Annotated in this window: 54 protein-coding genes and 1 tRNA gene (1 of these 55 running past the window's edge); 32 read left to right on the forward strand and 23 right to left on the reverse strand. The window is 72.7% G+C overall.

What is annotated here, in order from left to right; genetic code table 11:
• Nucleotides 1-279: 279 nt before the first annotated feature.
• The gene (locus ASE25_RS06580) at nt 280-1,737 is read right to left on the reverse strand and encodes a phosphotransferase (protein WP_056824135.1); all 1,458 of its coding nucleotides are present in this window, start codon (nt 1,735-1,737) and stop codon (nt 280-282) included.
• Nucleotides 1,738-1,855: 118 nt separating this feature from the next.
• On the opposite strand from ASE25_RS06580, the gene nudC reads away from it, so the two are divergent.
• Nucleotides 1,856-2,833 (forward strand): NAD(+) diphosphatase, encoded by a 978-nt coding sequence (nudC, locus tag ASE25_RS06585; RefSeq protein WP_369793467.1) that lies wholly within the window; start codon nt 1,856-1,858, stop codon nt 2,831-2,833.
• Between the two features lie 19 nt (nt 2,834-2,852).
• On the opposite strand, the gene ASE25_RS06590 is transcribed toward nudC, so the two are convergent.
• Nucleotides 2,853-3,122, reverse strand: coding sequence for a mycoredoxin (locus tag ASE25_RS06590; protein ID WP_020143062.1), 270 nt, complete (start codon nt 3,120-3,122; stop codon nt 2,853-2,855).
• 83 nt (nt 3,123-3,205) lie between these two features.
• On the opposite strand from ASE25_RS06590, the gene ppk2 reads away from it, so the two are divergent.
• The 6 genes from ppk2 to ASE25_RS06615 all read left to right on the forward strand — a co-directional run bounded on the left by ppk2 (nt 3,206) and on the right by ASE25_RS06615 (nt 7,822).
• On the forward strand, nt 3,206-4,045 hold the full coding sequence (gene ppk2 / locus ASE25_RS06595) for a polyphosphate kinase 2 (RefSeq protein ID WP_235508577.1): 840 nt from the start codon (nt 3,206-3,208) through the stop codon (nt 4,043-4,045).
• A complete protein-coding gene (locus ASE25_RS06600; RefSeq protein WP_056824145.1) occupies nt 4,042-6,171 on the forward strand; it encodes an ATP-dependent DNA helicase UvrD2 in 2,130 nt (709 codons plus the stop codon). The genes ppk2 and ASE25_RS06600 overlap by 4 nt, the downstream gene beginning before the upstream one ends.
• Before the next feature lie 155 nt (nt 6,172-6,326).
• Nucleotides 6,327-6,590, forward strand: coding sequence for a hypothetical protein (locus ASE25_RS06605; RefSeq protein WP_056824147.1), 264 nt, complete (start codon nt 6,327-6,329; stop codon nt 6,588-6,590).
• A gap of 289 nt (nt 6,591-6,879) precedes the next feature.
• Nucleotides 6,880-7,167 (forward strand): WhiB family transcriptional regulator, encoded by a 288-nt coding sequence (locus tag ASE25_RS06610; protein ID WP_020143058.1) that lies wholly within the window; start codon nt 6,880-6,882, stop codon nt 7,165-7,167.
• A gap of 74 nt (nt 7,168-7,241) precedes the next feature.
• A complete protein-coding gene (locus ASE25_RS23625; protein WP_255358381.1) occupies nt 7,242-7,376 on the forward strand; it encodes a hypothetical protein in 135 nt (44 codons plus the stop codon).
• A gap of 215 nt (nt 7,377-7,591) precedes the next feature.
• On the forward strand, nt 7,592-7,822 hold the full coding sequence (locus tag ASE25_RS06615) for a hypothetical protein (RefSeq protein ID WP_056824150.1): 231 nt from the start codon (nt 7,592-7,594) through the stop codon (nt 7,820-7,822).
• Nucleotides 7,823-7,872: 50 nt separating this feature from the next.
• Here ASE25_RS06615 and ASE25_RS06620 read toward each other — a convergent pair whose 3' ends face one another.
• The 3 genes from ASE25_RS06620 to ASE25_RS23160 form a co-directional block, all read right to left on the reverse strand.
• A complete protein-coding gene (locus ASE25_RS06620; protein WP_056770709.1) occupies nt 7,873-9,204 on the reverse strand; it encodes an AarF/ABC1/UbiB kinase family protein in 1,332 nt (443 codons plus the stop codon).
• Nucleotides 9,205-9,376: 172 nt separating this feature from the next.
• Nucleotides 9,377-10,351, reverse strand: a complete 975-nt coding sequence (locus ASE25_RS06625; RefSeq protein ID WP_056824152.1) for a hypothetical protein — start codon at nt 10,349-10,351, stop codon at nt 9,377-9,379.
• Between the two features lie 250 nt (nt 10,352-10,601).
• Nucleotides 10,602-10,763, reverse strand: a complete 162-nt coding sequence (locus ASE25_RS23160) for a DUF5679 domain-containing protein (RefSeq protein ID WP_020143053.1) — start codon at nt 10,761-10,763, stop codon at nt 10,602-10,604.
• A gap of 189 nt (nt 10,764-10,952) precedes the next feature.
• Between ASE25_RS23160 and ASE25_RS06630 the strand changes: the two genes are divergently transcribed.
• Complete coding sequence (locus ASE25_RS06630; protein ID WP_056772564.1) at nt 10,953-11,504, forward strand: M48 family metallopeptidase; 552 nt, start codon at nt 10,953-10,955, stop codon at nt 11,502-11,504.
• A 73-nt stretch (nt 11,505-11,577) separates the two neighbouring features.
• Here ASE25_RS06630 and ASE25_RS06635 read toward each other — a convergent pair whose 3' ends face one another.
• Nucleotides 11,578-12,192, reverse strand: coding sequence for an NUDIX hydrolase (locus ASE25_RS06635; protein ID WP_056772563.1), 615 nt, complete (start codon nt 12,190-12,192; stop codon nt 11,578-11,580).
• Nucleotides 12,193-12,212: 20 nt separating this feature from the next.
• The gene (locus ASE25_RS06640; RefSeq protein WP_056824155.1) at nt 12,213-14,063 is read right to left on the reverse strand and encodes a zinc-dependent metalloprotease; all 1,851 of its coding nucleotides are present in this window, start codon (nt 14,061-14,063) and stop codon (nt 12,213-12,215) included.
• A 184-nt stretch (nt 14,064-14,247) separates the two neighbouring features.
• Between ASE25_RS06640 and ASE25_RS06645 the strand changes: the two genes are divergently transcribed.
• Both ASE25_RS06645 and ASE25_RS06650 read left to right on the forward strand, forming a co-directional pair.
• Entirely contained in the window at nt 14,248-14,697 is a 450-nt protein-coding gene (locus ASE25_RS06645) for a molybdenum cofactor biosynthesis protein MoaE (protein WP_056824158.1), read from the forward strand.
• A gap of 14 nt (nt 14,698-14,711) precedes the next feature.
• Nucleotides 14,712-15,830, forward strand: a complete 1,119-nt coding sequence (locus ASE25_RS06650; RefSeq protein WP_235508579.1) for a PDZ domain-containing protein — start codon at nt 14,712-14,714, stop codon at nt 15,828-15,830.
• Nucleotides 15,831-15,856: 26 nt separating this feature from the next.
• Here ASE25_RS06650 and ASE25_RS06655 read toward each other — a convergent pair whose 3' ends face one another.
• Nucleotides 15,857-16,387: a PPA1309 family protein gene (locus tag ASE25_RS06655; protein WP_082622743.1), complete on the reverse strand. Its 531-nt coding sequence runs from the start codon at nt 16,385-16,387 to the stop codon at nt 15,857-15,859.
• Nucleotides 16,388-16,670: 283 nt separating this feature from the next.
• Between ASE25_RS06655 and ASE25_RS06660 the strand changes: the two genes are divergently transcribed.
• The 3 genes from ASE25_RS06660 (at nt 16,671) to ASE25_RS06670 (ending at nt 20,563) form a co-directional block, all read left to right on the forward strand.
• Nucleotides 16,671-19,694 carry a UPF0182 family protein gene (locus ASE25_RS06660; protein ID WP_056770700.1) on the forward strand — a complete coding sequence of 1,008 codons (3,024 nt, stop codon included), beginning with the start codon at nt 16,671-16,673 and terminating at the stop codon, nt 19,692-19,694.
• Between the two features lie 144 nt (nt 19,695-19,838).
• Nucleotides 19,839-19,912: transfer RNA gene (locus ASE25_RS06665), tRNA-Met, on the forward strand.
• A gap of 144 nt (nt 19,913-20,056) precedes the next feature.
• Complete coding sequence (locus tag ASE25_RS06670; RefSeq protein WP_156415377.1) at nt 20,057-20,563, forward strand: hypothetical protein; 507 nt, start codon at nt 20,057-20,059, stop codon at nt 20,561-20,563.
• Between the two features lie 63 nt (nt 20,564-20,626).
• Here ASE25_RS06670 and ASE25_RS06675 read toward each other — a convergent pair whose 3' ends face one another.
• A complete protein-coding gene (locus ASE25_RS06675) occupies nt 20,627-21,187 on the reverse strand; it encodes a DUF1990 family protein (protein ID WP_056824162.1) in 561 nt (186 codons plus the stop codon).
• A gap of 104 nt (nt 21,188-21,291) precedes the next feature.
• Between ASE25_RS06675 and ASE25_RS06680 the strand changes: the two genes are divergently transcribed.
• The 4 genes from ASE25_RS06680 to ASE25_RS06695 all read left to right on the forward strand — a co-directional run bounded on the left by ASE25_RS06680 (nt 21,292) and on the right by ASE25_RS06695 (nt 27,135).
• A complete protein-coding gene (locus ASE25_RS06680) occupies nt 21,292-22,758 on the forward strand; it encodes a 3' terminal RNA ribose 2'-O-methyltransferase Hen1 (RefSeq protein WP_056825607.1) in 1,467 nt (488 codons plus the stop codon).
• Nucleotides 22,755-25,331, forward strand: coding sequence for a polynucleotide kinase-phosphatase (locus ASE25_RS06685; RefSeq protein ID WP_056824165.1), 2,577 nt, complete (start codon nt 22,755-22,757; stop codon nt 25,329-25,331). Before ASE25_RS06680 ends, ASE25_RS06685 begins: the two co-directional genes overlap by 4 nt.
• A 307-nt stretch (nt 25,332-25,638) precedes the next feature.
• The gene (locus ASE25_RS06690; RefSeq protein ID WP_056824169.1) at nt 25,639-26,115 is read left to right on the forward strand and encodes a hypothetical protein; all 477 of its coding nucleotides are present in this window, start codon (nt 25,639-25,641) and stop codon (nt 26,113-26,115) included.
• 120 nt (nt 26,116-26,235) lie between these two features.
• Nucleotides 26,236-27,135, forward strand: coding sequence for an NADP-dependent oxidoreductase (locus ASE25_RS06695; RefSeq protein ID WP_056824172.1), 900 nt, complete (start codon nt 26,236-26,238; stop codon nt 27,133-27,135).
• 18 nt (nt 27,136-27,153) lie between these two features.
• On the opposite strand, the gene ASE25_RS06700 is transcribed toward ASE25_RS06695, so the two are convergent.
• Complete coding sequence (locus tag ASE25_RS06700; RefSeq protein WP_056825609.1) at nt 27,154-28,854, reverse strand: aminotransferase class V-fold PLP-dependent enzyme; 1,701 nt, start codon at nt 28,852-28,854, stop codon at nt 27,154-27,156.
• An 84-nt stretch (nt 28,855-28,938) separates the two neighbouring features.
• Entirely contained in the window at nt 28,939-29,277 is a 339-nt protein-coding gene (locus tag ASE25_RS06705) for a hypothetical protein (protein ID WP_056824175.1), read from the reverse strand.
• A 151-nt stretch (nt 29,278-29,428) separates the two neighbouring features.
• On the opposite strand from ASE25_RS06705, the gene ASE25_RS06710 reads away from it, so the two are divergent.
• Together ASE25_RS06710 and ASE25_RS06715 are read left to right on the forward strand one after the other, a co-directional pair.
• On the forward strand, nt 29,429-30,763 hold the full coding sequence (locus ASE25_RS06710; protein ID WP_056824178.1) for a pitrilysin family protein: 1,335 nt from the start codon (nt 29,429-29,431) through the stop codon (nt 30,761-30,763).
• The gene (locus tag ASE25_RS06715) at nt 30,760-32,148 is read left to right on the forward strand and encodes a pitrilysin family protein (protein ID WP_056824179.1); all 1,389 of its coding nucleotides are present in this window, start codon (nt 30,760-30,762) and stop codon (nt 32,146-32,148) included. The genes ASE25_RS06710 and ASE25_RS06715 overlap by 4 nt, the downstream gene beginning before the upstream one ends.
• A gap of 54 nt (nt 32,149-32,202) precedes the next feature.
• On the opposite strand, the gene ASE25_RS06720 is transcribed toward ASE25_RS06715, so the two are convergent.
• The 5 genes from ASE25_RS06720 to ASE25_RS06740 form a co-directional block, all read right to left on the reverse strand.
• Nucleotides 32,203-32,829, reverse strand: a complete 627-nt coding sequence (locus tag ASE25_RS06720) for a GNAT family N-acetyltransferase (RefSeq protein ID WP_082622744.1) — start codon at nt 32,827-32,829, stop codon at nt 32,203-32,205.
• A 71-nt stretch (nt 32,830-32,900) separates the two neighbouring features.
• Entirely contained in the window at nt 32,901-33,692 is a 792-nt protein-coding gene (gene hisN / locus ASE25_RS06725; RefSeq protein WP_056824182.1) for a histidinol-phosphatase, read from the reverse strand.
• Between the two features lie 65 nt (nt 33,693-33,757).
• A complete protein-coding gene (rsgA, locus tag ASE25_RS06730; RefSeq protein WP_056824185.1) occupies nt 33,758-34,804 on the reverse strand; it encodes a ribosome small subunit-dependent GTPase A in 1,047 nt (348 codons plus the stop codon).
• Nucleotides 34,801-36,183: a 3-phosphoshikimate 1-carboxyvinyltransferase gene (gene aroA / locus ASE25_RS06735; protein WP_056770675.1), complete on the reverse strand. Its 1,383-nt coding sequence runs from the start codon at nt 36,181-36,183 to the stop codon at nt 34,801-34,803. The genes rsgA and aroA overlap by 4 nt, the downstream gene beginning before the upstream one ends.
• A 31-nt stretch (nt 36,184-36,214) precedes the next feature.
• Nucleotides 36,215-36,745: a DoxX family protein gene (locus ASE25_RS06740; RefSeq protein ID WP_056824189.1), complete on the reverse strand. Its 531-nt coding sequence runs from the start codon at nt 36,743-36,745 to the stop codon at nt 36,215-36,217.
• Nucleotides 36,746-36,937: 192 nt separating this feature from the next.
• Here ASE25_RS06740 and ASE25_RS06745 point away from each other — a divergent pair, with 192 nt between their 5' ends.
• From ASE25_RS06745 to rsrA, 4 genes are read left to right on the forward strand one after another with little or no spacing between them, the layout of a single operon-like run.
• Nucleotides 36,938-37,792: an SOS response-associated peptidase gene (locus tag ASE25_RS06745; RefSeq protein ID WP_056770669.1), complete on the forward strand. Its 855-nt coding sequence runs from the start codon at nt 36,938-36,940 to the stop codon at nt 37,790-37,792.
• A complete protein-coding gene (locus ASE25_RS06750) occupies nt 37,789-38,430 on the forward strand; it encodes an alpha/beta family hydrolase (protein ID WP_056770668.1) in 642 nt (213 codons plus the stop codon). The genes ASE25_RS06745 and ASE25_RS06750 overlap by 4 nt, the downstream gene beginning before the upstream one ends.
• A gap of 17 nt (nt 38,431-38,447) precedes the next feature.
• Nucleotides 38,448-39,323 carry a sigma-70 family RNA polymerase sigma factor gene (locus ASE25_RS06755; RefSeq protein ID WP_056824193.1) on the forward strand — a complete coding sequence of 292 codons (876 nt, stop codon included), beginning with the start codon at nt 38,448-38,450 and terminating at the stop codon, nt 39,321-39,323.
• Nucleotides 39,320-39,619 carry a mycothiol system anti-sigma-R factor gene (rsrA, locus tag ASE25_RS06760; RefSeq protein WP_056770661.1) on the forward strand — a complete coding sequence of 100 codons (300 nt, stop codon included), beginning with the start codon at nt 39,320-39,322 and terminating at the stop codon, nt 39,617-39,619. Before ASE25_RS06755 ends, rsrA begins: the two co-directional genes overlap by 4 nt.
• Before the next feature lie 90 nt (nt 39,620-39,709).
• Here rsrA and ASE25_RS23775 read toward each other — a convergent pair whose 3' ends face one another.
• Nucleotides 39,710-39,784 carry a 50S ribosomal protein bL37 gene (locus ASE25_RS23775; protein ID WP_369791897.1) on the reverse strand — a complete coding sequence of 25 codons (75 nt, stop codon included), beginning with the start codon at nt 39,782-39,784 and terminating at the stop codon, nt 39,710-39,712.
• Nucleotides 39,785-40,235: 451 nt separating this feature from the next.
• On the opposite strand from ASE25_RS23775, the gene ASE25_RS06765 reads away from it, so the two are divergent.
• From ASE25_RS06765 to ASE25_RS06775, 3 genes are all read left to right on the forward strand, one after another.
• On the forward strand, nt 40,236-41,546 hold the full coding sequence (locus ASE25_RS06765; RefSeq protein ID WP_056824195.1) for an HD-GYP domain-containing protein: 1,311 nt from the start codon (nt 40,236-40,238) through the stop codon (nt 41,544-41,546).
• Nucleotides 41,543-42,835, forward strand: a complete 1,293-nt coding sequence (locus ASE25_RS06770; RefSeq protein ID WP_056824198.1) for an HD-GYP domain-containing protein — start codon at nt 41,543-41,545, stop codon at nt 42,833-42,835. Before ASE25_RS06765 ends, ASE25_RS06770 begins: the two co-directional genes overlap by 4 nt.
• Nucleotides 42,836-43,008: 173 nt before the next feature.
• Complete coding sequence (locus tag ASE25_RS06775) at nt 43,009-44,181, forward strand: NADP-dependent malic enzyme (protein ID WP_056824200.1); 1,173 nt, start codon at nt 43,009-43,011, stop codon at nt 44,179-44,181.
• Here the strand turns inward: ASE25_RS06775 and ASE25_RS06780 are convergent.
• From ASE25_RS06780 to ASE25_RS06790, 3 genes are read right to left on the reverse strand one after another with little or no spacing between them, the layout of a single operon-like run.
• The gene (locus tag ASE25_RS06780; RefSeq protein WP_255358382.1) at nt 44,178-44,846 is read right to left on the reverse strand and encodes an energy-coupling factor transporter transmembrane protein EcfT; all 669 of its coding nucleotides are present in this window, start codon (nt 44,844-44,846) and stop codon (nt 44,178-44,180) included. The two genes, ASE25_RS06775 and ASE25_RS06780, sit on opposite strands and share 4 nt — an antisense overlap.
• On the reverse strand, nt 44,843-45,553 hold the full coding sequence (locus ASE25_RS06785) for an energy-coupling factor ABC transporter ATP-binding protein (RefSeq protein ID WP_056824202.1): 711 nt from the start codon (nt 45,551-45,553) through the stop codon (nt 44,843-44,845). The genes ASE25_RS06780 and ASE25_RS06785 overlap by 4 nt, the downstream gene beginning before the upstream one ends.
• Before the next feature lie 7 nt (nt 45,554-45,560).
• Entirely contained in the window at nt 45,561-46,274 is a 714-nt protein-coding gene (locus tag ASE25_RS06790; RefSeq protein WP_056824205.1) for a biotin transporter BioY, read from the reverse strand.
• Between the two features lie 52 nt (nt 46,275-46,326).
• On the opposite strand from ASE25_RS06790, the gene ASE25_RS06795 reads away from it, so the two are divergent.
• The gene (locus ASE25_RS06795) at nt 46,327-47,298 is read left to right on the forward strand and encodes a zinc-binding dehydrogenase (RefSeq protein WP_056770642.1); all 972 of its coding nucleotides are present in this window, start codon (nt 46,327-46,329) and stop codon (nt 47,296-47,298) included.
• Nucleotides 47,299-47,332: 34 nt separating this feature from the next.
• On the opposite strand, the gene ASE25_RS06800 is transcribed toward ASE25_RS06795, so the two are convergent.
• Together ASE25_RS06800 and cofD are read right to left on the reverse strand one after the other, a co-directional pair.
• The gene (locus ASE25_RS06800; protein ID WP_056770640.1) at nt 47,333-48,391 is read right to left on the reverse strand and encodes a coenzyme F420-0:L-glutamate ligase; all 1,059 of its coding nucleotides are present in this window, start codon (nt 48,389-48,391) and stop codon (nt 47,333-47,335) included.
• Nucleotides 48,388-49,392 carry a 2-phospho-L-lactate transferase gene (cofD, locus tag ASE25_RS06805; RefSeq protein ID WP_056824207.1) on the reverse strand — a complete coding sequence of 335 codons (1,005 nt, stop codon included), beginning with the start codon at nt 49,390-49,392 and terminating at the stop codon, nt 48,388-48,390. Before cofD ends, ASE25_RS06800 begins: the two co-directional genes overlap by 4 nt.
• Before the next feature lie 244 nt (nt 49,393-49,636).
• Here cofD and ASE25_RS06810 point away from each other — a divergent pair, with 244 nt between their 5' ends.
• The 3 genes from ASE25_RS06810 (at nt 49,637) to ASE25_RS06820 (ending at nt 54,676) form a co-directional block, all read left to right on the forward strand.
• Entirely contained in the window at nt 49,637-49,903 is a 267-nt protein-coding gene (locus tag ASE25_RS06810; protein ID WP_020143018.1) for a WhiB family transcriptional regulator, read from the forward strand.
• A 112-nt stretch (nt 49,904-50,015) separates the two neighbouring features.
• Nucleotides 50,016-53,210, forward strand: a complete 3,195-nt coding sequence (locus tag ASE25_RS06815) for a glycosyltransferase family 2 protein (protein WP_235508581.1) — start codon at nt 50,016-50,018, stop codon at nt 53,208-53,210.
• Nucleotides 53,207-54,676, forward strand: a complete 1,470-nt coding sequence (locus ASE25_RS06820; RefSeq protein WP_056824214.1) for a DUF5719 family protein — start codon at nt 53,207-53,209, stop codon at nt 54,674-54,676. Before ASE25_RS06815 ends, ASE25_RS06820 begins: the two co-directional genes overlap by 4 nt.
• 31 nt (nt 54,677-54,707) lie before the next feature.
• Here the strand turns inward: ASE25_RS06820 and ASE25_RS06825 are convergent, their stop codons facing one another.
• Nucleotides 54,708-55,043, reverse strand: a complete 336-nt coding sequence (locus ASE25_RS06825) for a metallopeptidase family protein (RefSeq protein WP_020143015.1) — start codon at nt 55,041-55,043, stop codon at nt 54,708-54,710.
• A gap of 227 nt (nt 55,044-55,270) precedes the next feature.
• On the opposite strand from ASE25_RS06825, the gene ASE25_RS06830 reads away from it, so the two are divergent.
• Together ASE25_RS06830 and ASE25_RS06835 are read left to right on the forward strand one after the other, a co-directional pair.
• The gene (locus tag ASE25_RS06830) at nt 55,271-55,663 is read left to right on the forward strand and encodes a DUF3499 domain-containing protein (protein WP_056824217.1); all 393 of its coding nucleotides are present in this window, start codon (nt 55,271-55,273) and stop codon (nt 55,661-55,663) included.
• A gap of 8 nt (nt 55,664-55,671) precedes the next feature.
• Nucleotides 55,672-56,447, forward strand: the 5' portion of a protein-coding gene (locus tag ASE25_RS06835) for a phosphomannomutase/phosphoglucomutase (RefSeq protein WP_056824220.1). It continues 715 nt past the right edge of the window; only the first 776 of its 1,491 coding nucleotides appear in the window; the start codon lies at nt 55,672-55,674; the stop codon falls past the right edge of the window.

Genomic DNA, 56,447 nt, shown 5'->3' on the forward strand with positions numbered 1-56,447 from the left:
GCATCAACGGTTCGATCAGCTCCCACTGAGCATCGGTCAGCACGGCAGAACGCGACATGCATCAACCATCACAGCCGACCGTGCCCACATTCAGGAGACACGCCCTAGCCCCCTCGAGTGAGCGCCCCGTCCCACTCGAGTGAGCGCCCCGTCCCACTCGAGTGGCCCCGTCGTCACACCGATCCGGTCCGTCGGTGTGGGACCGGTGGGGTTCCGGGGCCACTCGACGGGAGTGACTGGTGGGGTCTCGGGGCCACTCGACGACGCGGCTTGGGCCCGTTAGCTGCGCGCGTCGTGGGCGGGGTGCTCGGGACGGTGCTCGACCGGCACGAAGTCGGAGGCGCCCTCGTGGAGGTCGAGCACGCCGTCGGCGTCCTCGGGCAGGGCCTCGACCTCGTCGATCTCGAAGGTGGAGGCGTCGGCGTCCGCGGCCGTGAGCGGCACGGGCTGGGACTCCTCCACGGCCTCGGCGTGCCACGGTGACCGGTCCGGCCCGGCCGTGCCTCCGGGGACCGCTGGCACGTCGTCGGCGGCGACGGCGTCACCCGGTGCGGCATCGGCCGTCTCCGGCGACGTCGTGGGCGGCTCGGCGTCCCCGGCGGTCCAGTCATCGGGGACCTGCGGCTCGTCGAGCAGCGAGGTCATCGAGATCGCCTGGGTCTCGCCGAGCATCGGGAAGGGCACGTGCGGCTGGGTCGCGTCCCACTCGGGCTCGGGCCGCGCGGGGTCGTCGGGGTCGAGGACCGCTGCGGCACGCTCTCGCGACTGTCGGGTGCGCTCGCTGCGCTCGGCGTCATCCTGCGCGTGACGACGGTCGTCGTCCTCGACCCGGCCGTCGAGGGCGCGCAGCTCGTCGGCGGTGCGCTCGACGACGTCGAGCTGGCCCGACGCGAGGGCGTGGAGCAGGGTCCGCAGCGGCGCCATCTCGGCCGCGAGCCGGGCGCGGCGCACGAGGTGCACGTCAGGTCGCTCGATGCGCGACTCGGCGTAGGCCTCGAGCACGGCATCGAGCGTCTCGGCCGGCGCCAGGCTGGCGAGCTCGGCGAAGTCGTCCGCCGGGTCGCCGACGCGGCTTGCCTCCCAGGCCAGGACGCCACGCACGTGACCGCTCGACGAGTCGTCATCGTCGTCGAACGACGCGAGGACGTTCTCGCCGGTGAAGGTGCCGTGGACCGTGGTCGGGGCGAAGCGCCACAGCGAGACGTCCTCGAGTGCGTGCTCCCAGCGCGTGAGGAGCCCGGTGGGCACGTGCCCCGTCGCGGCGGCCCGGTCGAGCTCGGAGAGCTGGCGGCGGCGGTACGCCTCGGCGTCGTACGAGGGTCGCCCGGCCTCCTCGTAGAGCAGGTGCTCGACATTGTGGATGTGCGCGAGGGTGCGACCCACCTCGGCCGTCAACGGGCCCGGACGGAGCCCCGCGAAGTCGAGGGGTCGACCGGGGACGCGCAGGTAGACGGCCGCTCGGCCCTCCGGCACCTGGGCGAGGCCGCGGACCATGGGCATGGCCACGTCGAGCCGGCGCCCGAGCAGGCCGGACAGGGCGGAGATGTCGTCGAGCATCGCGCCGGCCGCCGACGTGCACGGCGCCTTGACGACCCAGCGGCGGTCCTGGCTGTCCTGGACGTAGGCGATCTCGAAGAGGTCGCCGGGACGGCCCGGGACACCCTCCACCGTCACCGGGTCGAGGCCCGGCACGGCCGAGCTCGCCAGGGCGGCGAGGAAGAGCGGGCTGCGCGTCACGTGTCCACCGTAGGTCGAGCAGCGCGCCGAGCGTGGGAGGCGACGCCCGCGCCGGTCGGTTCGGTGCAGGCTCGACACCGGTGCGCCGGTGCCGGCTCGCCGCCCTAGGGTGGGTCGCGTGGCAGTGACCGACGAGACCCTGGCCGACCTCGCGCTCTCGCGCAGCTCACTGGACCGGGTGGCGCTCGAGCGTCGGCGGCCCGAGGTCCTCACCGAGCTGCTCGACGACCCGCGGACCCGCGTCGCCGAGGTCCGGGGTGACCGCATGCAGGTGTCGGCCCCAGACGGCGCACAGGTGGCCGGTGACGACGGGCTGGCGCTCGTCCTGCGCGCCCCCGAGCCCGAGGACCACGCCCGGCTCGGACTGCACCTCGGCCGCGACGGCGACGGTACGGCATACGTGGGCGTCGTCTCGACGGACGACGGAAGCGCGGCCGACGAGGACCGGCCGCCGGAAGGCTGGCTCACGCTGCGGCAGGCGGGCGAGGCGCTCGCACCCCGCGACGCAGGCGTCTTCACGACCGCGCTGGCACTGGCCCACTGGCACGCGACGCACCGCTTCTGCCCTCGCTGTGGCGCCCCGACCCATCCCCGACAGGGTGGCTGGGTGCGGCGCTGCGAGCGCGAGGGCAGCGAGCACTACCCGCGCACCGACCCGGCGGTCATCATGTCGGTCGTCGACCCCGACGACCGGCTGCTGCTGGGCCGGGGGGCGCACTGGCCCGAGGGTCGTTTTTCCGTGCTCGCCGGCTTCGTCGAGCCGGGGGAGTCGTTCGAGTCCGCGGTCGCCCGCGAGGTCGCCGAGGAGGTCGGCATCTCCGTCGAGGCGGCGCGCTACCTCGGCAACCAGCCGTGGCCGTTCCCCTCGTCGGTGATGATCGGTTTCCAGGCGACGACGCGCGAGACCGAGCTGACGATCGACCCCGTCGAGATGGCCGAGGCGCGCTGGGTGAGCCGTGAGGAGTACCGCGACCTGCTCCGCGACGGCTCGATCCGCACGCCGAGCGGCATCTCGATCGCCAAGCGGATCATCGAGCACTGGCTCGGCCAGACGGTCGAGTCCGTCGTCGAGCCGGGCACGGGGACGAGCTTCTGAGCCTAGTCGGCGCGGCCCGTCAGCCCGCGAGGCGCGAACGGACCTCGGCGAGCGAGGGGTTCGTCGCGGCCGAGCCGTCGGGGAAGACGACGGTCGGGACCGTGCGGTTGCCGCCGTTGACGTGCTCGACGAAGTCGACGTGCTCGGGATTGGCCTCGAGGTCGATCTCGGTGAACGGCACGCCCTCGCGGGTCAGCTGGCCCTTGAGGCGTGTGCAGTAGCCGCACCACGTGGTCGTGAACATCGTGATCGAGCCCTCGTCGGGCGTGACCTGCGTGGACTGGGGCATCGGTTCCTACTCGTGTCGCGACGTCGTGCGTGGTGGTGGGGACGGCCCCCACGGGCGTCGTCCCTCGGTGCAAGGATGACCCCATGGCCAAGCGCGGCGCAAAACGATCCCCCAGGATGGACCTCGACGTCTACGAGACCGAGGTCCGTCGGCTGCAGGCCGAGCTCGTCGCGTTCCAGGAGTGGGTGCGTTCGACGGGTCAGCGGGTCGTCGTCGTCTTCGAGGGGCGCGATGCCGCCGGCAAGGGATCGGCGATCAAGCGGATCACCGAGTACCTCAGCCCTCGCGTCGCCCGGATCGCGGCCCTCCCGGCGCCGACCGACCGCGAGAAGACGCAGTGGTACTTCCAGCGCTACATCGCCCACCTGCCCGCGGCCGGAGAGATCGTGCTCTTCGACCGGTCCTGGTACAACCGCGCCGGCGTCGAGCGGGTCATGGGGTTCTGCACCGACGAGCAGTACGCCCGGTTCCTCGAGCAGGCCCCGCTCTTCGAGCAGATGCTCGTCGATGACGGTGTCATCGTGCGCAAGTACTGGTTCAGCGTCTCCGACGTCGAGCAGGAGCGCCGGTTCCGCAGCCGCGCCAAGGACCCCATGCGCCAGTGGAAGCTCTCGCCGATGGACCTCGAGTCCATCACCCGCTGGGAGGACTACTCCGAGGCCAAGGACATCATGATGGCCGCGACGAGCACCGACTGGGCGCCGTGGCACGTCGTCGAGTCCGAGGACAAGCGGCGCTCGCGGGTCAACGTCATGCACCACCTGCTCAGCTCCATCCCGCACGCCGCGGTGGCGCCCGTCGTGCCGCCCGTCCCCAAGCGCCCGGCTCCGCGCGGCTACGAGCGCCCGCCCCAGCACGAGCAGAACTACGTGCCGGACCACGCCGCGAGCGTGCTGGCCGCCTCGAAGGGTGATCGCTCCTGAGCGCAGTACCGTCCGCCGACGAGATCCTCGCCGGGCTCGACCCGGAGCAGCGCGAGGTCGCGATGGCCCCGCCGGGCCCCCTGTGCATCCTCGCGGGGGCCGGCACGGGCAAGACGCGCGCCATCACCCACCGCATCGCGTATGCCGTCCACTCGGGTGCGCAGCAGCCGCAGCGGGTGCTCGCGCTGACCTTCACGGCCCGCGCCGCCGGTGAGATGCGCACGCGCCTGCGTGGGCTCGGGGTGCAGGGCGTCCAGGCCCGCACCTTCCACGCCGCCGCGCTCCGGCAGCTGCACTTCTTCTGGCCGCAGGCCATCGGCGGCGCCGCCCCCGAGGTGATGAGCCACAAGGCGGCGGCCGTCGCCGAGGCGGCGAGCCGGCTGCGCATGCAGTTCGACCGCACGACCGTCCGCGACCTCGCAGCCGAGATCGAGTGGGCCAAGGTCAACCTCCTTACGCCGCAGTCGTATGCCGCCCGCGCCCGAGAGCAGCGACGCGAGCCCCCGGGCCTCGACCTCACCGCCATGGCACGGCTCTTCGAGGCGTACGAGGACGTCAAGCAGCGTCGCGGCGTCATCGACTTCGAGGACGTCCTGCTCCTCACCGTCGGCATCCTCGACGAACGCGAGGACATCGCCCGCACCGTCCGCGGCCAGTACCGCCAGTTCGTCGTCGACGAGTACCAGGACGTCAACGACCTCCAGCAGCGGCTCCTCGACCAGTGGCTGGGGGAGCGCAAGGACCTCTGCGTCGTCGGCGACCCGGCCCAGACGATCTACTCCTTCACCGGGGCCAGCCCGCGACACCTCGTCGGCTTCTCCCAGCGCTTCCCGGGGGCGCAGGTCGTGCGTCTCGTGCGCAACTACCGCTCCACACCCCAGATCGTCGGGCTCGCCAACACCATCGTCGCGTCCGGCACCCAGGCGGCGCGCGACGGGTCGGTGCGCCTCCTCGCGCAGTCCGAGCCGGGTCCCACGCCCGAGCTGACGAGCTATCCCGACGACCCGGCCGAGGCTGCCGCGGTCGCCGACCGCATCCGCACGCTCGTCGCCGGCGGGCACCAGGCGGCCGAGATCGCCATCCTCTTCCGCACCAACGCCCAGTCCGAGGCCTTCGAGTCGGCTCTCACCGACGCCGGGGTGGCCTACCTCGTGCGGGGTGGCGACCGCTTCTTCGCCCGCAAGGAGGTGCGCGATGCGGTCCTGCTGCTGCGCGGCGCCGCCCGCAGCGACGACGGCGAGAAGCCGCTCGGCGAGATCACCCGCGACGTCATCACCGGCGCGGGCTGGTCGCATCAGCCCCCGTCGGGCAGCGGGGCCACCCGAGAGCGGTGGGAGTCGCTGACCGCGCTCGCGACGCTCGCCGACGACATCGCGGCAGCGGCCCCCGACGCCCGGCTGCCCGAGCTCGTCGCCGAGCTCGAGCGGCGGGCGGCCGAGCAGCACGCGCCGGCCGTGCAGGGCGTGACGCTCGCCAGCCTGCACGCCGCCAAGGGCTTGGAGTGGGACACCGTCTTCCTCGTCGGCGCCTCCGACGGCCTCATGCCCATCTCGATGGCCGAGGGTCCCGACGCCGTCGAGGAGGAGCGACGCCTGCTCTACGTCGGGCTCACGCGCGCCCGCAAACAGCTCTTCCTGTCGTGGTCCGGCGCCCGCACGCCGGGAGCCCGGGCCACCCGCCGCGTCTCGAGGTTCCTCGCGCCGGCGGCCGACATCCTCGGCCAGGGCGCCCGCAGCGAGGCGAGGTCGGGCGGCTCCAAGCGGTCCGCGCCGAAGGTGGCACCCCTCGCGCACTGCCGCGGCTGTGGCGCCGAGCTCGTCTCCGCGGCGCAGCGCAAGACCGGCCGCTGCGACGACTGTCCGCCCACCTACGACGAGGCGACGTTCGAGCGGCTGCGCACGTGGCGCCTTGCCGTCGCGCGCGAGGCGAGCGTGCCGGCATTCGTCGTCTTCACCGACGCGACGCTCACCGCGATCGCCGAGGACGCGCCCTCCGACGAGGGTCGTCTGTCGGTCATCAGCGGCGTCGGTGCGCGCAAGCTCGAGCAGTACGGCAGCGACGTCCTTGCCATCCTGGCCGGTGCCGACCCGCAAGAAATCTTCGAAAGCCGTTCTGCGGCAAAGTAATCCGCGGGTTAGACGCATTGGCCCAAAATAAGTTCGGAAAACTTCGTTAAATCAGTTGTTCGCCCGCGAGGCGCACGCGTACCCTTGACGAAGTCAAGCCCAGTGGTCTCGGTGGCCAGCTGGGGCCCGTGAGCAGAAGTGAGGAGGTCGGCCTGATGGACAACACCACGATGACGATGAGCGCAGTCTCCTGCGTCCTTTCCGTGCGTCTGCGGCCGACCACCGGCGATGTCCGCCTGGCGGCCACGCGCGCTCCGGAGCAGGGGACCACTGTGTCCATCGCCGCCGTCATGGGCGGCCGTGTCGCCGACTTCCGCGCCCCGATCCAGGGAGACGTCTCGGTCACCGGCCTCACGTCCGCCCCCGCCTACAAGACCCTCGATGTCGTTCGCTCCCGTTCTGGGAGGCCACCGGTCTGACAAGACCCGAAGCCTCACCTCCAGGCCGCGAACCCGACATCACCGGGTCCGCGGCCTTCGTGTTACCCGGGGGAGTTCCCCGGCCGAATGCCGCTCCCACACCGCACCAACCGACACCGACAGATGAGCACCCGACCGGGTGCCTGACAGATCAGGGACACAGATGACTCCCCGGATGCCGAGCAGCAGGACCGAGACCCGCACCACCGGTGCAGGCCTGCGGACCAAGCCAGACACGAGTGAGCAGGGGCACCCCACCACGGGCGCCCAGGAGACGGAGGTGAGAACGATGCAGCTGAGCGAACTGATCGACATGAGAACCGAGGCGGAGCAGGTCGGCGAGACCATTCCGTGCCGCGACTACGACGCGGAGCTCTGGTTCGCCGAGCGACCCGAGGACGTCGAGTTCGCCAAGACGCTCTGCGGGCTCTGCCCGGCGCGGGTCCAGTGCCTCGCCGGCGCCCTCGAGCGCCAGGAGCCGTGGGGAGTCTGGGGCGGGCAGCTGCTCGTCCAGGGCGCCATCGTGGCTCGCAAGCGGCCCCGCGGCCGTCCGCGCAAGCACCCCGTGGCTGCCTGAGCCTGCGTGACCACGCATGACCCAGACGCCCACGGCCACCACCAGCACTTTTCTTCACAGACCAGGAGATCGTCATGAACCAGCTCGAGATGCTGGCTCGCGACCGGATCAACCAGCGCAGTCAGCGCCAGGAACGCAGCGGCATCCGTCGCAGCGCCCGGCTGATCGCCCAGGAGATCCGGGACAGTCGACGCCACAGCCAGAAGTGAACGACCGCGCCACGAGGCGCGTTGCAGGACAACTGAATCGAGTGAGCGAGCCGCGGGTGACGCGCACGTCACCCGCGGTTCCGCACGTCCGGGGCCGTTCGCCCAGCTCCTGAACCCCCTGCCCAGCTCCCTCCTTGCCCGGGCCGAGATCCCGCGTGGCGCCACGAACCACCCCCACGTCGGCGGATACTCGAAGAAGGAGAAGGGAGAACCCCGTGAACACCTCTACCGAAGCGGCGAGCGAACCAGCTACCGACGCCGCAGCCAGTGACGAGTCCCTCGTCTGCTCCGGGTGCGGCACGACCCCGCGGACCGAGGACCGGTCCGCAGCCCGGCTCACGTGGAGCCGAGGCGCCGACGCCGGGCGCACGACCTGGACGTGCGAGCGATGCAGCCGCGAGAACCTCCGCTCGATCGAGAGCAAGCTCGACCCCGTCTGGTGGTGACGAGCAAGGCCGTGTGAGCGCTCCGGGCGATCATCCGTCAATGGCGTCCGTCAGTCGGCGTCGACCACGGGCGGTAGGTCCGCCCCGGGGAGCAGCTCGTCGACGATGGCGCGCCCGTGGACGGTGCCGCCCAGCTGGCTGAGCACGCCGATCCCGCCACCCCACACCCGGTGGATGAGGAGGTACTCCGGCGGCAGGTTGAGCTTGTAGGCGACGGCGTAGTTGGGCTGGCGCGGGTCGTTGATGTGCGCGAAGACGCCCCGGAGCCAGTCCCGGCTGAAGGTGAACGTGTCGGTGCGGAACGGCGCCATGAAGGGCTCGAGGTAGTCGAGGAGCCGCTGAGGGTCGAGGTCGATGTTGTCCTTGACGAAGCCGATCCCGCGCAGACCCTCGAGCACGTCCTCGGCGCTGCCCTCGAGGCCGGTGGTGAGCAGCGGCCCGATCTCGGGCGGCATGCCGTTCGGGAGCCGGTTCACGGCCCCGAAGTCGATGACGCCCAGGCGCCCGTCGGGCGTCATGCGGAAGTTGCCGGGGTGCGGGTCGGCGTGCAGCAGCCCGGCTCTGGCAGGCCCCGCGAGCAGGAAGCGCAGGTACAGCTGCGAGGCGGTGTCGCGCTGCTCCTGGGTGCCCTCGGCGATGATCCGCGAGAGGGGGAGCCCGTCGAGCCACTCCGAGACGATGACGTGCTCGCGGCCGTCGACGACGTGCGGCACGGCGAAGTCGGGGTCGCCGTCGAAGGCGGCAGCGAAGGTCGCCTGGGACTCGGCCTCGAGGCGGTAGTCGAGCTCCTCGGCCATCCGGTCGCGCAGCTCGTCGAGGATCGGGCCGAGCTCGATGCCGGGCACCCAGCTCGCCGCGACCTTGGCGACCCGGCTGATCTGCCGGATGTCGCTCATCAGCGCGGCGCCGGCGCCGGGGTACTGGATCTTCACCGCGACGTCGCGACCGTCCTTCCAGACGGCCCGGTGCACCTGCCCGATCGAGGCGGAGGCCACGGGGTGGTCGTCGAAGGACTCGAACCTGCTGCGCCACCGTGTGCCCATCTGGGCGCGGAGCACGCCGTGCACGGAGGTGGTCGGCATCGGCGGGGCGCTGTCCTGCAGCTTGGTCAGCATGGTCCGGTAGTGCACGGCGAGGTCCTCGGGCAGCGCTGCCTCGAAGATCGAGAGCGCCTGCCCGAACTTCATGGCGCCGCCCTTGAGCTCGCCGAGGACCTGGAAGAGCTGCTGCGCCGTGCGGGCCTGCAGCTCCGCGGCCACGATCTCCGCCGGGCGACCACCGAGCCGTTTGCCGAGGCCGAGTGCGGTCCGACCGGCGAAGCCAAGCGGCACCGAGGCGAGCTTGGCCGAGCGTACGACGGCCTTGCGTGGCAGGTCGGTCACGGCGCACCTCCTCGGGCGGGTCGACGGTCTCGTGCGGGCGCGAGTGTGGTCGGTCCGGCGCCGGTGAACGAGACAACATCGCGCGGCGGCGGGTCGAGCCCACCCTCGACTCTATGTGCACCCGCCCGGGCTGGTGCGCCCGACCATCTGTCCAGCCTTGGCCCTGCGTCGGTCACGCCCCGCGGCGGAGCGACGCATCCCCGGTGCCAGTCCACGCGCCGCCGGGGCCGCTCGTGCCGCCTGAGGCAGGGTGCGCCGGGCAGAGCGGGTGCGTCGGCCAGCGTCGGTGGTCCATCCGTGGCCACGGTGGGCTCACCTCGACCGAGACCCCGGGCGGGGGAGGGTGGCCCTCGAGGACCCCGTTCACGAGGAGGGTCACGCTGCCGACGACGAGATGGGACAGGCCCGGAGCGAGGCCGTCGTGCTCGCCCTCGGGCGACCCGGCCGGCGCGAGGGCCCGTGTCGGCGTCGCCTGGCTCATCAGTGTCGGCCACGCGTCGTCGCGGTCGGCCCGGTGCCGGTCGAGGCACCAGAGGCACGGCGCGCCGGGGGAGCCGTCGACGAGCGGACCGATCACCGTACGGGGCCCGGCCGGGGCCACGGGCAGGTGCGGGACGCCATGACGCAGCCAGAGGTCGCCACGACGAGGGTCGACGACGGGTGACCCCACGAGGACGACGAGGTCGGGCCGTGGGCGCAGCGGCGCGGCGACCGCTCTGTCGACCGCGGTCCGGCCGTGCACGACGAGCGTGCCGGCGTGCGCCAGCGCCGCGGCGATGTCGGTGGCGACGTGGCCACAGCCATCGACGACGACCCGCCCGGAGGCGCTGGCGCGTGCAGCGGCAGCGGAGCCGGACGACGACACCCCCGCCGGGTGCCGGTCGGTGAGCACGCCGAGCTCGGCGACGAGCTCGAGCAGGGCACGCCATCGTGCTGGAGCGATGCCAGCGTCGGCCGCCACGCGCTCGGTCGAGACGAGGGGGAGGGCGCCGTCGAGACGGGCGAGCAGGGCGGCCTCGGTGTCGCTGACCCCCGTGACGACAGGACCGCCCGGGAGCACGCCGAACTGGACCTCGCCGCGTCGTCTCGTCAGCGGACGCAGCCAGACGGGCACGCGGGGGTGGGGTGGGACGGCAGCAGCGGACATCGGACCTCCAGACCCGGTGGCGCCACCAGCGTGCGCCACCCTCGGTCGTCAGGCTCGCAGCCGCCCGGGTGCGGCGGTGCTCGTCGTCCACAGCCCCTGACGGCGGGTCGAGGACCTGACGCCTCCGGTCGGGCGTCGGCGGGGCCTGAGTCGGCCTGCGGGCCGGCTCGAGGCGGGTACGCGCGAGGGGGCGGGACCGTGTGGTCCCGCCCCCTCGATCTGCAGCGTCAGCGACGCCGCCGCGACCTGGTCAGGCCTTGCCCAGAATGCGGTTCAGGTTCGTGCCACAGACGGGGCACTGTCCCTTGGCCATGCGGCGACCGTTGTCAGAAACGACAACCTTGCCCTCGGCCTCGCGCTTCTCCTTGCACTTCACGCAGTAGAACTCGCCCTTGTAGGTCTCGTCAGCCATTGATGTCTCCTTGTAGATGGCACCCATCCGACGGGTGCCTCGACTCGTTCAACCCTAGAGCACGCTGAGCACGAAATCATGCTCATCCCCGCTTGGCGCGCCCGTCCGCGATGAGGTATGACGCGCGAGCGCGGCCGTGTCGGGCCCGTGCTCCGGGGCGTTGTCCCCACGCTGGCCTACCCTGCCCTCATGGCGACGGTGCGACGTGAGGTGGTGCACACGGTGGTCGACGGGGTGACCGTCGAGGTCCGCCGCAGCGCCAAGCGTCGCCGCACCGTGTCGGCCTATCGCCAGGAGGGGCGCCTCGTCGTCCTCGTCCCGGCGCGGATGAGCCGCGCCGAGGAGGGGGAGTGGGTGCGCACCATGGTCGCTCGGGTCGCCGCGTCCGAGCAGCGCCGCCAGCGCAGTGACGGCGACCTCGAGCAGCGCGCGCTCGCCCTGTCGCGCGAGCACCTCGGCGGGCGCGCCGTTCCCGCGAGCGTTCGCTGGGTCTCCAACCAGAACTCCCGCTGGGGTTCGTGCACCCCGGCCGAGGGCTCGATTCGCTTGTCCGACAAGCTCCGTGGCATGCCGAGCTGGGTCGTCGACTACGTCCTGCTCCACGAGCTGGCCCACCTGCTGCAGCCGGGGCACGGCGCGGAGTTCTGGGCCCTGCTGCAGGGCTACCCGCGTCTCGAGCGTGCCCGCGGCTACCTCCAGGGCGTCTCGGCCGCCGCCGGGCTCGACCTCAGCGACGAGTGAACGCGACGACGCGCTCCGCCTGACGGCATACGGCCACGTATGCCGTGACGCCCCGCGCGCGCCGGCCCGTCGGTCAGCGTTGGTGCAGTCTCAGGCCGGCATCCACGAGGGGGCGCAGGTCCTCTCGTGTCCCCTCGGGGAGGGCGTCCACCGGCCACCACCGGACGTCGATCGACTCGGTGCTGACAGCCGACTCGGCCGACTTCGGGGTGCGCGCCGCGAAGCGGATGTCGAGGTGCTCACGGCACGTGCCGAAATCTCCGGAAAGAAGATGTCGATCGAGCTGCGCGATCTCCGGAAAGGCCGTGATGTCCGCAATGCCCGACTCCTCACGCGCCTCACGAGTGGCCGCGTGCCACACCGACGCGTCCCCGGGCTCGAAGTGTCCGCCGAACTGGAACCACGCCCGCGCCCGGCGGTGCAGGGTCAGCAGCGCGGCGTCGCCGTCGTCGTCGAGCACGATGACGCTGCCCGTGAGGTGTGCCGGCGGTCCGGCCTTGCTCATCGCGTCCGGATGGGCGTGGAGGTGGTCGAGGAACTCCCTGCGAAGGCGCTCCTGCCGCTCGTCCGGCGCAGCCCACGACTCCAGCCGTGCGACGGCGTCGTCGTGCAGGCGGCGCCAGGCGGCCGCGTTCGGCCCCTCGAGGGGCTCGAGGGGCTCGCGGGACCCGCGCGGGTCCCGCGGCACCGGCGGGCGGTGCGCCCCCGTCACCGCTGAGGGCCGGCGCCGGTGTCGCCACCGGTGTCGCCACTGGTGTCGCCGTCGTCGCCGGTGGCCGTGCCCGTGTCGGTGCCTGTGTCGGTGCCTCTGTCGGTGCCGCTGTCGGTGCCGCGCTCGCGGTCGGCCTCCTCGAGGATGCCCTGGAGCACGGAGTCGAGGTCCGCGCCCAGGTTGTCGCCGCCCTCGGGCAGCGCGCTCGTCGAGGAGGTGCCGGTCGCCCGCTCGACGTAGCCGATCGGGTCGTCGAGGTCGGCCGACGTGGGGGCGAGGTCGGGGTGGGCCCAGCGGCCGTCGCGGAGGGTCGCCCCGCCGGCGCTCTCGAGCGCGGCCCAGAGGTTCGCGGCGTCGCGCAGCCGGCGCGGGCGCAGCTCGAGCCCGACGAGCCCGGCGAACGTCTTCTGGGCCGCTCCGCCCACCCGACGCCGGCGGATCGTCTCGGCCAGCGCCGCCGACAGCGGCAGGTGCCGGGCCGTCGTGCGGTCGGTCACGTGGTCGACCCAGCCCTCGGCCAGGGCGAGGAGCGTCTCGAGCCGGTCGAGGGCGGCGCGCTGTGCAGGGGTCGGCTGCGGCCGGAAGAGGTTGCCCTGCAGGGCCGTGCGCAGCGCCTCGGGGTCCGAGGGGTCGATGGTCGACAGGGCCGACTCGATGGCGTCGGTGTCGATCGTGATGTTGCGGGCGTAGTCGGAGACGGCCGAGAGCAGCTGTGGCCCGAGCCATGGCACCTCGGAGAAGAGGCGGACGCGGGCCGCCTCGCGGACCGCGAGGTAGAGGCGCACCTGCGCGATGTCGATCTCGAGCGACTCGGCGAGCTCGGCGACGTTGCCGGGAAGCAGGGCGACGACGCCCGGCTCGGTGAGGGGGAGGCCGACCTCGGTGCCGGTCACGACCTCGGTGGCGAGCGTGCCGACGGCCTGGCCGAGCTGGGCCGAGAACATCTGGCGGCTGAGGTTGCCGAGCATCGGCGCCCACTGCTCGACCATCTGCCGCGGGTCGAAGCCCTCCGGCAGCCCCTCGGGCAGGGCCTCGCCGAAGGCCTCCGGGCCGAGATCTCCGACCTGCTTGCGCATCGCGTCGGACGTCGCGGCGGTGACGCCGTCGGAGACCGGCTCGATGAGCTCGAACCAGCGCGGCATCGTCGCCTCGACCCACTCGGCGCGGCTCAGGCCGGTCGCGCGCCAGGCGGGGGAGGCCAGCGTCGTCTGCTCGTCGAGCCACAGGGTCGCCACGGCGACCGCATCGGCGACCGCGCGTGCGGCGGCCTCGTCGTGCACGTCGTTGCCCTGCGCCGCCATCACGTGTCGGCGGGCGACCTCGGTGGCCAGGTCACGCGAGCCGGTCGGGGAGTCCTGCGCAGCCATGAAGGTGCCGAGCTGGGCACGCATCGCGGCTTGGGTGGCCGGGTCGCGGGGGTCGACGCCCATGCTCTTCATCGCCTCGGCGAGCTCGGGGTTGTCGGCAGCCTCGCCGAGCACCTTCTCGAGCATGGCCCCGAGGTCGGACGGGTCCATCCCGCCGAGGTCCGGCAGGCCGGGGAAGCCCTCACCGAAGCCGCCGCCGAAGCCGCCGCCGAAGCCGCCCCCGAAGCCGCTGCCGAAGCCGGCCGGGCCGGCTCCCGAGCCGGGTGAGCCGCCGCCAGGCCGGTTCAGCGGCAGGCCGAAGGGGGACTCGCCGGGCGCCCGGCCCGCATCGGGCTGGCCGACCTGGTCGCCGGCGTCGCCCGGCTGGCCCGCGTCGGCCTGGCCGGCGTCGCCCGGCTGGCCCGCGTCGTCCTGCTCCTCGCCGGACACGTCGTCCTTGTCGCTGTGGTTGTCGTCACCGCGTCCACGGTCGTCGGCCATGCCTGCTCATCCCCACTCGAACGGATCTCGTGCCGGCCGTCTGGCCGTACACCAAGACAACCACGGATCGACCTCGTTGGTTCCCCACCCCGGGCATGGGCGCGGGCACGGGCGCGGGCATGGGCGCGGGCATGGGCGCGGGCGCGGAACGCGAGGGCCCGCGCGGCGGCATACGATTGCGGGCGTGACGGTCACCCTTGCCGAGATCCGTGAGACACCTCTGTCGGTCGACGAGGTGCTCACCAGCGTCTCCTCGCCCAAGGCGGGAGGCGTCTGTCTCTTCGTCGGCACGGTGCGCGACCACGACGGGCCCGCCGGCGACGTCGCCGAGGTGACCGCGGACAAGACGGTGGCCGCCCTCGACTACTCCGCGCACCCGCAGGCGGCCGAGGCGGCCCGTGCGCTCGCCGCCCGTCTCGCGGCCGATGGACGCTCCGTCCGGCTGGCCGTCGTCCACCGGGTGGGTCACCTCGAGGTCGGTGACGTCGCGGTGGTCGTCGGCGTCAGCGCCGAGCACCGCGGCGAGGCGTTCGACGTCTGCCGCGAGCTCATCGACGAGTTCAAGGCGACGATCCCGATCTGGAAGCACCAGCGCTTCGCCGACGGTGCCGACGAGTGGGTCGGCCTGCCGTGAGGACGATCAAGCGCGTGCCGGAGCAGCCCACCGGTACCGACCTGCCCACTCGTGCCGAGGTGCTCGAGGGTGAGGACACCGGCAGGCTCACCCGCGGCAACAAGGCGGTCCTGGCGGCGTTCTTCGTAGCCCTCGTCGTCATGGTCATCGGGTCGGTCGTCCACCTGCCGTATGCCGTCATGAGCCCCGGGCCGACGCAGGACACCCTCGGCACCTCCGGCGCCCAGAACAAGCCGATCATCGCGATCTCGGGGTTGCCGATCTACCCGACCGACGGCGCGCTGCGCTTCACCACGGTGCGCGTCGAGGGCGGACCGGGCTACCCCGTCGACGCGTGGGACATCCTGCAGGCGTGGGTCGACCCCGCCCGCGACGTCTTCCCCGTCGACGACGTCTTCGACCCGCAGGTCACCCAGGAGCAGGTGGCCGAGGCGAACGCCGTCCAGATGGAGGGCTCGCAGGAGGAGGCCACGGCCGTCGCGCTGCGCGCGATCGGCAAGGAGGTGCCGACCCACGTCGCCATCGCGGGCATCACCGACTCGTCGAAGGCCAAGGGTCTGCTCAAGGTCGGCGACCGTCTCGACAGCATCGACGGCGAGCCCGTGACGACGACGCAGGCCCTGCGCGACGCCCTCCAGAAGAAGAAGCCCGGCGAGAGCGTGTCCCTCACGGTCACGCGCGCCGGCAAGGAGGTGACGGTCGACGTCCCGACCGTCGAGGGCCAGGGTGGCCGCACGGCTCTCGGGGTCCTCCTCGGGCTCGACCACGACTTCCCGGCCAAGGTCACCATCGATGCCGGCGCCATCGGCGGTCCGTCCGCGGGACTCATGTTCTCCCTCGGCATCTACGACAAGCTGACGCCCGGCCCGCTGGCCGGGGGTCACCAGATCGCCGGCACCGGCACGATCGACGACGAGGGCAAGGTCGGCCCCATCGGCGGCATCCGGCAGAAGCTCGCCGGTGCCCGCTCGGACGGCGCCGCCTACTTCCTCGCCCCGGCCGACAACTGCAACGAGGTGGTGGGCCACGTGCCCGACGGCCTCGACGTCTTCAAGGTGGGCACCTTCGACGAGGCTCGCACCGCGGTCGAGGCCATCGCCAAGGGCCAGACGGGCTCGCTGCCCCGCTGCTGACGTCGCGGGAGTGAGCCCTCAGGTGCTCAGTCCTCGAAGGTCGCCTTGAGGGCCTCGACGAGCCCGGGCGCGATGTCCTTGCCGGTCGCGACGGCGTCGTCCGAGTCGTGGTCGCGCTGGCGCAGCAGGCAGATCGAGGTGCCGTCGCGCAGGACGGCCACGACGAGCCGTACGTCCTTGCGGTCCGGGTGGGCCGCGAGGTGGTCGACGGCGTCGTCGCCGCGGGAGGGCAGCTCGCGCTCGGCCTCCGGCGGCACGACCATGCGCTCGATCGCGAAGGCGCAGCCGTCGACCTCGTCGGGCCAGGCGAGCCGGCCGAGCAGCGTCTCGAGCGAGCTCGTCGTGGGCAGGCCCTCCTGCTCGATGGCGGTCAGGGCGCCGTCAACGAGGTCGGAGGGCCCCATCTGGTCGCGCAGCTGCGGCTCGCGCTCGAGCAGGTCAGCCGTGCGCACGAGCGCGAAGAGCCGGGCGGGCTGGTCCCAGCCGGAGGCCGCGACGTGCCGCTCGGTGTCGAGGGCGGCGATGGCGAGAGGGTCGATGACGGGCTGCGCGTTCACGCCCCCATGCTGCCGTATGCCGTCGGGTGGCCGGCGCTGACCCGGCGCTGACCCGGCGCAGACCCGGCGCAGACGCGTCGCCGACCCGGCGCGGACCGGGCGCCGCCCCCGGGACGGGCCGAACGCATACGCCCTCGACGCTCGGGGTCTCGTGCCGGTCACGTTGCGGTATCGCGCCGCGGGTGCCGCACGAGCGCGGGTTATGGTTGCCGCAGGCGGCCTCAGGAGGCTGCCCACGGGTCCGCCCGACCACCTGCCCGCCCCAGCACCCAAGGCACTCCACGTGAGCGACAGCAACTTCGGCCCCCCGCCGGGCAACTTCAACGACGACGACTCGGGCTCGCCCCGACGCCCCGACGCGGCCACGCTGCCGCCCACCCGACGCCCGCTCGTCACGTCCCTCGTCGTGGCGGCCGCGCTGCTCGTGGTCATCGCCATCGCGGCGCAGTTCTGGACCGAGGTGCTGTGGTACCAGTCGGTCGGCTTCGCGGGGGTCTTCAGCACCCAGATCGTCACGAAGATCCTGCTGGGTCTCGTCGGTGGGCTGCTGACAGCGGCGATGGTGTGGTCGAGCATCCACTTCGCCTTCCGCAACCGTCCGATCTACGCCCCGTCGCCCGACACGCAGGCCATGGAGCACTACCGCCAGCTCGTCGAACCGATGCGTCGCACCGCGACGATCGCCGCACCGCTCGCGGTCGGCCTCTTCGCCGGTCTGTCGGCAGCGACGCAGTGGGACACCTTCCTGCTGTGGCGCAACGGCAGCCCGTTCGGCACCACCGACCCCGAGTTCGGCCTCGACATCGGCTTCTTCGTCTTCGACCTGCCGTGGATCAACTTCGTCGTCGCGTTCCTGACGATGATCCTCGTCATCGGCTTCATCACGGCCGCCTTCACGCACTACCTCTACGGGGGCATCGTCGCCGGCAACAAGATGCGCTCGACCCAGGCCGCCCGCGTGCACCTGTCGGTCATCGCGGCGGCCCTCGTGCTCGTGCGCGCCGTCGCCTTCTGGGTCGACCGCTACAACCTCGCGACCGCGCAGTCGACGAAGATCACCGGCATCCAGTACACCGAGTCGCACGCGATCATCCCGACGAAGGGCATCCTCGCGCTGGCCGCCGTCATGTGCGCGATCATGTTCCTCACGACGATCTGGACGCGCTCGTGGCGCCTGCCGCTCGTCGGCGTCGCCGTGCTGGCGGTCATCGTCGTCGCGGTCGGTGGCATCTACCCGGCCCTCGTGCAGTCGCTCAAGGTGCGTCCGTCGGAGAAGTCCCTCGAGGTCCCGTACATCCAGCGCAACATCAACGCGACCCGGGCGGCCTACGGCTTCAGTGCGATCAAGGTCGACTCGTACGACACGAAGACCGTCGCGGCGCCCGGCCAGCTGCGTGGCGACGCGGCCACCGTGCCGGGCATCCGACTCATCGACCCCAACGTCGTCGGCCCGACGTTCAAGCAGCTCGAGGCGAGCAAGGGCTACTACCAGTTCGCCGACGTGCTCGACGTCGACCGCTACCAGATCGAGGGCAAGTCGCAGGACACCGTCATCGCGGCCCGCGAGCTCGACCTCAGCGGCGTGCCCGACGGCCAGCGCAACTGGCTCAACGACCACACCGTCTACACCCACGGCTACGGCGTCGTCGCGGCCAAGGGCAACACGCGGGAACCCGACGGTCGTCCGACCTTCATCGAGTCGCAGATCGGCACCGAGGGTGCGCTCGGGAAGTACGAGCCGCGCATCTACTTCGGCGAGAACTCGCCCGAGTACTCCATCGTCGGCGGCAACAAGCAGGAGTTCGACTACCCGGACCCCCAGGGCACCGGGCAGATCAACTACACGTACGCCGGCGTGGGTGGCGTGCAGCTCGACGCCGTCCGGCGCCTCGCGTATGCCGTGAAGTACCGCGAGATCAACTTCCTCCTCTCCGACGCGGTGACCAACGACTCGCGCGTCCTCGACCACCGAACGCCGCGCGAGCGCGTGCAGCGGGTCGCGCCGTGGCTGACGCTCGACGGCAACGCCTACCCCGCGGTCGTCGACGGTCGGGTCCAGTGGATCCTCGACGGCTACACGACGTCGGCGAACTACCCGTACTCCCAGACGACGACGCTCGACACGGCGACCGAGGACGCCGTGACGAGCACCCGCAACTCGGTGCGTGCTGTGCAGGCCGGCCAGGTCAACTACGTCCGCAACTCCGTCAAGGCGACGGTGGACGCCTACGACGGCACGGTGACGCTCTACCAGTGGGACGAGCAGGACCCGGTGCTCAAGGCGTGGATGTCGATCTTCCCGGGCACGGTCAAGCCGCTCAGCGACATCAAGGGCTCGCTCATGGCGCACCTGCGCTACCCGGAGGACCTCTTCAAGGTGCAGCGCACGCTGCTGGAGAAGTACCACGACCAGGACGCAGCGTCGTTCTACGGCGGCCAGAACTTCTGGCGCGTGCCCGACGACCCGACGCAGCCCGCCGACAACCTGCTCCAGCCGCCGTACTACCTCTCGCTCGCGATGCCCGACCAGTCGAGCCCGGCGTTCTCGCTGACCTCGACCTTCATGCCGACCGGTGACCGCAACGTGCTCTCGGGCTTCCTCGCCGTGGACGGCGACGCGGGCAGCCAGGACGGCAAGAAGTCGTCGGCCTACGGCAAGATGCGCCTTCTCGAGACGACGGGTGGGTCGGTCAACGGCCCCGGTCAGGTCTACAACGACATGCGGACCTCGACCGTCACCTCCAACGACGCGTCGCTCGGTCGCCAGCTGACCCTCGCGCAGTTCATCTCGACGACCTCGTCGACCGGGGCCAGCGTCATCTTCGGCAACCAGCTGACCCTGCCGGTCGGTGGGGGACTGCTCTACGTCCAGCCGATCTACGTCCAGGCCCGATCGAGCGGCTCGGGTACCTACCCGCGCCTCTCGGCCGTGGCGGTCGCCTTCGGCGACAAGATCGCCTGGGCCGGCTCGCTCGATGCGGCTCTCAACGACCTCTTCGGTGGTTCGTCGGGTGCGCAGGCCGGTGACACCGGCACGACTCCGACTCCGACCCCGACTCCGACACCGACACCGGGCAGCACGGCGACGCCGACGCCGACGCCGTCGTCGACCGCGACGCCCGGGAGCCCGGACGCGGCGGCGCTGTCGAAGGCGCTCAAGGACGCCCAGGCGGCGTACGTCGAGGGCGAGGCTGCTCTCAAGCGGGGTGACTTCGCCGCCTACGGTCAGGCGCAGGCCAAGCTCAAGGAGGCCCTGACGCGCGCGGTCCAGGCCTCACCGCGGTCGGCGCCGACCGCGACACCCTGACCGACCGATCTCGATCACGACCTGTGGCAGCACGTGAATCGCGTGCTGCCACAGGTCGTTCCGGCGTCGATCACGCTGGATCGGAGCACGACCGGGCCTCGATTTGGTCCTGCGCGAGGTTTCGCGTAACGTTGCTCTTGCCGACGCGGGGTGGAGCAGCTCGGTAGCTCGCCGGGCTCATAACCCGGAGGTCGCAGGTTCAAATCCTGCCCCCGCTACTGATCGCGTCAGCGACACGAAGGGCCCCAGAGAGATCTGGGGTCCTTCGTCGTTCCCGGGCGGAGCCACTGGCGCGACGACGTCCCGTCGCGGCAGGCTGGGCCCGAGGCGCCGCGTCCGGTGGTGCACGCTGAGGGGGCACCGTGGTGGAGGAGACAGCCCGGGAGCGGGCCACGAGACTCATCGCCCGGGGCAACCCGGCTGGCCTGCTCTACGGCGCCATCATCACCGGCGCCGTCATGAGCGCGACCGCGAACCACGCACCGTCGACGGGGCGCGTCGTCGTCGCGGCGGTCTTCGTCCTCGTCGTCTACTGGCTCGCCGACGTCTACGTGCGGGCCTTCTCCGACCAGTTCATCCACGCCGGGTCGCCGTTGCCCCGGCGGATGGCCGCCGCGGTGCGCCACGAGTCCCGGGTGCTCCTCGGGGGCGTGCCCGCCCTCGTCGTCGTGCTCGTCGCGACCCTGCTCGGCGCCGATACCGCCCTCGCGGTGAACCTCGCCCTGTGGCTCACCGTCGTCGAGCTGGGTGCGGTGGGCTACCTCGGGGCGCGCGCCGTCGGCTCGAGCCAGCGCACGGCCTTCCGGGAGTCGCTCGCTGCAGCGCTCCTGGGCGTCGTCATGGTCGCGGCCAAGACGTTCCTGCACTGAGCTCCGCCACCGGTCGCCGGCACTCCGCCGGAACCCTCTGCGGAGCGCGACGCGCCGCGAGGTTCAGGACCCCTGGACCAACGACCCCAGGGACCTCAGGTAGCGGCCCGCGACGAGGCGCTGGGCCCGGCGCCCGACGGGGCCGATGAGGCGCGCCAGGGCGCCGTCCGGGCGTGAGAACGCGCGCACCGTGAAGGTGACCGCGCCGTCTTCCCCGAGCGACACGACGAACGACTCCTCGCCCGCCTCCGGGTGTCCCGGGAGCGTGCCGTAGGCGAAACCGCGACGCCGCGGTCCCTCGACGACGTCGACGACGCGTACGGGGGCCCGGAGGGACAGCGGCCCGGGGCCGAGGCGCAGGTCGGCGACGACGGCGGGCAGCACGAGGGGGCTGGAGGCGACCACGCGCACGCCGGCGCCGCGCTGGACGGCCCACCCGAGCAGCGCCTCCGTCGCACGGTCGAGGGCGTCCGGGCCGTGGCCGACGAGGGCGCGCCGTCGCAGGTGCCCGTAGCCCGCCGGGAGGGGGCCCTTGCGCAGGCTCGCGCCCACCTCGGGATAGGTCAGCGGCGCCAGCGCCAGCTCGGCGAGGCGGTCGCCCGCGAGGAGGAGGGGCCCGTTCATGCGCCCAGCATGCCCGATCGTCGCGGTCGTGCGGCGAGGACGGGTCATCCACAGGAGGTCCGCGCGTCGCCCGCCTCACCCCTCGTCGCGTGCACAATGAGCGCGTGCTGCTGACCATCACGACGACGGCGACGGGGACCACGGTCGCGAGCGACCTCGGCTACCTGCTGCACAAGCACCCGGACCGTGTGCAGGCCTTCGAGCTGCCGGTCGGCACGGCACACGTCTTCTACCCCGAGTCGGACGAGCAGCGGTGCACCGCAGCGTTGCTGCTCGAGGTCGACCCCGTCGGCATCGTCCGGGGCAAACGCTTCGGCGGCGACGGCTTCGCGCTCGCCCAGTACGTCAACGACCGTCCGTATGCCGCGTCGTCGATGCTCGCGGTGGCGCTCGGCAAGGTGTGGGGCACGGCGCTCAAGGGACGGTGTCCGGCCCGACCGGACCTCGAGGGCGCCGCCCTCCCGCTCACCGTCGCCGTGCCGGCGCTGCCCTGCTCGGGTGGCGTGGACCTCGTCCGGCGGCTCTTCGCGCCCCTCGGCTGGCAGGTCCGGGCCGACGCCGTCGCGCTCGACCCCGAGGTGCCGCGGTGGGGCGACTCGCGCTACGCCGACGTGACGCTGACGGGCACCATGCCGCTCGCCGACGCCCTGAGCCACCTCTACGTGCTCCTGCCGGTGCTCGACGGCGCGAAGCACTACTGGGTCAGCACCGACGAGGTCGACAAGCTCGTCCGGAACGCCGGCGCGTGGCTGGGCAGCCACCCGGAGCGCGACCTCGTCACCCGTCGCTACCTCAAGCACCAGCGCGTGTTCGTCGCGGAGGCCACCGAGCGCCTCGACGCGCTCGACGACGTCGCCGCCGAGTCGCTGCAGCCCGAGCCGACCACCGTCGGTGACGGTGTCGAGCCGGCGACCCCGCTCGTCCGACTCCGGTCCGCCGCCGTCCTCGCCGCCCTGCGCGACACGGCCTCGCACCGCGTCGTCGACCTCGGCTGCGGCGAGGGCGCGCTGCTGCGCGAGATGCTGGCCGACCCCGCGTTCACCGAGGTCGTCGGCGTCGACGTCGCGGCCGGTGCCCTCGAGCGTGCCGAGCGCCGGCTGGCGCTGGAGCGGATGCCCGACAGCGTCCGTGCGCGCCTGACGCTGCGCCAGTCGTCGGCCACCTACCGCGACCGCGCGCTCGAGGGCTTCGACGCCGTCGTCCTCATGGAGGTGGTCGAGCACCTCGACCCCGACCGGCTGCCGGCCCTCGAGCGCAGCGTCTTCGGCCACGCGCGCCCGATGGCGGTCGTCGTGACCACGCCGAACGCCGAGTTCAACGTGCGTTACGAGCGTCTCGAGGCCGGCGCGATGCGCCACCCCGACCACCGGTTCGAGTGGACCCGTGCCGAGTTCGGGCAGTGGGCCTCGGCCGTCGCCGAGACCCACGGGTATGCCGTCGAGCTGCGTCCTGTGGGCGAGGTCGACCCGGAGGTCGGGTCACCCACCCAGCTCGCCCTCTTCCGACGCGTGGACCTCCGTCCGGACTCCGCGGCCGACGCCGGCCTGACGAGCGAAGGTGGTGCGGCATGACGACGATCGCGATCCCGGAGCTCGCCCTCGTCGCCCTCGTCGGGGCGTCCGGGTCGGGCAAGTCGACGTTCGCGGCACAGCACTTCGGCCGCTTCGAGGTCATCTCGAGCGACTTCTGCCGTGGCCTCGTGTCCGACGACGAGAACGACCAGGCGGCCTCGAAGGACGCCTTCGACGTGCTCGCCTACATCGCCGGCAAGAGACTCGCCGCCGGACGGCTCACGGTCATCGACGCGACCAACGTCTCGAAGGACGCTCGACGCCAGCTCGTCGAGCTCGCCAAGGCGCACGACGTGCTGCCCGTCGCCGTGGTCCTCGACGTGCCGGTGGCCGTCGCCGTCGAGCGCAACCGCGAGCGGCCCGACCGCGACTTCGGCGCCCACGTCGTCAGACGGCACCACGACCAGCTCCGTCGGTCACTCAAAGGCCTTGGGAGAGAAGGCTTCCGCAAGGTCCACGTGCTGAGCGGCGTCGACGAGATCGCCTCGGTCGAGGTGATCCGCGAGCGACTGCTCAACGACCGTCGCGACGAGCACGGCCCGTTCGACGTCATCGGCGACGTGCACGGCTGCCGGGTCGAGCTGGAGCAGCTGCTCGACCGGCTCGGCTACGCGATGGTCCGCGACGACGAGGGGCGAGCCGTCGACGCCAAGCACCCCGAGGGCCGCCGTGCCGTGTTCGTCGGCGACCTCGTCGACCGGGGTCCCGACACCCCGGGGGTGCTGCGCCTCGCCATGGGCATGACGGCGGCGGGGCACGCCCTCGCGGTCCCGGGCAACCACGAGCACAAGCTCGTCCGCGCGCTCGACGGCGCCCGCGTCCAGGTGAGCCACGGGCTCGAGACGACGCTCGCCCAGCTCGAGCAGGAGCCCGCCGAGTTCCGCACGGCCGTGCGCGACTGGTGCTACGGCCTGGTGTCGCACCTCGTGCTCGACGACGGCCGGCTCGTGGTCGCCCACGCGGGGCTCAAGGAGGCCTACCACGGACGGGCCTCGGGGCGGGTCCGGTCCTTCGCCCTCTACGGCGACACGACGGGGGAGACCGACGAGTTCGGGCTGCCCGTGCGCTACCCGTGGGCGCGCGACTACCGCGGCCGGGCGATGGTCCTCTACGGCCACACGCCGACGCCCGACCCCGAGTGGGTCAACAACACGATGTGCCTCGACACCGGGTGCGCCTTCGGCGGTCACCTCACGGCACTGCGCTACCCGGAGAAGAAGGTCGTGCAGGTCGCCGCCGAGCAGGTCTGGTACGCGCCGTCCAAGCCGTTCCCGGTCGCCGGCGGGGGCACCGGAGCTGCGGACGACACCCGCGCCGGGCAGGCCCGTGGCGACGACGACCTCGACCTCACGGACGTCCTCGGGCGCCGCGTCGTCGAGACGGCCCACCACGGGCGCATCTCGATCCGCGGCGAGAACGCCGCCGGCGCGCTCGAGGTGATGAGCCGCTTCGCCGTGCACCCGCGCTGGCTCGGCTACCTGCCGCCGACCATGGCGCCGGTCGCGACGTCGCGGCGCCCCGACCTGCTCGAGCACCCCGACGAGGCCTTCGGCGCCTACGCCGAGGCCGGCGCGGGTGACGTCGTGTGCGAGGAGAAGCACATGGGCTCGCGAGCCGTCGTGCTCGTGTGCCGCGACGCCGCCACGGCAGCCCGGCGCTTCGGGGCCCGGTCGGGCGAGACCGGGGTCGTGCACACCCGCACGGGTCGGTCGTTCCTCGACGGCCCGCTCACCGAGTCCCTCCTCGCGCGGGTGCGGACGGACGTGGGGGAGGCCGGGCTCTGGGACGAGCTCGGGACCGACTGGCTCCTGCTCGACGCCGAGCTCCTGCCGTGGTCGCTCAAGGCCGAGGCGCTGCTGCGCGAGCAGTACGCCTCCGTCGGCGCGGCGGCACGCGCCGCGCTGCCCGCCGCCGTCGACGTGCTCGAGCGGGCTGCCGGCCGCGGTCTCGACGTCGCGGCCCTGCTCGGTCGCACCACGGCACGGCGGGCCAACGCCGAGGCGTTCACGGCGGCATACCGCCGGTACTGCTGGGACGTCGATGGTCTCGAGGGCGTGCAGCTCGCGCCCTTCCAGCTGCTCGCGGGTGAGGGCAGCACGTGGCACGACCGCGGGCACCGGTGGCACCTCGACCGCATCGACCGCCTCGTCGACGCCGACCCGACGACATTCCGCACGACGCGCCGTCTCGTCGTCGACACCGCCGACCCGTCGTCGGTCGCGGCCGGGGTGCGGTGGTGGGAGGACCTCACCGCCTCGGGTGGCGAGGGCATGGTCGTCAAGCCGGCCGCCGGCCTGCTGCGCACCCGCGCCGGTCTCGTGCAGCCGGGCCTCAAGGTGCGCGGCCGGGAGTACCTCCGCATCATCTACGGACCCGACTACACGGTGCCGCACCACCTCGAACGGCTCCGGGAGCGCAACCTCGGGCACAAGCGGTCCCTCGCCCTGCGCGAGTACGCGCTCGGGCTCGAGTCCCTGGAGCGACTGGCCCGGGGCGAGCCGCTGTGGCGCGTCCACGAACCCGTCTTCGCCGTGCTCGCCCTCGAGTCGGAACCGGTCGACCCCCGACTCTGACGCATTCCCCCTGCCACGCCGGGCACACGTCTGGGACATCCGCTGTCTCGGGGTCCGGCATGCAGGAGGTGCGTCATGACAGCGAGCACGCGTCAGACAGCCGTGCGTCGGCCGTCCCACCTCACTCGGGACAGCGGCCGGCCCGGGGTGCGCGCCCGGCTCTCCGCCGCGGCTGCGATGCTCGTGCTCATGCTCGGATCCGTGGTGCTGTCGGCGCAGTCGTCGGCCGCAGCCACGAGCTCGGGCCGCGCGATGTGGGTGTGGTCGTGGGCCGACGCGGGGTCCGTGGTCCAGCTGGCCCAGTCCCGTGGCGTCGGGACGCTCTTCGTGGGCGTGCCGCCCGACCTCGCGACGAGCCCGCCTCACCCTGCTCGACCGGCTCGTGGCCGCCAGTGGTGGCCGCCCCGTCGAGGCGGACATCCCCTTCTGGTTCGGCCAGGTCGAGGCCGGCAAGAAGTCGACCCTCGACACGGAGACGATGCGGCGCGTCTCGGCAGTGACGATCAGGGCCTACCGCAACACGGCCGCCGGCCCGGACGGCACCCTCGCCATCGCCGCCGCCGAGCTCAGGACCGCAGCGGCGCTCGGTAGGCCCGTCCGGATCGGCCAGGAGACGAACGACCTCGGGACCGACCCCACCGAGGTCAAGCAGACCTTCTACGGCCAGACCCTGACTCGGATGAACGACCAGCTCGCCCAGGTCGACTCGGGCGCCGCGGCCTACGCGACGTACGCCGGCGTCGCGGTCCACGACGCGACGGGGTATGCCGCGATGGCGCCGTGACGGCGGACAGCGCTGTGAGGGTGCGGTGACCAGGGACCGGACGCGGCGGCATACGCGAGCGGTCCACGTCGTTGTCCCGGTGACGTCGCCCGTCGGGCGGCCCGGGCAGCAGGAGGCACCATGAAGGCCATCGTCATCGACCGGTTCGGCGGACCCGAGGAGCTGCACGAGGCGCAGCGGCCCGACCCGCAGCCGGCCCCCGGTCAGGTGCGGGTCCGGGTCGAGGCCGTCGGGGTCAACCCCGCCGACGGCAAGGCCCGCAGCGGCCTCATGGCCTCGCCGGACACGACGTTCCCGCTCGTGCCCGGTCTCGAGGCGGCCGGTGTCGTCGACGCGCTGGGGGACGGCGTCACCGACGTCGCTGTGGGCGACCGGGTCGTCGGCTTCGCGGAGGGCGGTGCCTACGCCGAGCTCGCCGTGCTGAGCACGTATGCCGTCATGCCCGACGCGCTCGACGCCACCGTCGCGGTGTCGCTGCCCGTCGCGGGCGAGACGTCCCGACGCGTCCTGCGCTTCCTGGGCGTGCAGCCCGGCGAGACACTCCTCGTGCACGGGGCCAGCGGGGTGGTCGGCGAGGTCGCGACCCAGCTCGCCGTCGCGGGCGGTGCCACCGTCATCGGCACGGCCTCGGCCGCCAACCAGGAGCGTGTCGCGGCCCTCGGCGCCACGCCGACGACGTACGGCGACGGCTGGCTCGACCGCGTGCGGGCCCTGGCGCCGAACGGGGTGGACGCCGTGCTCGACGCGAGCGGCGCCGGAGTGCTCGACCAGTCGGTCGAGCTGCTCGGAAGCCCCGACCGGCTCGTCACGATCGCCGACCCGGCCGCCTTCACCACGGGCATCACCTTCAGCGGCACGTCGCAGCGTTCGGCGCAGGAGCTCGCCGACCTCGTGGCCCAGCGGGCGTCCGGCGCCGTCACGACGACCATCTCGCGCGTGCTGCCGCTCGCCGAGGCGGCCGCGGCGCAGGCGCTGAGCGACAGCGGCCGCGCCGGCGGCAAGCTCGTGCTCGTCCCCTGACCTTGCGCGCCCTCCGCCTCAGCGCGAGAGGCTGCGGACGGGCAGCTCGAACCACCTGAGGTGGTCGAAGTCGACGTTGACGTGCGCCTCGTCGCACCGCGCCGGCGTCGCAGCGGCGAGGACCGCACGCGCGTCGTCGAGGTGTCCGGCGAGTGCGTCCTCCCCAGCCCGCTCGAGCTGCGCCGGGTAGGTCAGGTGGCCCTGCTCGAAGCTCACCTGGTGCAGCCGTAGCGGGGGCTCGACAGGCCCGTCCTGGTGGCGCCAGAGCCCTGTCGCGGGCTCGAAGTCGTAGTCGCCGAGCAGTCGCCAGCCGTCGCGGGCCACGAGGCGGACGGCCTCGATGACGTAGTCGGCGACGACGTCGGAGATGAAGTAGTTGAAGTTGACCCGGACCCAGCCGGGCTTGATGCCCTCGCAGCCGCGCCCGATCTCGCGCTCGAACTCGTGCGAGCGCTCGAGGTCGATGCCCAGGAGGTAGTGGCCGTAGGGCCCCGCGCACGAGCAGCCGCCGCGGGCCTGGATGCCGAAGAGGTCGTTGAGCACGGCGACGACGAAGTTGTGGTGGAGGTAGCGCTCGCCCTGCGCGTGGACGACGAAGGAGACGATCGACAGGCGCTCGGCCTCGAGGTTGCCGAGGATCTCGATGGCGGGCTCGTCGCGCCAGGCCGTGACCGCGCGCTGGAGGAAGTGGTCCTCGCGGGCGCGGATGGTCTCCACGCCGACGGCCTCCTTGAGCTTGAAGACGAGCCCGGCGCGGATGGCCTCGATGATGGCGGGCGTGCCGCCCTCCTCCCGGTGCGCGGGGTCGGTGAGGTAGTCGTGGGCGTCGGGGTTGACGTAGGCCACGGTCCCGCCGCCGGGCACGTCCGGCACCCGGTTGGTCATGAGTTCGCGGCGCACGACGAGGACGCCGGGCGTGCTCGGGCCACCGATGAACTTGTGCGGGCTGAGGAAGATGGCGTCCTTGTATGCCGTCGGGTCGGCGACGCCCCGGCCGCCCCGGCCGTACATCTCGATGTCGACGTACGGCGCGGCCGCGGCGTAGTCCCAGAACGCGAGCGCGCCGTGCGCGTGGAGCAGGGAGGAGATCGCGTCGGTGTCGGTGACGATGCCGGTGACGTTGCTCGCGGCCGAGAACGAGCCGATGAGCAGGGGCCGGTCGGCGTGCTCGACGAGACGCTCGCGGAGCACCTCGATGTCGACGTGCCCGTCGAGGTCCTGCGGGATGACGACGACGTCGGCGACGCACTCGCGCCACATCACCTCGTTGGAGTGGTGCTCGTAGGGCCCGATGAAGATGACGGGCCGCTGATCGGCGGGCACGAGATCGCCGGCGTGCCAACGGTCCTCGAAGTTCGACGGGATGCGCAGGCCGAGGATGCCGACGAGCTTGTCGATGGCCCCGGTGCAGCCCGAGCCGGCGAAGACGACGACCGTCTCGTCGTCACCACCCACGGCGTCGCGGATGGTGCGCCGGGCGTCCTCGCGCAGCCGCGTCGTCTGCAGCCCGGTGCCAGAGCTCTCGGTGTGGGTGTTGGCGTAGCGGGGGAGCACCTCGTCGCGGATGAAGTCCTCGATGAAGGTCAGGCCGCGGCCCGACGCGGTGTAGTCCGCGTAGGTGACGCGGCGTGGGCCGTAGGGGCCGTGCATCACCTGGTCGTCGCCGATGACGCTCGCGCGGATCGTGGTCAGCAGGTCGTTCTCCGGGGCTCCAGCCATGCCCCAAGCATACCGCATGGTGATGCTAGCCAAGAAGAGCATAACTATTAGTTACATGAGATGGAGAGCGCGTCAAGGGTGCGGTTATGTGAGCGGCACGACGCACACGACCGTCCCGGTGCCGCCCTGCGACACGGCACTCGTGAACGCGCGGGTCGAGCCGTGACCGGCGCAGATGCGGCGGACCGAGGAGTCGTCGGTGAACGCTTCTCGCTGCACGAAGACGACCCTGCCCAGAGCGGCCGGGTCCGAGCAGTCGACGGCCCGCACGTCTCGGGCCGGGTCCGCAGTGACGCACTGGCCCGTCGAGATGTCCTGGGCGGCATCGTCGGAGGTCACGGCGCGGAAGACCAGAAAGGCCAGGACCGCAAGCAGTATCGGGCCGAAGCGCCGGAGGCTCGAGGCGTGTGCAGGCTTCGGCATGGAGCCGTCCTGTGGCGAGTCGGTCAACGTGAGGACTCCAGTCGTGGCGGGGTGGTGGCGGGAGGTGCCCCCGCATTCTGCACGTACTCGACGCCCAGGTGTTGCGTTCACGACTCGTCACCTCCCGCGCTCCGTCGCATAGGGTCGATCCGTGACAGCGATCTCCTATCCGCTCGCGGAGCACACGCTCGCCAACGGCCTGCGCGTCATCGTCAGCGAGGACCACACGGTGCCCAACGTCGCGGTGAACCTGTGGGTCGGCGTCGGCTCCCGCCACGAGACCCCTGGACGCACCGGCTTCGCCCACCTCTTCGAGCACCTGATGTTCCAGGGCAGCCGCGACGTCGCGTCGGGCGAGCACTTCTCGGCCCTCATGGACGAGGGTGCCCGGCTCAACGCCACGACGTGGTTCGACCGCACGAACTACTTCGAGACGGTGCCGACCGGTGCACTCGAGCTCGCGCTGTGGCTCGAGGCCGACCGGCACGGCCACCTCCTCGACGCCGTGACGCAGGAGAACCTCGACAACCAGCGCGACGTCGTCAAGGAGGAGAAGCGCCAGCGCTACGACAACGTGCCCTACGGCTCGGCGCTCATCGACATCTACGCGACCGCGTTCCCCGAGGACCACCCCTACCACCACCCGACGATCGGGTCGATGGAAGACCTCGACGCCGCGACGCTCGAGGACGTCCACGCCTTCTTCCGCGCGCACTACGGGCCGAACAACACCGTCCTCACCCTCGTCGGCGACGTGACCCCGGAGGAGGGCTTCGCCGCTGCCGAGACGTACTTCGGCGGCCTCCCGGCCATCGAGCTGCACCCGCGGGAGCGGCACGCGCAGCTGCCACCGCTCTCCGAGCCGGTCCGGCTCGACCGCGTCGGTGACGTCCCCAACGACCGGATCTACGTCTCCTTCCGGCTCCCCGTCGACACGACCCCCGACTACCTCGCCTGCCAGGTCGCCGTCGACGTGCTCGGCGGCCTGGCGAGCTCTCGGCTCGTGCGCCGTCTCGTCCGCACCGACGAGACCGCCGTGGCCGTGGGCGGCTGGACGATGGGACTCGTCGACGGCGTCGGCCTCGGCACCATCACCGTGGACGTGTCCGCAGGCGCCGACGTCGAGAAGGTCGAGGCCGCGGTGTGCGAGGAGATCGGCCGCTTCATCGACGAGGGGCCGGATGCCGCCGAGCTCGAGTCGGTCATCGCCGACACCGAACGCTCGTGGCTGAGCGCGCTCGCGAGCATCGAGGAGCGCGCCGACCACATCAGCCACCACGCGCTGCTCACGGGCGACCCGGCATACGTCAACACCTTCGTCGAGCGCATCCGCGCGGTGACCGCAGAGCAGGCCCGCGCCGCCGCGGCGGCGTGGCTCGACCCCGCGTCGCGGGCGGTCGTGCGCTACCTCGCCGAGACGAGCAAGGACGCTGACCAGCCCGACGACACCGACCGCACCGACAAGGACTCGGAGGAGGCCGCATGACCGCCGTCGCCCGCCCCGTCGTCGCACCGCCCGGGCCGTGGGACTTTCCCGAGGGCAGCGCCCACGACCTGCCCAACGGCCTGCGCCTGCTCACCTACGACGTCCCCGGCCAGTACGTCGTCTCGGTGCGCCTCGGCCTGCCCGTGTCGCTCCGGGACGAGCCGCGCGAGCGCGAGGGGGTGGCCTCGATCATGTCCCGCACCCTCGACGAGGGCACCGACGAGCACACGGCCGAGGAGTTCGCCCGGCTGCTCGAGCGCAAGGGTGTCAGCTTCGGCGCGGGGATGGCGGACGCCGGTCTCTCCCTCGACCTCGACGTCGTCAAGGGCAACCTCGAGCCCGCGCTCGACCTGCTCCGGCAGATCCTCACCGAGCCGGCCTTCCCGCAGACCGAGGTCGCCCGCCAGGTGCGCACCCGTCTGGCCGAGATCGAGCAGGAGCGCTCGGTCGCCGCGCACCGCGCCGGGCTCGAGTTCGTCCGCACGTTCTACGGCTCCGACGACCGCTCGTCCCGGCCCACGGGCGGCACGCGCGAGACCGTCTCGTCGATCACGCGAGACGACGTCGTGGACTTCCACGCGGAGCACGTCGTCGCCGCCGGCGGCACGGTGGTCGTCGCCGGGGACCTCGACGGGCTCGACGTGCCGGCCCTCGTCGAGGCCGCCCTCGGTGGGTGGGCCCACGGTCCGCGGGACCGGGAGCGCTACCTCCAGCACGCCGCCGTCCTCGCGCCCGACCGCGGTCGCATCGTCCTCGTGTCCCGCCCGGGCTCGGTGCAGACCGAGTTCGTCATCGGGGCGCCAGGACCCGACCGCTCCGTCGAGGGTGGGTGGGCGCCCTACCCGGTGCTCGGCTTCGTCCTGGGAGGCTCTCCGAACGCCCGCATCGACGCCGTCCTGCGCGAGGAGAAGGGCTACACCTACGGCATCCGGTCGAGCTTCCGCCCGCGGCGTCGCGGCGGTGTGTTCCTCACGTCCGGCTCCGTGCGCGCCGACTCGACCGCGGAATCTCTGAGGCTCCTCGTCGAGATCCTCGAGAGCGGCCGGGACGGGTTCAGCGACAAGGAGATCCGCTCCGGTGTCGACTTCATCTCCAAGACCGCGCCGGGTCGCTACGCCACCGCTGACTCCATCGCCGACGAGGCGGTGGGCATGGCTCTCGACGGTCGCACCACGGCGTTCACGACCGACAACCTCCGCGACCTCGCAACCGTCGACCGCAGCCGGGTCGAGGCGGCCTACGCCCGCTTCGCCGGAGGAGCCGGCATCGGCAGCGGCGAACCCGGAGCCGGGTGGACGATCGTCGTCGTCGGCGACGCCGCGGCCCACCTGCCAACCATCGAGGCCCTCGGCCTCGGCGACGTCACCGTCGTCACCGACGCCTGACCCCGGAACGACCTCGCGGTCGAGGTGATGCCGACACCCGGGTGCGTCTCGGCATCACCTCGAATCGGGGGAGTGCGTGTCGGTCGGCTGGAGCGGGCGCTCCATGACGTAGTCGTCCTCGTACACACCGCCGACGAGGAAGCGCTTGGTGCCGACTCGGTCGAAGCCGCTCTTGCCGTAGAAGCGCTGGGCGCGCTCGTTCTGCTGGTTGACGCCCAGCCACACACCGGCGGCGCCGGAGTCGCGTGCCCAGTCCAGGGCCCGGCTCATGAGCAGCGCCGCAGCGCCCGTGCCATGAGCCTGCGGCAGGACGTAGATCTTGGACAGCTCGACGGTCGGGCGGAGCCGGATCGCGGCGCTGACGTCCTCGTCCCGTGGGTCGCCGGCGACGAGCATCGCGTACCCCAGTGCGGTCCCGTCGCGCTCGGCCAGGAGGACGTGGCGGTGGGCGTCGGTGACGTAGTCGGTGAAGCGGGCGGGGGAGAGGACCTCCTCGACGAACGCCTCGACACGGTCACGCGTCATCGACGGCGGACACGCGAGCACGAACGTCGCTGCGGCGACCTCGGCCAGCGCTGGCACGTCAGCCTCGCGGGCAGGGCGGACCGATGCGACGGGGACCGCCGGGGCGGGTACCGCGGAGTCGGAGGAGTCGGCGGGGTCGGGGGAGTCGGTGCTCATGCCGAAAGGCTATGCCGCCCAGTGCATCCCGCCCAGTGCATACCGCCCAGTGCACCCCGACCACCGCGGCCTCAGGCGGGCGTGGTGCCGATGCGCGAGAGCACCTCGTCGTGCAGCAGGCCGTTGGTCGCGAGCGCGTTGCCGCTCCAACAGCCGTCCTTGCCGTCGAGTCCGGTGAACCGCCCACCGGCCTCCTGCACGATCGCGACGAGCGCGGCCATGTCGTGGACGGCGAGCTCGGGCTCGGCCGCGATGTCGGCGGCCCCCTCGGCCACGAGCATGTAGGACCAGAAGTCGCCGTAGGCACGGGTCCGCCAGCAGTCGTCCATGAGGTCGAGGAAGTCGTCACGCCGCCCGCGCACCCGCCAGCCGGCGAGCGACGAGTACGACAGCGACGCGTCGCCGAGCCGTCCGACCTGGGACACCGAGATGCGCTTGGCCGACGACAGGGAGCGGCCGCTCCAGGCGCCTGAGCCGGTCGCGGCCCACCAGCGACGCTGCAGGGCCGGCGCGGCGACGAGGCCCAGCACCGGGACGTTGTCGACGACGAGGCCGATGAGCGTGGCCCACACGGGCACGCCGCGGACGAAGTTCTTCGTGCCGTCGATGGGGTCGATGATCCACCGCCGCGGACCGTGCCCGGTCGTGTCGAACTCCTCGCCCTCCACGGCGTCACGCGGGCGGGTGCGCTTGAGCTGCAGCCGGACGAGCTCCTCGGCGGCCCGGTCGGCGTCGGTGACGGGCGTGAGGTCCGGCTTGCTCTCGACGACGAGGTCGGCGGCACGGAAGCGTGCCATCGTCACCCTCTCGACGGCATCCGCGAGGACATGGGCCAGACGAAGGTCGTCGTCGTAGGAGGTCACCGGCTCAACCTAGCGGCATCGGTCCGAGCAGTGGCGCTGAGCCCGGCGACGAAGGTCGCTGCGGCTCAGTGCTCCTCGGTCGTGCTCCGGCTGCTGAGCAGGCGACGCAGCGACTCGAGACGTGACGCGCCGGCCGGTCCGGCGTGACCGTCGGCCACCCAGGCGTCGAGCGCGCACTCCTCCTCGTCGTGCGTGCAGCCGCGGGGGCAGTTGTCGGTGCCCTCGGCGAGGTCGGGGAAGTGGTCGATGATGTGGTCGACGTCGATGTGGGCGAGTCCGAACGACCGGATGCCCGGCGTGTCGATGACCCAGCCGTCGTCGGAGCCGTCGGCACCGTGCAGCCGCAGTGCCACGGCGTTCGTCGAGGTGTGGCGCCCGCGGCCGGTCGTGTCGTTGACGACGCCGGTGGCGCGCAGGGCGCCGGGGACGAGGCCGTTGACGAGAGTGCTCTTGCCGACGCCGGAGTGCCCGACGAGGACGGAGACCTTGCCGGAGAGCCTGGCGCGGAGGTCCTCGAGGCCGGAGAAGTCGCCGTACTTCCACGACGTCACGACGTGCTCGACCTCGAGCGGCGTGTAGTGCGCGAGGAAGTCGCTCGGGTCGACGAGATCGGCCTTCGTCAGCGCGAGCAGCGGCTCGAGGTCCGCGTCGTAGGCCGCGACGAGGCAGCGGTCGACCATGCGCGGCCGCGGCTCGGGGTCGGCCAGGGCCGTCACGATGACGAGCTGGTCGGCGTTGGCCACGATGATCCGCTCGTAGGGGTCCGTGTCGTCGGCCGTGCGTCGCAGCACCGACCGACGCTCCTCGATGCGCACGATGCGGGCGAGCGCGTCCGGACCGCCAGCCAGGTCGCCGACGAGGGCGACGTCGTCACCGACGACGACCCTCGTGCGGCCGATCTCACGGGCCTTCATGGCCGTGACGACGCGTTCGGGCTCCTTCTTGCCGAGCGAACCCTTGGGGATGAGGCACGTGTAGCGGCCACGGTCGACGCCGATGACCATGGCGACGACGGCGTCCGCGTGGGCGGGCCGCTCCTTCGTGCGGGGCCGGGACCCCTTGCGACTGGGGCGGACCCGGATGTCTCCCTCGTCGAGGTCCCGCCAGCTCATCGAGTGAGCACCACCGGGCGTGAGCCGTCGAGCATGCCCTGCCACAGCCCGACGAAGTCGGGCAGCGTCTTGCGCGTCGTGTCGATGTCCTCGACGTGCACGCCGGGCACGCGCAGTCCGATGATCGCGCCTGCGGTGGCCATGCGATGGTCGTGGTAGGTGCGGAACCGGCCACCGTGCAAGGGTGCCGGCGAGATGCGCAGCCCGTCGTCGGTCTCGGTGACGTGCGACCCGACCCGACCGAGCTCTGCCGTGAGGGCCGCGAGACGGTCGGTCTCGTGACCGCGGATGTGGGCCACGCCCCGGATCCACGTCGGCGTCGACGCGAGCGCTGCGAGAGCAGCCACCGTCGGGGTCAGCTCGGCCGCGTCGTGCAGGTCGATGTCGATGCCGACGAGCTCACCGCTGCCGACGACCGTGAGTCCCGAGCGGTCGAGGCGCACGTCGGCGCCCATGGTGTCGAGGATCTCGCGGAGGAGGTCGCCGGCCTGGGTCGTGTGCTGGGGCCATCCGGGCACCCGCACCGTCCCGCCGACGACGAGGGCCGCCGCGACGAAGGGCCCGGCGTTGGACAGGTCCGGCTCGACCGACACGTCGAGGGCGTTGATCTCGGACGGCTCGACACGCCAGGTGTCGGGCTCGCTGTCGTCGACGATCGCGCCCGCGTCGCGCAGCGTCTCGACCGTCATGAGGATGTGCGGCTCGCTGGGCACCGGCTTGCCGTCGTGGTGCACCGTGACGCCCTCGTCGTAGCGTGCCCCGGCGAGGAGCAGCGCCGAGATGAACTGCGACGAGGCCGACGCGTCCATCGTCACCGACCCGCCCGGCACCCGTCCGCGCCCGTGGACCGTGACCGGCAGGTGCCCGTCGTGGTCGTCGACCTCGACCCCGAGCGCGCGCAGCGCGTCGGTGACCGGCCCCATCGGGCGCACCCGCGCCTGGGGGTCGCCGTCGAGCCGGACCGGCCCGTCGGCGAGCGCCGCCACGGCGGGCAGGAAGCGCATCACGGTGCCCGCCAGGCCGCAGTCGACCGTCACGTCACCGCTCAACGTCTCGGGCGGCGTCACCACCCAGTCGAGCACGCCGCCGACCGCACCGACCCCACCGCTGCCGGACTCACCTTCCGGCGCGACGTCGTCGATGCGTACGCCCAGGGCGCGCAGCGCGTCGGCCATGAGGAGCGTGTCACGCGAGCGCAGTGGCGCCCGCAGCCGTGAACGGTCGCTGGCGAGTGCGGCGAGCACGAGGTAGCGGTTGGTCAGGGACTTGCTACCCGGCAGGACGACCGTGGCATCGAGCGGTCCGGGCGCGAGCGGCGCCGCCCAGTCGGGCTCCTCGGTCAGGGTGGCGCCGTCGGTGGCGCCGTCCGTCACGGACATGGGGTGGGGCGATGGATCAGCGGGACTCAACTCAGCTCACGACGTCCTGGGCTCGATGGGCGAGCAGGCGCGCCTCACGCTTGGCGGCCCGCTGGGCGTGACGGGCCTCGCGGCGCGTCGTCTTCGTGGCGTGCTGGGCGCGCCAGGCCAGGCCCGGCTTGCCCTCGGTGTCGACGGCGGCGAGGAGCAGGCCGCCGAGCAGGCCGACGTTCTTGAGGAAGAGGCTGCGGCTCTGCGCCTTGCGGGTGGGGTCGGTCTCCTCCCAGAAGGCGTGCTCGATCGCCGTCGTCGGCACGACCGAGGCGGCGAGCACCGTCGAGGCGAGCCGCGGCATCCGACCGGTGGCGAGCAGGATCCCCCCGCCGAGCAGGGCGGCGCCGTTGATCCGGACGAAGAGGTCGGGGTCCTTCGCGGCGACCTCGGCCCCCGGCACCTGGCCCGGCACCTTCTGGAGCAGGTGGGCGGCCTGGTCGGTGCGCGCAGCCGGGTGGCGGAGCGCCTCCACGCCGGCGGCGACGAAGACGGATGCGAGCAGCGGGCGGGCGAGACGACGGACGATCATGCGTTTTCCTCCTCTGGCCGCGACCCGTTCGAACGCGTCGTGACCATCGTGGACCTGTGGACACCTACGGTATCGACATACCCGCGGCGCAGGACGTGCCGCCCACGCCGGCCCTCGGGGTCGTCGCGGTCGTGACGGACGCGTATGCCGTCACGATCCATGTCGCCGGCCACCCGGCATACGCTGTGGCGCATGTGCGGGAGGTATGCCGCGAGCGCGCGGCCCGACGAGCTCATCGAGGCCTTCGACGTCGACGAGGACCACACCGACGAGCCCGCGCGCAGCGTGCTCAAGAACCCCCAGAGCCCGCCGGCCGGCGAGCCCGACTGGAACATGGCCCCGTCCAAGCAGGCGTTGGTCGTCCTGACCCGGAGGCCTCGCGGCACCGGAGGCACCGACGGCGCAGACGAGGAGGCCGTCCCCGCCCGGCAGCTCCGGATGCTCACGTGGGGTCTGGTGCCGGCGTGGTCCAAGGACGTCTCGACGGGTCTGCGCATGACCAACGCGCGCGCGGAGTCGGTGCTCGGCAAGGGTGCCTTCGCCAAGGCCGCCCTCTCGCGCCGCTGCCTCGTGCCGGCCGACGGGTGGTACGAGTGGCAGGTCTCGCCGACCGCGGTCGACGCCAAGGGCAAGCCGCGCAAGCAGCCCTTCTTCATCCACCGCGCCGACGGCGCCCCCGTCGCCTTCGCCGGGCTCTACGAGTTCTGGCGCGACCGCGAGCTGCCCGAGGGCGACCCGGCGGCGTGGTTGACGACCTTCACGATCATCACGACCGCCGCCGACCCCGGCATGGACCGCATCCACGACCGCCAGCCCCTCGTCCTCGAGCCCGCCCAGTGGGAGCACTGGCTCGATCCCGACGAGAAGGACCCGGGCTACGTCCAGGGCGTCCTCGAGTTCGCCGCGCCCGGACGCTTCGAGGCGCACCCGGTCAGCCGTGCGGTGGGTGCGACGCGCAACAACGGTCCCGCCCTCGTCGAGCCCGTCCCCGAGTCCGAGCTCGAGGGTGTCGTAGACCCGATGACCGGTGAGGTGGTCGGCGCGTGAGCGCACCGGCCCGTGAGGCGGTCCGCGAGATCGAGACGCCCGGTGGGCCCGGACGCGCCCACATCCAGCGACCCGCACGCCCACGCGGCACCGTCGTCCTCGGCCACGGCGCCGGGGGAGGGCTCGGAGCGATCGACCTCGCGATCGCCCGCGAGGTGCTCGTCGGCGCGGGCTGGGCGGTCGTGCTCGTCGAGCAGCCGTGGCTCGTGGCCGGTCGCAAGGTGGCCGGTCGCCCGCCCACGCTCGACGTCGCCTGGGTGCCGATCGTCGAGGCGCTCATGACCGGCAGGGGCCGCCTGCCGCGCCCCCTCGTCGTCGGCGGCCGCAGTGCGGGCGCGCGCGTGGCGTGCCGCACGGCCGGACCGCTCGAGGCCGATGCCGGCCTCCTGCTCAGCTTCCCCCTCCACCTGCCGGGTCAGCCGGAGAAGCTGCGCGCCCACGAGCTCGCGCTCGCGCCAGAGCCGTCATGGGTGGTTCAGGGCACCAAGGACACGTTCGGCACGCCCGACGAGGTGCGCGCGCACCTGCCGGTGGGCACGACGCTCGTCGAGGTACCCGGCGCGCACAGCTTCCCGAAGGGCTCGCGCAGCGCCCTCACCGAGGCTCTCGGCACGATCGCGGGAATGCTGCCCGGCTAGGTGTCGTTGCACGGAGCATGGTCACCTGCCCCACCCGTGAGCCCGAGAGCATCGCGACCGTGCCGACCGAGCACGGTCTGCTGACGCAGCCCACCGGTCTAGGCTGGGAGGCGATGGCAAAGGACAAGAAGACCGATCCGAGCGCCGCCCTGCGGCTGACGGACCCGAGCACCGACACGAGCGCGACGACCCGGGGGGCGACGCCTGCACCGTCCGACCCCGACGACCTCGCGCGCGCCGATGCGACCGTCGACGTCGCGAGCGAGAGCGAGCACGCACGTCGAGCGCGCTTCGAGCGCGAGGCGATGCCCCTGCTCGACCAGCTCTACAGCGCTGCTCTGCGCACGACGCGCAACCCGAGCGACGCCGAGGACCTCGTGCAGGAGACGTTCGCCAAGGCGTACGCCGCGTTCCACCAGTACAAGCCGGGCACCAACCTCAAGGCGTGGATGTACCGCATCCTCACCAACACCTACATCAACAGCTACCGCAAGAAGCAGCGCCAGCCCCTCGAGTCCGACTCGGCCGAGATCGAGGACTACCAGCTGGCGCGGGCCGAGTCGCACACGTCGGTCGGGCTCCGGTCCGCCGAGGCCGAGGCGCTCGACCACCTCCCCGACAGCGACGTCAAGCGCGCCCTGCAGGCGATCCCCGAGGAGTTCCGCCTCGCGGTCTACTTCGCCGACGTCGAGGGCTACGCCTACAAGGAGATCGCCGAGATCATGGACACGCCCATCGGCACCGTCATGAGCCGCCTGCACCGCGGCCGCCGTCAGCTGCGCGAGCTCCTCTCGGAGTATGCCGCCGACCGCGGTTTCGCGGCGGCCGGCACCTCCGAGGGTGCGGCGATGGGTGCGGGGATCGCTGCTGGCACGGAAGGAAGCCGGTCATGAACGACCACACGACGGGTGGACAGGGTGCGTCGGACAGCGCGATGACGCGCACCGACTGCTCCGAGGCGTTGCTGAGGGTCTACGAGTACCTCGACGGCGAGCTGGGCCCCGACGAGTGCGCCAAGATCCAGGCGCACCTCGACGAGTGCGGGCCGTGCCTCAAGGAGTACGACCTCGACACGACCCTCAAGTCCCTCATCAAGCGTTCGTGCGAGTGCGAGCAGGCGCCGGAGGCGCTGCGCCTGACCATCATGTCGCGCATCTCGATGACCATGATCCAGGTCGACCGCGGCTGAACAGCGGCCCACGACGTCAACGTCGGGTCCCACGGACACGACGAAGGCCCGCCCCGAGCTGCTCGGGTGCGGGCCTCTGACGTCTGCGGCTCAGGCGTTGGGCTTGCGGCCGTGGTTGGCGGCGTTGCCCTTGCGGGAGCGGCGCTTGCGGGCGCGCTTGCTCATCGTCGGCTCCTAATGGGTCGTACAGTGGTCTCGGGCCCCGGTGCGGGACACGAAGACCCGATTCTTCCACATCCTGCGCGAGTGGCCAATTTGGTCGCAGGTTTGCCCTGCAAACCTTAAAATCTTCGTATAGATCCGGCATGGGTACGCCGGATCTGCTTCCGTGCGCCCGCGCGCGCAAGGCATCCTGTGCATTGAGGGAAACCTCTGTTGTTCTGTGCTGCCGCAGCAACGCCCCTCCATGGCGCACGCATCCGGAACATCCATCTATGAAGGAGCCCCCACATGTTCGCTGCCCTCCTGTCGGCACTCGCGTCCAACGACCTCGCCACCCGCGCCATCATCTCCCTCGCTGGCGTCTGGGGCTGGACGGGCGGCTGAGCACTCTGCCTTGCCGGACGGCGTCGGGACCCTCGCTAGGTCCCGACGCCGTGGCACTACCGTGGCTTCCGTGACGACAACGGCCATGGCGAGCGCCCAGTCGCGCTGGCTCCCGTACTATCTGGCGCTCGTCGTCACGACCTCGCTTACCGTCGGTGTCTCCTCCTGGTTCCTGTTGCCTCGGCCGTCCTTCGGCCCGCTCGTCCTCCTCTGCATCATGGGCCTGGTCAGCTATCAGATCCGCGAGCCGGAGCTGGGTCTGCGCATCAGCTTCTCCTTCCTCTCGATCATCCTCGTGGCCTCGGCCGCGATCGTCGGGATGTTCGGTGCCTGGCTGGTCGGAGCCCTGTCCATGCTCGTTGACAGGGAGCAGCCACGTCGGAGCGTCACGATGTTCAACGCGGCGATGTGCAGTCTCCTCGGCGCGAGCAGTGCTCTCACGTACGCGCTCCTCGGCGGCGTCGAGGGAGACGCGATGGTCGGCATGGGACCGGTCAGGCTTGCCTCCGATGTCGGCTGGCCCCTGCTGGCCGCTGACATCGCCGCCTGCCTGGTCAACGCGGCACTCCTGTCCGGTGTCATCAGCCTCGACAAGCGCGTGCCCTTCTGGGTGCAGATGCGGCAGGTGCTGACCGGTTCGGGTGTCGCCTACGTCGGCTACGGCGTCATCGGTCTGCTCTTCGTCATCCTGTGGTTCCCTGCGGGACTCGGCGCCTTCAGTGCATTGCTCGTCCTCGCGCCGCTGCTCGCGGCCCGGTGGGCCTTCATCCAGTTCGGCGAGGAGCTGCGCTCTCACGAGCGGACCGTCGACACCCTCGTCACGGCGCTCGGCACCAAGGAACCGGCCGCCGTCGGAAGGAGTCGTCGGGCTGCTGCACTTGCGGAGTGGGTCGCCGAGGGGCTGGGCCTGCCGCCCGGCCAGATCGGCACGGTCCGCTACGCCGCGACGCTCCACGAGATCGGACATCTGGGAGTGGCCACCCGCCTGCTCCGCCGGGCACCGTCCTCACTCAGTCCTGCCGAGCGGCGCGTCATCGACGGCCACAGCGTCGTGGGTGCCCGGATGATCGAGGGGATCGACTTCCTCGAGGACGCCCGATCGGGCATCCGCCACCAGCACGAGCGTTTCGACGGGAGTGGGCGACCTGACGGCCGGGCCGGGCAGGACATCCCCATCGCGGCGCGAATCGTGGCCGTGACGTCGGCCATCGACGAAGTCGTGCACGCGTCCGACGCCGGCGCTGGCGTCACCGTCGCTGACGTGGCGCGCGCGCTGAGCGCCGACCCGGGTCGGTTCGACCCCGACGTCGTGGCGGCGGCGATCGCCGCCCTGGACCGGCACGGGCTGCCGACGTCCGCACCCGCGGAGGCGGCGACGTGAACGGTGCTCTCCGTCGCGAGCCGGTCGCCGGATTCTTCGGCGTCCTCGGCCTCGTCGCGTCTGTGGCGGTCGCGATCCGAAGCGGGGACGTCCCCGCGGCGCAAGACCTCACGACCATCTGGTTCGTCGCCGTGTTCGCCGTGGCGATCGTGGTCGGTGAGTGGTTCCACGTATCCGCGCCCGGATTCCGCGAGGCAGCCCCCATTTCCATGGGCGCTGCCTTCGGACTGGCACTGACCACGGAGCTGCCCGGGAGGGTGCAGCTGCCTTATGGCGCCCCACTGGTGCTGGCGGTCACAGCCGCGTCCATGGCGCTCGGCACCACCGTGCGCGTCGTCGCCGGGCGCGACACGAGCCTCGTCGACGCGGCCGGGCGGTTCGTGGCGATCCTCGCGGTGACGCTTGTCTACCGCGTCGCCGTCCTGGGCCAGAGTCCCGGCGCCACGCTGCGCGAGGGCTCGTACGCGCCGTGGCAGCAGGCACTCCTGCTGCTCGGGATCTGTCTGCTGGCCCTGGTGACCGATGCCCTCTTCACCTCGCTTCTGCAAGGGCTTGCGGTCGGCGCCAACGTGCGCCGGATCTTCGTCGAGGAGTTCCGATCCTCGTTCGCGCTGTCGATCGCCGTCGCGGTCACCGGCGTCCTCATCGCGCTCGCCGCCCCGCCCCTCGGCATCGTGGCCCTGCCGCTCTTCCTCATCCCGCTCGTCCTGACGCTCTTCGCGTTCCGGCGCTACGTCAGCATCCGCGCCACCTACCTCCAGAGCATCCGGACGCTCTCGCGCCTCACCGACGCCGCGGGCTACACCCCGTCCGGGCACTCCGAGCGCGTGGCGGCCCTGTCGGTCCAGGTGGGCCGCGAGCTGGGCCTGTCGGAGCGCGAGCTGCTCGACCTCGAGTACGCCGCGCTGCTCCACGACATCGGACAGGTGGCCCTCGTCGAGCCGATCCCCGGTGGCGCCACCGTCCTCGCCGCGCCGGCCGACCAGCGGCGCATCGAGGCCGACACCGTCGCCATCGTCCGAGAGACCGGCGTCTTCGAGGGGGTCGCGCGGATCCTCGAGCACCAGACGACGCCCTACCGCCAGGTGCGCGAGCTCGGCGAGGAGATCCCCCTGACGAGCCGCATCGTCAAGGTCGTCAACGCCTACGAGGACCTCACGGCGGGGGCCCGCAGCGCTCGGGCGCGTGAGGCGGCCGTCGAACGCATCTACCTCGGACTCGGCTACGAGTACGACCCGCGCGTCGTCGACGCCCTCCTCAAGTCCCTCGGCTCCTCGGCCCACGCCTGAGACAGGGGTCACACCGCGCCGGAGGCCCTTGGGTCGGTCCGTGTCGCCGTGCCATGATGGCGACTTCGGGCAACCCCCGTCGCGAGAACGAAACCTGCAGGCCAGACCCCCGGCACTGTCCACCAGTGAGGGCGCCTGCCCTCTTCGTCTCCATGCGAACGAGGTGTTCCAGCATGAGTGCGTTGCCCACCAGCCAGCTCTTCGACCCCAGCGACCCGGTCTTCCGGGCCCACGTGGGCGGGAAGCTCGGGGTACACGCCACGTCGGAGCTGCGCGATGCTGCCGACCTCTCCCTCCTCTACACGCCGGGGGTCGCCCAGGTCTCCCTCGCCATCGCGGCCGACCCGACGCTGGCCGCCGTCTATACGAGCCGACGCAACACTGTCGCCGTCGTCAGTGACGGCACCGCAGTCCTCGGGCTCGGCGACGTCGGACCGCTGGCCGCCATGCCCGTGATGGAGGGCAAGGCGGTGCTCTTCAAGCACTTCGCCGACGTCGACGCCGTCCCCGTCTGCATGGAGACCGGCAGCGTCGACGAGATCGTCGACGCGGTGGCGCGGATCGCACCGACGTACGGCGGCATCAACCTCGAGGACATCTCGGCGCCGCGGTGCTTCGAGATCGAGTGCCGGCTCCAGGACCGTCTCGACATCCCGGTCTTCCACGACGACCAGCACGGCACGGCGGTCGTGGCCCTGGCCGCCCTGCTCAACGCGGTCAGGGTCGTCGACAAGGACCTCGCCGACCTCACGGTCGTCGTCTCCGGCGCCGGTGCCGCCGGTGTCGCCGTGAGCCGGATCCTCGTGTCGGCCGGCGTGGGCGACGTGGTCGTCGTCGACTCCCGGGGCGTGCTCGGTCCCGACCGTGACGACCTGGCCGCCCACAAGCGCGAGCTCCGGGAGGTGACCAACCGGTACGGGGTGACCGGCGCCATCGGCGACGCGCTCTCCGGGGCCGACGTCCTCATCGGCGTCTCCGGGGGCACGGTCGCCGAGCGCGACCTCCTGCGGATGGCACCGCGCGCGATCATCTTCGCGCTCGCCAACCCCGACCCCGAGGTGCACCCGGCCGTCGCCGCCCGCTTCGCCGAGGTGGTCGCGACCGGCCGCTCCGACTTCCCGAACCAGATCAACAACGTCCTCGCCTTCCCCGGCATCTTCCGCGGCGCACTCGACTCTGGGGCCCGCCGGATCACCGAGGAGATGAAGCTCGCGGCAGCGCATGCCATCGCCGGGCTCGTCGACGCACCGACGGCCGACCGGATCGTGCCGAGCGTGTTCGACGAGCGCGTGGCGCCGGCCGTGGCCGAGGCCGTCTCGGGCCGGGTCCTCGGGGGAGTGCGTTAGCCGGCCGACCGTGACGACGCTCCCGGTCCGTCCGGGCCGGGAGCGTCGTCGTCGGCCGGGTCGGTGAGTCCTCTGGCCGCGAGGGCCTCACCCGTCGAGCGTGCGAAGGCGACGACGTGCACGACCGTCGGCACGACGACGGCCCGTGGGTTGCGGTCGAGACCTCGGGCGCGGGCCGACTCGCGCACGCTGGAGAACGACCCCGCCACCCAGGGCACCGAGCGCACGACGACGCCGAGGGTGAGTGCCACGACCTCGGGGTCGACGACGCGGCGCAGCGGGCGGGCCGCCCGCACCACGCCGTCGAGCAGGTCGGTGACCGGCGTCGTCGCCGTGAGGATGCCCGCCGCGACGAACGCGTTGACGATGCCGAGGACGACGCGGACGGCATACGCGAGGTCGCGCGACCACCACTGGAAGGCCAGCAGGACGACGAGGACGGGGAGGAGGCCACGCATCGAGCGCACGAGGCGGCGCGCCGGGAGGCGCGCTGCCAGCACGACCCCGACCAGGACGACGGTCGTGACGGCGAGCGGCCACACCGACTGCGCGAACCAAGGCGTCGCCCCGACGACGAGGACGCCGACGAGCTTGAGCCACAGAGGCATTCGATGCACCACCGACGTGCCGGGGACGTGCGCCGTGAACAGGCCGGGACCGTTCACGTGGCGTCGGACAGCGCGAGGTAGCGCTCCACGGCCGTCGCCGGCTCACCGTCGAAGACGATGCGCCCCTCGTCGACGACGAGGGTCCGGTCGGCGTGGAGGGCGAGCTCGAGGTCGTGGGTCGCGACGACGACGGACTGGGGGAGCGAGTCGAGCAGGGAGCGCAGCCGGAGGGTGTTGCGTCGGTCGAGGAGCGTCGTCGGCTCGTCGAGGACGAGCAGACCCGGTTCGGTGGCGAGGACGACGGCGAGGGCCATGAGCTGACGCTCACCCCCGGACAGGTCGTAGACGCTCTGGTCGGCGAGGGGGGCCAGTCCGAAGCGCTCGAGCACCCGCTCGGCGGCGGCCCGGCGCTCGGTGCGCGACCGGTGCAGGCGCCGCAGGGAGAGCTCGACGTCCTCGCGCCCCGTGGGCATGACGAGCTGCGAGATCGGGTCGGTGAAGGCGAACGCGACGCGGCGGCGCACGCGGGCCCCGTGACGCACCGTGTCGAGGGCGTCGACGGTGACGGTGCCCGACGTCGGGGTGACGAGACCGTTGAGGAGGCGGAGCAACGTCGACTTGCCCGACCCGTTGGCGCCGATGACCGTCACCCGCGACTCGGTCAGGACGAGGTCGACGGGACCGAGGATGGTGCGCGTCCGCTGCCCGGGCGAACCGTCGACGGGCACGGTCACCGTCGCGGCCTCGAGGCGGACCTCCGTCACGGACGGGTCACGCGCTGGGGCGCCGCGGGCGCACGAGGACGTCCGGGAAGGCGCGGTGCACGGCGACGGCGGCGACGACCGCGACGACGTCCTTGACGAGGTCGCCCGGGAGGAAGGGCAGGTCCGCGCTGATCGCGGCCGACAGCGGCAGCCGGAGGTTGACCATGAGCCCGACGACCCCGAGCGCGTGGACGACCGCGACGGTCGTCGCGAAGGAGGCGAGCAGGAGCAGTGGCACCCAGAGCGACCGGTTGGTGCGGCGGACGACCACGCGGGCGGCAACCCCCACGACGAGCGCCGCGACGAGGAACGACACGAGGTAGCCGGCCGTCGGTCCGCTCAGCACCTGCAGGCCGGACTGACCCCGGCTGAAGACCGGCAGCCCGACGAAGCCGAGCAGCAGGTAGAGCGCCACGGCGAGGCCGCCGCGGAGGGGCCCGAGCACGAGCCCGGTGAGCACGACTGCGAGGGTCTGCAGCGTGATCGGCACCCCGAACCCGCCCACGGGGATGCCGGGCACGACGGCGGCCGCGACGAGGAGCGCCGTGAAGACGGCGACGAGAGCGACCGACTGCGCGTCGACGCCGTGGGTCTGCTGACCGGCGCCGCGATCGCCGGCCCGGGAGGCCTGGCCGGTCGTGGTGGCGCTCGACTCGGCACGGTCCCGGGTCGCCGTCGTCGTCTGCGCGGGCTCGTGGCGCACGGGGGTGTTGTCGGTCACGGGCAGGACCCTACCGGGGCGCCGTTCGGCCTCCGGTCACTATGGTGCTGGAATGCTCGCTGCCTACGCCGCCGGTCAGTCCGCCTCCGACCCGCTCTCCGGTCTCGTCGTCGGGGACCGCCCCGATCCGGAGGCCCGCCCGGGCTGGACCGTCGTCGACCTGCGCGCCGCCGCGCTCAACCACCACGACGTGTGGTCGCTGCGTGGCGTCGGCCTCGCGGCGGACCGGCTGCCGATGGTCCTCGGCTGCGATGGCGCCGGGGTCGACGCCGACGGAAACGAGGTCATCGTCCACGCCGTCGTCCCCTCGGAGGGCTGGCGCGGCGACGAGACCCTCGACCCGCGACGCACCCTCCTGTCAGAGCTGCACGACGGCACCCTCGCCGAGAAGGTCCTCGTCCCCGAGGGCAACGTCGTGCCGAAGCCGGCGTCGATGTCGTGGGAGACGGCTGCCTGCCTCTCGACGGCGTGGCTCACGGCATATCGCATGCTCTTCACCAACTCCGGAGTGCAGCCGGGCGGCACTGTGCTCGTCCAGGGCGCCGGTGGCGGTGTCGCCACGGCGCTCATCCAGCTCGGCTCGGCCGCCGGCTACCGGATGTGGGCCACCTCCCGCGACGAAGCCCGGGGTCAGCGGGCCCTCGAGATCGGCGCTGACCGCGTCTTCGGCTCGGGCGAGCGGCTGCCCGACCGCGTCGACGCCGTCATGGAGACCGTCGGCGCGGCGACGTGGTCGCACTCGGTCAACTCGCTCCGCCCCGGCGGGACGATCGTCATCTCCGGGGCGACGTCCGGCGACGCCCCGGCGAAGGCCGAGCTGACGAAGATCTTCTTCAAGCAGCTGCGCGTCGTCGGCTCGACGATGGGCACCCGCGAGGAGCTCGGGCAGCTGGCCCGCCTCGTCGAGCAGGCACGCATCGAGCCGGTCGTCGACTCGGTCCTGCCACTCGCCCGGGCCCGTGACGGCTTCGCACGGATGGTCGACGGCGACGTCTTCGGCAAGGTCGTCTTCACCGTCGGGTGACGTCCGCGGGTTCGTCCCGCCCTGCCCCCGGAGGTCACGACCCGTGCGCGCCCGAGACGTGCACGACCGCCGACAGGCCGTCCGCCGACGGCGAGCCGGCCTCGCCGACCAGCCACTCGCACCACAGCGCGGCCCGCAGCCGGGCGACGAGCTGTCCGAGCTCGTAGGGGCTCTCGGCGCCGAGGGTGACCGAGAGCCGGCCCACGTCGGCGGTGCCCGACTCGACGCCGTGCAGCGCAGCGCGAACCGCCCGGGACACCGCGTCGAGGCGGGTGTCGGTGCCGGCGGGGGCGATGCCCACGGCAACGGCCTCCGGGCTGCCCGGCTCGATGCCCAGAGCGGCACGCACGGCCTCGACGCGTCCGTAGCCGAACCAGTCCCCGGGGCCGGTGCGCACGAGGTCGCGTCCTCGGGGGTGGGACTCGAGGGGCTCGTCGACGAGGATCCCCGGCAGCCCCCGCAGCACGGCGGCGGGCACGGCGGACACCTTGCCCTTCGCGAGGTCTGCCGCGGCGGCGATCTCGTCGGCGACCGCGCGGGTCGTTACCTCGAGCGGCTTGCCGTCGGCGTCGGTGCCCCCGCGCAGGTCGTCGAGGACGCGCAGCCCGTGGGCGCCGAGGGCGAAGTCGACCTGTCCGACGCGCCAGGCACGTCCGGCGGTGTCGCTCAGGACCACCCCGACTCGGACGCCGTGCCGCGCGACGAGGGCGTCATGGACCTGCTCACAGATGCCGTCGGGGTCGTGGGGGAGCAGCAGCCACCCGCCGCGCGCCCCCGTGTTGGAGCCGTCGACACCCGCAGCCGCCATGATGGGCCCGGCCTTGGCGCGGACGATCCGCGTGACGCGGTCGCCCACCGAACGCTCGGCGACGACGTACTCGGTCTCGCCGTGCACGACGCGGTCCTTGTCGGGGTCGTGCGTCACGAGACCGAGGGCCTTGCTCGCGATCTTGCTCGAGACGACGACGACGTCGCCGTCGGCGAGCCGGATGCCCGCGTGGTCGAGACCGACCTGGAGCACATCGGCGAGGTCGTCCCCCTCGCGCACCTCGGGTATGCCGGTGAGCGGGGTGATCGTGATCGGCGCGGTCACGCCCGGGCTCGCTCCGTGCGCAGCCGCAGACCGAGGTCGAGGGCCGCCCCGGCCATGTCGGCCGCCGCCTCGACCGAGCTCATGAGCAGCGGGCGGCGCAGGACCTCGAGACCCCGGCGTGCCGGCATGGGGTCGTCCTCGTCGACGAGCCAGCCGTCGAGGAAGTCGGCGTAGAGCCCGGCGACGCCGGCGCTCGACTCCTCGACCCCGATCGTGCGCAGGCACACGTCGGCGTGGCCCCGCACCGGGCGCCCGCCGACGAGGGGGGAGACCCCGACGACCGGCGCGCGGGTGCCGCGCAGCGCGTCGCGCACACCCGGGACGCCGAGGATGATGCCGATCGAGACGACGGGGTTGCTCGGCGGCAGGATGACGACGTCGGCCTCGCGGATCGCGTCGAGCACGCCGGGAGCCGGCGTGGCCCGGTCGAGGCCGGCCACGACGAACCGGTCGGCTGTGAGCTCTGCGCGGTGGCGCACCCACCACTCCTGGAAGTGGATCGCCCGCTGCTCGCCGTCCTGCTCGACGACGACGTGCGTCTCGACGGGGGTGTCGGTCATCGGCAGGAGGCGTACGCCGAGCTCACCGAGCCCCCAGCGTTCGGAGAGCCGCTCGACGACGCCGCTCAGCGGCATACCCTGGCCGAGCAGCTGCGAGCGGTAGACGTGGGTGCCGAAGTCCCTGTCTCCCAAGGTGAACCACTGTGGCTCGGCGCCGAGCGCGGCGAGCTCCTCGGCGAGGTGGTGCGACTCGTCGGCGCGCCCCCAGCCCTGCCCCTCGTGGATGCCTCCGCCCAGGGTGTAGAGCAGCGTGTCGATGTCGGGGCACACCCGCAGGCCGAAGAGCGTGATGTCGTCGCCGGTGTTGCCGATGACCGTCAGCTCGAGCGGATCGGGGCGGTCGGGATCGGCGACCAGTGGGTAGGTCTGTCGGGCGTGGTGGAGCAGGCCCCGGAGGAACCGGGCGCCGCCGACTCCTCCGGCCAGGGCGGTGATGCGCATGCGCCGATCCTCTCAGCAGTCTGCCCCCGTCCCGTCGTGCGGGGTCGGCCCGGACATTTCGAACCTGCGAATATCACCAACGGGCTTGACGTAGGGCATATGACACGCATGTAATTTCATTGTTGTATTCGGTCGGGGTTGGATCGCTGGGAATCTTGGACGCATTTGTCCGGAACCTCCGGAGAACGGTGCCGCTCGGTGCGACAGTGCTGACACAAAGTGCAGTCAGGGTCGAGGAGGGGTCATGCACGAGTTGATGGTGGTTTGGTCGGACACGGGCGAGCAGGAGGGTGAGCTCTCCTGGCAGGAGCGTTCGCTCTGCGCCCAGACCGACCCGGAGGCGTTCTTCCCTGAGAAGGGCGGCTCCACCCGCGAGGCCAAGAAGGTCTGCGTGGGATGCGAGGTGCGATCCGAGTGCCTCGAGTACGCCCTGTCCAATGACGAGAGATTCGGCATCTGGGGCGGACTGTCCGAGCGAGAGCGCCGCAAGCTGAAGAAGCGCGCGGTCTGATCGTGAGGTTCCAGCCCGGCACCTCGCTGGTGTCCGGGTGCAGGTAGCCGCTGTGCCCGACGAGCTCGCCGAAGACCTGAGCACCCCCGCTGGCGCGGGGAGTGCGTCGTCCGTGTCGTTGTCCGCCCCTCCCTCCACCGGGCAGCGACCGAACGGAACGGTCGACGCGATCGTCGTCGTGCACAACGGAGCTGCGTGGCTGGCGCAGTGTCTCGACGGCCTGGCCGCCCAGACACTGCCGCCAGCGCGGCTCGTCATCGTCGACGTCGCGAGCAGCGACACGTCGAACGCCATCGCGCGCGCCCACACCGGCGTGCGTCGGGCGATCCCCTCCGTCGAGATCGTGCGTCTCGACGGCCGCGCGCCGATCGGTCGCGCCATCGACGCCGGTGTCGCGGCGCTCCCCGTCGGCGCCGACGCGTCCACGAGCTGGGTGTGGGTGCTCCACGACGACACCGTGCCGCGTGCCAACGCGCTCGCCCAGCTGCTCCAGGCCGGGCTCCGCTCGAAGTCCGTCGGGGTGGCCGGGCCCAAGATCGTCGACTGGGACGACCCGCGACGCCTCGTCGAGATGGGCATCCAGATCACCCGCACGGGCCGCCGCCTGGCCTCGCCCGCCCGCGGGGAGGCCGACCAGGGCCAGTACGACCACCGCGCGGACGTCCTCGCGGTGAGCACGAGCGGCATGCTCGTGCGACGCTCCGCCTACGACGACATCGGTGGCTTCGACCCCGCGTTCGTCGAGCACGGAGCCGATCTCGACCTCGGCTGGCGGGCGCAGCTCGCCGGCCACCGCGTCATCGTCGTGCCGGGTGCGGTCGTGCGCGACGCGTCCGCCGGCATCGACGGTGAGCGACCGGGTGTCCCCAGGCCTCGTGAGCTCGAACGCCGCGGGCGCCGGGCCGCCCGACAGGTCACGCTGGCACGCTGCTCGCCGCTGGCCGCACCGTTCCTCGCCGTCTGGATGGCGCTGTCCGCCCTCGTGTCGTCCGTGACCCTGCTCGTGGCCAAGCGCCCGAGGCAGGCCTGGCGCGAGCTGACCGACGTCAGCGCGCTGCTCCACCCGTTCGCGACCCTCGGCGCCCGCTGGCGTGGACGCCGGACCAAGCGGTTGCGTCGGGACCACCTCGGCACGCTCTTCGTCGCACCGGCCGTGGCCGCCCGCACCACCATCGACCACATCCAGGACGCCATCACCCCCGAGCGCAGCCGCGCGCGGCGCGAGGCGGCCCTCACCACCGAGACCGGCCCCGTCGCCGACGACTCCGAGTCGCTCGACCACCTGCCGGCATCGCTGCCGCGTCGCATCGTCTCGCACCCCGGGTTCCTCGCCGTCCTCGCCGTGCTCGTCGCGACGACGGCCGCCTGGCGCGACGCCATCCGGGCCGGGGCGCTCTCACCCACGAACGCCGGCGTGGCCGGCGGCGAGCTGCGACCCGTGTCGACCGACGCCTCTGGCCTGTGGCACGCGTTCCGCGACGCCTGGCACGGCGCGGGACTCGGCACCGGCGCCGAGTCCGGCCCCCATCTCGCCGTGCTCTCCGCCCTGACGTGGCTCGCCGAGCGGGTCCCCGGCGTCGCCGAGAGCCGGTCGAGCGCCGGGGTGACCATCGCCTGGCTGCTCTTCCTCACACCGGTGCTCGCGACGTGGTCGGCCTACCTCGCCGGACGCGTCGTCACCTCCTCGCGGGTCGCCCGGGCGCTGGGTGCCCTGGCCTGGGGCACGGCCGGCGTCGCCGCGACCGGCATCGCGCAGGGCCGGGTCGGCGTGGCCGTCGTCCACGTCCTGCTGCCCTTCGTCCTCGCCGGCTTCTGCCTCGCGGCCCGCCGCGACGGCACCTTCACCGCCTCCTTCGCGACGGCGCTCGCGACGGCGGTGGTCGGGGCCTTCGCGCCGCCGCTGCTCGCGCTCTCGGTCGTCGCGGCCCTGCTGCTCCTCGTCCTCGGCCCGGGCCTGCGCCGGGCCCGTGCTCTCGTCCTGCTCGTCGTGCCCACCGCGCTCCTCGGACCGTGGGTGGCCCAGTTCGTCGAGGACGCACGGCTGCTCCTCTCCGGTCCCGGCCTCGTCACGACCGTCGACGACCGCGGCCCGTCGGGGGTGCTCGCGCACGTCCTCGGCGAGCCGGGGGCGACCAGCTGGGCCGTGTGGCTCGGTGCGCCGCTCGTCGTGCTCGGGGTCCTCGGGCTCGCGACGCGGGGACGCAGCCGCGCCGAGTCCGTCGGTCTGCTCGTCGGTGGGGTGCTCGCGCTGCTCGGGCTCGCCGCCGCCCTATTGTCCGGGCGGGTCGTCCTCGGCTCGGCCGAGACCGGGGTCGGACAGTCCGCCACGGCACACCTCTGGGCGGGCGTCGGCGTGCAGCTCTGGCTGGCCGGCCTGCTCGTCGGGGTGCTGGCGGGCAGCAGGCCCGTGCTCGAGTCGCTGGCCCGTCCGGGTCGTCGCTGGGGGTTCGCCGCAGCCGTCGCCGCCGCGGCGCTCGCCGTCGTCCCGGTCCTGGCAAGCGCCGCCTCCTGGGGCGTCCAAGGAATCGGCCACACGCTCTCGGTGGGGCAGGCGACCCTCCCCGCCGTCGCGATCGAGCAGGGCAGCGGCCCGCTCGGCAACCGCCTGCTGCTCCTGCGCCCGTCCGACGACGTCGTGGACTTCGTCCTCGCCGGTCAGGAGCCGGGCGAGCTGCTGCGTGACCTCGACCGCACCCCCGACGCCGATGACGCGCCGCTCGTCGACGCCGTGGCCAACCTCGTGGGCGGCCGCGGGGCCGACTCCCTCGACTCCACCGCCCTGGCCCGCCTCGGCGTCGGCTTCGTGCAGGTGCGGGCGACGGCCGACTCCGCGCTCGCCCGCCGCCTCGACTCCTCCGGGGGTCTGAGCCGTCTCGGCACGAGCGAGCGCGGCATCCTCTGGAAGGTGCAGCCGCTGCCGGCCGCCGACGGCGGGGTCGCTGCGACCGCTCCGTCCCGGGCCCGCCTCGTCGACGCCGACGGAGCGCTGCTGCGGGTCGTGCCCACGTCGGGACCGCACGCCGCGGTCGACACGATGCTTCCGGCCGGGAAAGCTGCACGCTTCGTCGTCCTGGCCGAGCCCGCCGAGTGGTCGCAGCAGGCGCTCGTGACCTTCGACGGCCGAGAGCTCCTACCGGTGGCCGGGGCCGCCCAGCCCACGTATGCCGTGCCCCCCACCGCCGGGGAGCTCGAGATCGATCTCGCTGCAGCACAGCCGTGGTGGCGGCTCGGCCAGGGTCTGCTGCTCGGCTTCGTGGTGTTCATGGCCGTGCCCTTCGGCAACCGACGCTCGAGGAGGCGCACATGACGACGAACGTGCCCGGAATGGTCCGGGCGGGTGCCGTGGCGCTCGTCGCCGCGGGACTCGCGGTCGGAGCGACCCGGGTGAGCGGCTCCGTGCAGCTCGCGACCCCGGGCGGGCAGGCCGGCCTGCCCGAGTCCTCCACCGTCCTGCTCGACGAGTCCTCCCTCGTGTGCCCGGGCCAGCAGCGACTCGGAGCCACGGGGCTGAGGGACGTCGAGGGCACCGTCACCGTCGCGGCGGCCACTCCCGACCAGGGTGTCGTCGCCGGTGCGCCGGCGGGCGGCTCCGGCACCGTGGCGCTGCTCGGCGGGTCGTCGTCCACCGGGCTCGCCCAGAGCTCAGACCGGGGAGCGGAGGTCTCGGCCGGCACCGCCGCCCCCGACGTCGTCATCGCGAGGGCGCGGGGCGCCTTCGCCCCGGGGCTCGTGGCCACCCAGGTGTGGCGCCACGGCGGTGACGACGACCGCGGCCTGACCGTGACCCCCTGCCAGCTGCCGTCGTCCGACGTCTGGCTCGTCGGTGGCGGTGGGGGGCCCTCGCGCACCGAGCGCGTCATCGTCAGCAACCCCGGAGCCAACGCCGTGTCCGTCTCCCTCGAGGTCCTGGGGCGAGGGGGGCCCGTCGACGCGGCCGGCGCGCGCAGCATCTCCATCCCGCCTCTCTCGCGGGAGGTCGTCTCGCTCGACGCCCTCGCGCCCGACGAGGCCGGTCCGGTCGTCCACGTCACCGCCACCGGTGGCGTCGTGTCGGCCGTGCTCGACGAGCAGTGGATCCTCGGTGCCACCGGCCGCGGCATCGACGATGCGACCCGCGCCGCCTCGCCGAGCACCGACCTCGTCGTGCCCGGTGTCGAGACCGGCGGCGGCATCTCGCTGCGCCTGGCCAACCCCGGCAGCACCGAGGCCCTGGCCCAGGTGCGACTGCTCACCGACAAGGGGGCGGTGCAGCCGGAGGACCTCCGGGCCGTACGCGTGCCGGCGGGCTCGACGCTCGACGTGGCGATCCCGTCCAACCCGGCTGCCTTGGGTGTCGGTGTCCGGTCCGACCAGCCGCTCGTGGCTGCGGCCTGGACCGAGCGCCGGGCGACGACCGGGGACCAGATGGGCGACTTCGCCTGGACGCCCGCGACCCCGGCCCTCCGGGGAGTCGCCGGAGTCCTGCTGCCCGGACTCGACGGCACCACGAAACGCCTTCTCCTGACAGCAGGTTCGGCTCCCGCGACGGCTCAGGTGCGGCTGGGCTCCGGCGACAGCGCCCAAGTGTCCACCGTCGACGTGCCGGCCGCCTCGACCGTGGCCGTCGACGCCAAGGACGCGAAGGGCGTGTGGGTCGTGCCGACGAAGGGGACACTGCGAGGCGCCGTCTCCGTGGCAGGGATCGACGGGGGAGTGCCGTTCTTCTCGGTGGCCTCGCTCAGTGACGCGCCCGTGCGGGCCCTGTCGGTGCCGGTGCGTCAGGTGCGCAACTAGCGACGGCCCCGGCCGGCCCGGTGTCGGCGGGTCACTCGCCGAAGCCGGGGTCGAGCTCCTCGGGAGCGACCCCGAGCAGCCCGGCGACCTGCTCCGTCACGATGTCGGCCACGAGGGCAGCGACGTCTCGCCGGTCGGTGACGCGCGTCTCGACGGGCCGACGATAGACGACGATCCGCGCCGGACGCGCGCTCGTCGCCGGGTAGAGCCGGCCGAGCGGCACCTCGCGGTGGTCCCACGGAGCAGGTCCGCGGGGCACGTCCTCGACGGCGAACTCCACTGCGGGAAAGGCACGCCCGCACGTCGCCTCGAGCCGGGCCGCGGCGTCGAGGACGAAGTCGTCGAACTCGTCGCGGCGCGAGGTCATGGCGGGGACCGGCGGCCAGGCCAGAGGCCCCCGGCGGCCACGTCCGTGCCGGTCACGCCGACGACGGCGCCCGGGCGTGCGGGGTGAGGCGGTGTCCACGTCTCCACTCTAGATCGACCGTCACCTCGCGCACGGACGCCACCCGGCGGCATACGCCCTCGGTGATCTCGTGCTCGGACGGCGTGGTGATTCGTCCTCTTCGGGAGGGCGGACTAGAGTCCCGGATCGTGGGTCTGACACGTGGTTGCTCGAAGACGGGATGCGCCCGTCCTGCCGTCGCGACCCTGACGTACGCCTACGCCGACCGTGCGGTCGTCGTGGGCCCACTCGCGACCTACGCCGAGCCGCACACCTACGACCTGTGCCTCGAGCACGCCGAGCGGATGACCGCTCCCCGTGGCTGGGAGGTCGTGCGTGTGGGTGGAGACTTCCCCGAGCCGGCCCTGGCCGCCGACGACCTCCTCGCCCTGGCCGACGCCGTCCGCGAGGCCGGCCGCCCGCGCACGAGCCGCCCCGGAGAGACCCGCACGACGTCCCGGGGCCAGGCCGCCGCGGAGGCCGAGTCCGGCGCCGTCGAGTCCGGCCGCCGCGGACACCTGCGCATCCTCAAGGACTCCTGACCACTAGGGTGTTCGGCGTGCCCCACCTCGCAGACTTCGTCAAGGCCTACGACGTACGTGGAATCGTGCCCGACCAGCTCTCACCCGACGTGGCCCACGCCCTCGGCGCCGCGTTCGCCGAGGTCGTCGCCGTCCCGGACGGGGCCAGCGGTGTCGTCATCGGCCACGACATGCGCCCCAGCTCGCCGGAGCTCTCCGCGGCCTTCGCCGCCGGTGTGACCTCGCGCGGCGTCGACGTGACCGTCATCGGGCTCTGCTCGACCGACGGCCTCTACTACGCCAGCGGCGCCCTCGACCTCCCCGGCGCCATGTTCACGGCGAGCCACAACCCGGCCCAGTACAACGGCATCAAGCTGTGCCGGTCGGCGGCCCGCCCCGTGGGCCAGGACTCGGGACTCGCCGAGATCCGCGACCTCGCCCAGTGGCTGCTCGACGGTGGGACCGGCCTCGCTCACCCGGCCGGGGGTCCCGGCTCGGTGACGACGCGCGATCTGCTCGGTGACTACGCCGCCTTCCTGCGCGGCCTCGTCGACCTGTCCGGTTCGCGCCCGCTCAAGGTCGTCGTCGACGCCGGCAACGGCATGGGCGGCCACACGGTGCCGGCCGTGCTCGGCACGGGCGCCGGCCTGCCCGAGCTGCCGCTCGAGATCGTCCCGCTCTACTTCGAGCTCGACGGCACCTTCCCGAACCACGAGGCCAACCCCCTCGACCCGGCCAACCTCGTCGACCTCCAGGCCGCCGTGCGTCAGCACGGTGCCGACATCGGCCTCGCCTTCGACGGTGA

Source organism: Terrabacter sp. Root85, from assembly GCF_001429185.1.
In the GTDB taxonomy this organism is placed as follows: domain Bacteria; phylum Actinomycetota; class Actinomycetes; order Actinomycetales; family Dermatophilaceae; genus Terrabacter.

Coding starts and splice junctions, on each gene's coding strand:
- aroA (WP_056770675.1), bottom strand. CDS start 36,183: ATGTCCGTGACGGACGGCGCCACCGACGGCGCCACCCTGACCGAGGAG.
- ASE25_RS06695 (WP_056824172.1), top strand. CDS start 26,236: ATGAAGGCCATCGTCATCGACCGGTTCGGCGGACCCGAGGAGCTGCAC.
- ASE25_RS23625 (WP_255358381.1), top strand. CDS start 7,242: ATGAACCAGCTCGAGATGCTGGCTCGCGACCGGATCAACCAGCGCAGT.
- ASE25_RS06605 (WP_056824147.1), top strand. CDS start 6,327: ATGGACAACACCACGATGACGATGAGCGCAGTCTCCTGCGTCCTTTCC.
- ASE25_RS06720 (WP_082622744.1), bottom strand. CDS start 32,829: ATGAGCACCGACTCCCCCGACCCCGCCGACTCCTCCGACTCCGCGGTA.
- rsgA (WP_056824185.1), bottom strand. CDS start 34,804: ATGAGCTGGCGGGACCTCGACGAGGGAGACATCCGGGTCCGCCCCAGT.
- ASE25_RS06775 (WP_056824200.1), top strand. CDS start 43,009: ATGAGTGCGTTGCCCACCAGCCAGCTCTTCGACCCCAGCGACCCGGTC.
- ASE25_RS06590 (WP_020143062.1), bottom strand. CDS start 3,122: ATGCCCCAGTCCACGCAGGTCACGCCCGACGAGGGCTCGATCACGATG.
- ASE25_RS06705 (WP_056824175.1), bottom strand. CDS start 29,277: ATGCCGAAGCCTGCACACGCCTCGAGCCTCCGGCGCTTCGGCCCGATA.
- ASE25_RS06715 (WP_056824179.1), top strand. CDS start 30,760: ATGACCGCCGTCGCCCGCCCCGTCGTCGCACCGCCCGGGCCGTGGGAC.
- ASE25_RS06610 (WP_020143058.1), top strand. CDS start 6,880: ATGCAGCTGAGCGAACTGATCGACATGAGAACCGAGGCGGAGCAGGTC.
- ASE25_RS06700 (WP_056825609.1), bottom strand. CDS start 28,854: ATGGCTGGAGCCCCGGAGAACGACCTGCTGACCACGATCCGCGCGAGC.
- ASE25_RS06640 (WP_056824155.1), bottom strand. CDS start 14,063: ATGGCCGACGACCGTGGACGCGGTGACGACAACCACAGCGACAAGGAC.
- ASE25_RS06625 (WP_056824152.1), bottom strand. CDS start 10,351: ATGTCCGCTGCTGCCGTCCCACCCCACCCCCGCGTGCCCGTCTGGCTG.
- ASE25_RS06630 (WP_056772564.1), top strand. CDS start 10,953: ATGGCGACGGTGCGACGTGAGGTGGTGCACACGGTGGTCGACGGGGTG.
- ASE25_RS06745 (WP_056770669.1), top strand. CDS start 36,938: ATGTGCGGGAGGTATGCCGCGAGCGCGCGGCCCGACGAGCTCATCGAG.
- rsrA (WP_056770661.1), top strand. CDS start 39,320: ATGAACGACCACACGACGGGTGGACAGGGTGCGTCGGACAGCGCGATG.
- cofD (WP_056824207.1), bottom strand. CDS start 49,392: ATGCGCATCACCGCCCTGGCCGGAGGAGTCGGCGGCGCCCGGTTCCTC.
- ASE25_RS06675 (WP_056824162.1), bottom strand. CDS start 21,187: ATGAACGGGCCCCTCCTCCTCGCGGGCGACCGCCTCGCCGAGCTGGCG.
- ASE25_RS06685 (WP_056824165.1), top strand. CDS start 22,755: ATGACGACGATCGCGATCCCGGAGCTCGCCCTCGTCGCCCTCGTCGGG.
- ASE25_RS23160 (WP_020143053.1), bottom strand. CDS start 10,763: ATGGCTGACGAGACCTACAAGGGCGAGTTCTACTGCGTGAAGTGCAAG.
- ppk2 (WP_235508577.1), top strand. CDS start 3,206: ATGGCCAAGCGCGGCGCAAAACGATCCCCCAGGATGGACCTCGACGTC.
- ASE25_RS06820 (WP_056824214.1), top strand. CDS start 53,207: ATGACGACGAACGTGCCCGGAATGGTCCGGGCGGGTGCCGTGGCGCTC.
- ASE25_RS06755 (WP_056824193.1), top strand. CDS start 38,448: ATGGTCACCTGCCCCACCCGTGAGCCCGAGAGCATCGCGACCGTGCCG.
- ASE25_RS06810 (WP_020143018.1), top strand. CDS start 49,637: ATGCACGAGTTGATGGTGGTTTGGTCGGACACGGGCGAGCAGGAGGGT.
- ASE25_RS06795 (WP_056770642.1), top strand. CDS start 46,327: ATGCTCGCTGCCTACGCCGCCGGTCAGTCCGCCTCCGACCCGCTCTCC.
- ASE25_RS06740 (WP_056824189.1), bottom strand. CDS start 36,745: ATGATCGTCCGTCGTCTCGCCCGCCCGCTGCTCGCATCCGTCTTCGTC.
- ASE25_RS06825 (WP_020143015.1), bottom strand. CDS start 55,043: ATGACCTCGCGCCGCGACGAGTTCGACGACTTCGTCCTCGACGCCGCG.